Genomic DNA, 57,671 nt, shown 5'->3' on the forward strand with positions numbered 1-57,671 from the left:
TGTGATTCCTAATTTTTTGTTGTTTGTTTTGGTTGGATTGTGAATACGCAATCGTACGCGAAGGATTGAGATAGTATCAGAAGAGTTTTTACGTGTCAAAAAAAAACCGGTGCTTTTTTTTACCCAAAATTTTTGGCATACCACTGAAACGAATGCAACCCTTGCAGGTATCACATAGTTAAAAAAATCGGCCGCTTCTTCAAAAAGATGAAAATAATTTTTTTTCTCTCACCTCCCCGCCACATTTTTTTACCGCCGTTGTATTTGAGGTTCCATAAGTCGTATCAGTACATCATATTACCGCTGCTTTGCCTTCGCGATATACATTTACCCCCCAAAGTCGCTCATCAAATTATCCTGCGCACAGTTCCTGTTCTCTACCCTCTCAAACCGGGAAATTGATTGTGGATAATATGTCAGTAGCTTTCCTCACCCTTTGTATGGTTTCTTCTCGTTAATACCTTATTTGTAAGACAATACACCCCTTATTATCTCTCATACAATTACCTCTCCAAATGTGTTTATTGCATGTGCATTGTTTTGTAAATAAGTTTAAATGTTTTACTCTTCCATTTGCCTTTTTATTCTTTTTCTCCTAACTCGAAAATAAGATTACAAAAAATAGCTCAAGCACAGGTACCGCAATATGATATGGCTATAAAACCATTTTCATCGTTTCTGGGTGTTGTAAATGCAACATGATGACTAATGGCTGGTGATTTATTTTATCATTACAAGCGGAAGTGGATTAGAAATCCGATGCTCTATCCATCATACCAATACCACATGCTTGTCATTACAAGGTATCAGCTTGACATTGTAAGGGACCTCTCCGCTTGTCATTGCGAGGGTCTTTTCCGAAACAATCTCATAAACCGTCATAGAGATCCTTCCATCCTGTATTCATTCCATTAATTATTCTATTTTTTTAGCCCTTGAGCCACCCTTAATTTGCTTCTCCCGCGATATGGCGTTTCTTACGTCACGAAATACTCGTAGTATACTGATTGCTTCGGAAAAGACCCTCGCAATGACAAGCGGAGAGGCCCCTTACAATGACAAGCTGATACCTTTTGGATGGCCCTATACATTTGAACCGGTACAGAAACAAAAATGCCAAACATTTCCGACTCGGAAGTAAGACTACAAAAAATAGTTTAAGTACAGATACTACAACATGATATGGTTATAAAACAAATTTGATCGTTTCCAGGTGTTGCTAACGCAACATGATGACTGGCTCGAAAATACCGTCGACTGTCTAAAAATTAAACATTTTCATCGTTTTAGGGTGTCGCACTTGCGACATGACGACCGATATACACATTCATTACTCATTGCTGCTAAAATGAGTTTGTTTCCCCGTATCGTTACAATACGTCATAATGAATAATGACACTTGCACTTGTATTTGATCTTTGCTAGACTTTTCACACCTATAACTAGTTTGCAGGTCTTTGTATAAAGAATTCATGCTGCCTTTGTTGCTTTTTTTCTCCAAATAACCCGCAATATTAAAAAAAACCGACCTGCAAAAACAATTAACGTCGATTTGTTTTTTATCTTATCAGTACCTTATCAGTAATTTCTTTGCACACTTCCATTCGTCAGTGCGTGCTTTTTGACAAAATATTTAATGCTGGAATCCGAATATTTAATTTTTTAATCTGTGCAATCTCTGGTTCCGCCTTTTGTTTTGCTTATTTTGTATTTCGTGCATATTTGGTTCTAGCTATGCCTGCTTAAGAATAAATACCCCATACAACCTCCCTTTAACAATTCACAGGTGAATATTATTGCAGATAACAAGCTCTTTAGACGAAATCAGGTCGATAGTAAAAGCGGCAAAGAAAAATAATTTGCTCATTGGTTTTGTACCTACAATGGGCGCTTTACATGAAGGCCATTTGAGTCTGATAAGACAGGCAAGGACGGAAAATGATACCGTGGTTGTGAGTATTTTCATCAATCCCATACAGTTCGGGAAAAATGAAGATTTTGCTCAATACCCACGGATGTTTGACACTGATTGCGAGCTCCTTTCAAAAGAGGGTGTGAATGTTGTGTTTAACCCAAAAGCGTCGGAAATGTATCCTGACGGATTCTGTACAACAGTTGTTCCAGAGCATTTAGAGGACAAACTGTGCGGTAAATCGCGTCCCGGACATTTCAGAGGCGTTGCCACTGTTGTCCTGAAATTATTTAATCTCATACAACCCGACAGTGCCTACTTCGGTCAAAAAGACTTCCAACAAACAGTTGTTATCAGTAGAATGGCTGCCGATTTAAATTTAGATGTCAATATAAAAGTACTTCCAACAGTGCGGGACAAGGAAGAATTGGCGCTAAGTTCACGAAATGCCTATCTCAGCGAGACAGAAAAGAAAGACGCACGGTGTTTGTATCAGGCGCTGATAAAGGCAAAGGATATGGTGAATGCAGGCGAAAATAATGCCGGAGAAATTAAATTGGAAATGGAAAAGGTTATTAATAATTGTAAATCAGCCCGGATAGATTATCTTTCAATAGTCAATCCCGAAACACTTGAGGCAGTGACGGAAGTGAGAAATGGAAACGTTGTCGCCCTGGCAGTCATGATTGGTAAGACACGCCTGATTGATAACATAATTCTGATGGTTTTGATTGTTTGTTTAATTACTTTGGCCTGATGCTTTGACAAGCTCAGCACTAGTTTTATTGGCTAATTGGCTTTTATAATGGTTGGTGATTTGTGAATAAGTTGTTTTATCAGATACCTGAAATCTCTAATACTTTATTTGGTAGTGATGTTAAACTGCTGCCTTCTGTTGATGAATTGTTTGAACTGGAATTAGCCAATTTAGAATATAATCTTTTGAGTAAAGACGAATTAATAGAGCGAAGCGCCTTTTTTCAATCTGTGAATGGACGCTTAACTAAACATTTTCAACTTTATTCGGTGCAATCATCGGCGCTTTCTGAAGATCGATCTGTACAAACAAAAAGTTATTTCGAAAATGGCCAGTTTTCAACTGGTTATGCAACTCATGGACTTTTTCCTTATCGTGGTAAATTTCATCCTCAATTAATTAAAGGGTTGATAAATATTCTTGGCATTAAAAAAGGCGAATTTATTCTTGATCCAATGTGTGGAAGTGGAACCGCTAATATCGAAGCAGCTTTAATGGGAATTAATTCTTATGCGGTTGACCAGAGTCCATTTTGCCAATTTATGACAAAGACAAAATTTGAGGCATTGACAATTAATGTCGATTTATTGAATGGACTTTTTCCGCAAGTAAAAAAAATATTTGATTTTTTTAGTGTTAAAGATATTTCAGTTCAATTAAAAAAAATAAAAGATGCGGATAAATTAAAGATATATAATTTAGCTTTACTTGCCTTTTTAGATGCTATGGGTTATTCGATGAGGGTTTCTAAATCCAGTCACGAACAGTTATTCGAAAGAGTATTACATCGATATATAAAAACATTGTTCGATTTTTCATGCAACCCCTTTTACAAAAAAGACGAAATTGGATTAGTAAACGTTTTAAATAATTCAAGTGCTTTAAAACTGGAATTGAATGATGGTTCTATTGATGGAGTTATTACTTCGCCACCATATTCATTTGCCATAGATTATGTAAAAAACGATGAGGTTCAGTTAAATTATTTGGGATGTGATACAGACACACTTAAATCAAAAATGATTGGGCTAATTGGAAAAAATAAAACTGCGCGTTTGGATAACTATTTTCGTGATATGGAAAGCGTTTGTGCTGAAATTTCCCGTGTATTAAAAAAGGGGAAATTTTTCATAATGATTATAGGCTCGAATACGAACCAAACTGGAGGTATTCGGTTGGAAAATAAAATTATCGAATCTTGTAAAAAATTTAGGTTAAATTTAGTTAAAAGTGTTTTGAAACCTATCAAGGGTATGCGCAATACAATGAAAGACGAATATATCTTATTTTTTGAGAAAACTATTTAAACCACAATACCTTATGAAATCAGTTGATGAAAAATGCCAAATTGTTATTAAAAAGAACACCTTTTATTTTTTTAATCCCATTTTTGAAGAAAAATATGAAAGTTATTTAAACTCCATCAAAGAAACACTGCTTGTGTTGAAAAATGAAATAGAAAACGAAGGCCTGAAAAAGGTTCAGTTTGAGCGTCTTATTGGTGAGAAAGAAAATGGTTTGAGGGCGCTACTTGCCTTAACGGGTTTCTCAAATGAATACCTGAAACGATTAACAACAGTTATCCGCGTGGTTAATAATCCTGAACTCTCAAGGCTTGTCTCTAAAGATAAGTGGTGTGAAAATGAACCTGTAGAAACAATCAAAGAATGGTCAGATGAAAAAATTCAAAAAATGCTTACCACAAATGAATATTTCCGAAAAGGAATCGTCAATATCTTCTTTGAAGGGTCAACCATCCCGTTTTTGTCAAATACCATTCCTCTTTTTGAGTTAAAAAAACTCAGTATTTCAAAATTAAAATTTGATGTTCCTTCAATGATAGATACACTGATCAGATATAAAGAGAAAGGATCGTATTCCGGTATGAAGGAAAAGAATCCAGAAACTTTAATAGAAACTTTATTGAACAATTTAAATATTCTTTTTGAAAAAGGTGATTTGAGCGAACTTATTGAAAACGCCCATTCAACTAAAAGAACAATGGATTTTATTATACCCAGCAAAAAAAATCCAAGAATCATAGTTGAGAGTTCATTTTTAGTCACAACATCTTCTGGACAAGGCGATAAATCCAAAACGGAAATATCAATTGATTTGCTTATCAAGGAACATTATCCACAAGCAAAGTTTATAGGATTTATAGATGGAATTGGTTGGTATGTTCGCAAGGGTGATTTAAAAAGAATGGTAGCAGCATATGAAGATGTCTTTACTTTTCATAAAGATGAATTGGCAAGATTTGAGAAACTTATAGAGGAAACATTTGGGAAATGAGTAAAATAGATTTTCAAATAAAAGGTATTGGTGCTTTAATAAAGGAACATCAATTTAGTGTGCCAAATTATCAAAGAGCTTACAAGTGGGAAGACGAGCACATTAAATCATTGTTTTCGGATTTGTCAAAAGCCATTGACAATAATGAGAGTGAATATTTTTTGGGAACTGTAGTTTTATCACAGAAAGAAGGCTCCAAAGAATTAGAAATAGTTGATGGACAACAAAGAATTACTACAATAGCTATTTTTTTGTCAGCTATAAGAAATTATTTTTTCAATAATGGCAAATCACAATCCGCCAATTCTATTCAAACTGATTTTATTAGCAATTATGACACTAGGAACGAAGAAAATGTTGCCAAGCTAAAACTAGGGAATCAAGACAGAACATTTTTTCAAAAATATATTGTAGATAATATAGATGAAAAGCCAACAAAAGGCTCGCATTTTAGAATAGTTACAGCAAAGGATGAATCGACAAAAAAAGTAAAAACTTTATCTGCATTGTCAGAAACTCAAGTGCACAATTGGAAAGATTTTATTTTGGATAAACTGAAAGTTGTATCCATTATAGTTCCAGGCGAATCAAATGCTTTTACACTCTTTGAAACATTAAATGACAGAGGGTTAGTTTTGGCGCAAACCGACTTACTTAAAAATTATCTTTTTAGCAGAGCAGGTGATTACTTTGATGAAGTTCAATTTATGTGGATAGAAATGACTGCTAAAATTGAAGACGCGCTGGGAGAATCCTCAATACTTATTTATATTAAACATTTTTGGTCGTCAAGAAATGGACTGACAAGACCGGAAAATAAACAACTGTATAAATCAATTAGCGATTCAAAGAAATCACCAACGGATGTCAGAGATTTTGTCAAAGAGCTTAACGATGATACTAAATTGTATATAGCAATAAACAATCACAAAGATAATTATTGGAAAGAGCACACTGAGCATAGCAAAAACTATATTGAAACCCTTAATTACTTAGAATTGGAACCATATAAACCATTAGTGTTATCAATTTTAAAAAGATTTGATGACAAAAAAGAAGTGGAGAAATCTTTGAAATTAATTGTTAGTTGGGTTGTAAGAAATTTAATTACTGGTTCTTTAAGAGGTGGAACCCTAGAAAGTGAATACGCAGAAAAAGCTAAAAACATATACAATAATACAATCAAAACTGCTAAAGAATTCCGTGATAAATTAAAGGTTATTCCTTCCGACTCAGAATTCAAAGAAAGATTATTGACAATTACTTTGAGCAAAGAAAAATTTGCGAGGTATTATTTGAGAGCTATTGAAAATCAATATAAAGGAAATGGCAATCCAGAGTGCATAGTAAATAGCGACCCAAACGTTGTTGACTTGGAACATATTTTACCAAAGAAACCAAAACAAGGTGAATGGCCGAACTTTACTTCTGAAGAAGTGGATGAATATTCAAATAGATTGGGAAATCTTACGGTTATGAGTAAAAAAGATAATAGCAACCAAAAAAATGAATCTTTTAAGAAGAAGAAAGAAAATTATAAAAAGTCCGAAATTAAAATTACGAATGAAATAGAAAAGAATTTCACAGAATGGAATAAAGATACCATAATAAACAGACAAGCTTTTCTTGCAGAAATTGCTGTGAAAACTTGGAATCTTAGATTGGATTAAAATGATTGAAAAATATCTAAATAAAGTAACGCAAGGTGATTGCCTTGACTTATTAAAAGAAATTCCAGACAACTATATTGACATTGCTTTTGCTGATCCACCATTTAACCTAAAAAAGAAATATAATGGTTACAAAGATAGCCTTGAATTTCAAGATTATCTGAACTGGTGTGAAAAATGGATTAGTGAAATGGTACGGGTTACAAAACCTACTGGCTCAATTTTTGTGCATAATATCCCAAAATGGCTAACATATTACGCGGCTTTTCTTAATAAATTAACAGACTTCAAACATTGGATTTCGTGGGATGCTTCATCAGGTCCTATGGGAAAAACACTTCAACCATCTCACTATGGGATTCTGTATTATGCAAAGGATGCAAAGCAAAACAAGTTTTACGAAATCCGCTATCCGCATAAACGTTGCAGAAAATGTAAATATTTGCTAAAGGATTACGGTGGGAAAAAAGCCGGACTTCATCCTTTTGGGCCACTTATTTCTGATGTTTGGACAGATATTCATAGAATAAAGCACAATAAATATAGAGACGAACATCCATGCCAACTTCCAATTCATTTATTAGAACGGATTATTTTGATGTCAACTGACGAGGGCGATATTGTTCTCGACCCTTTCGTTGGAACCGGGACAACAGTAGTAGCTGCAAAGCGCATAGGAAGGAGTTATATTGGTTTTGATATAGATGAAAAATATATTAAAAATGCGCAGTTTAAATTATTAAGAGAAAATCCAAACTCAAAAATTGGAAATATCTGGGTAAGCTGGTTTTTAGATGGCTTAACAACAATCAGGGACAAAGATTGGGAAGAACTCTCTCAAAATTACTTTATACCGGAACCCCGTAATGAGATTGATAGTACAGTAATTAAATTTATAAGAACAAAGGAAATTAGTTCAAAAAGTAAAAATAAGTTGAATAAGAGATATAAAATTATGACAAAAAGAGAAAAGCTGTTTTTACGATAGACTCTGTTTATTAGATTATGTACAAATTTAGATTATTCATATTATTAAGAAAATTATTATGATGTCAAAAGATTTTGATTGCCGTTTTTTTGCCTCCGAGAAACCATGCAGGTTTAAACTTGATTGTCCCATTGATTCAAGCTGTGCAAAATACGCCTCAATGGGGAAAAGGATTTTGATTATAAAATTAGCGGCCATCGGTGATGTATTAAGAACTACGCCGATTCTTCCTGTTTTGAAAGAAAAATATCCATCATCTCATATTACATGGATAACAGATGGTTCCTCACTGCCTGTGCTGGAAGATAATCCCTTTATCGATCGTTTATTATTCGTTACTCTTGAAAATACCCTGCGTCTACAAGTTGAAATATTTGATTTACTGATATGTCTTGACAAAGATGCGACTGCCACCAGCCTTGCTGCAATGGTCAAGGCCGACGTCAAACTTGGTTTCGCCCTCTCCGGTACAGGACACATTTATTCCTTGAACAAGGAAGCAAATCATTTGCTGCGATTGGGTGTTTCTGACGAACTAAAGTTCCGGCAAAACACAAAGACCTACCAGCAACTTATATTTGAAGCACTCGGGTTTATTGAAAACTACGGAGAGTATATTATCACTCTCCCCGATAAATATAATATGTACGCCAGAAATTATTTAAGCAATTTTAATATTGATCCTGGGAAATTACTTATCGGCCTGAACACCGGAGCTGGAAAAAGATTCGCCACAAAACGATGGGAAATCCAAAGTTTTGTTGAACTCGCAGACAAATTGCAAAATGACCTAGATGCTCAAATATTACTTTTAGGCGGGCCTGAAGAAGTGGAAAGAAATCAGGAAATCGCCTCCGGAACCACATCGAACGTTATTGACAGCGGTTGCCATCACAACCTGAAAGAATTTATGGGATTGATCAATCAATGTCATCTCATCGTTACCGGAGATACCCTTGCCCTGCACTTATCTATTGCATTAAGAAAATGCACTGTCACATTCTTTGGCTCTACCTGTTATCAGGAAATCGACCTTTATGGCAGAGGGAAATCGCTGGTCGCCCATGTTGAGTGCTCTCCTTGTTACAAAGGAAACTGCGATAACATGATATGCATGAAAAAGATAAGCGCTAACGATGTGTTTCATGCATGCCGTGAGGTTTTGGCGAATCATGCCATAGCCGTGTAGGGACGAAGCATCTGCTCCTACTATTACATTACTTTGTTAAAGAAAGCGTCTGAAAAAATATTTTTAAGTCGTAAGTCGAGTCGGCCACAACTTATGACTTAGCAATGCTTTGCGACAAATATTTACTCTTGATTTTGCTCGTTACTTCCGGTATTAATTGCACTTGTAAATTTTTTACACAATCAATTACCGGAGCAAAGGATTTGAGTATTTTCAGAACAAACATACCGTTATTAAATAAATTTCTTGAACATTTTGCATCGTGTTTTACTAAAAAACAATTTGCAATGTTTCTACTTGTTGTCTACGCAATGTTTAAAGACTATAAAAGAAATTCACTGGAGGCCATGGCGCAAGCCGTTCATACGGATTACCAGAAATTTCAATACTTCTTTTCTGAATCCAAATGGGATTTACCCGCATTAAAGCAGAAAAGAATGGACATTATCCAAAAACAAAGAACCACGGCATTGACAAAAGACAGCATCCTTACCATAGATGATACCGGATGTCCAAAGCCCTATGCTAAAAATACAGAGGCAGCCAAATGGCAATATTGCGGTCCGCTTAAAAGGCCGGAAACCTGCAATGTTGTTGTTGGCGCGGCATTTGTCTCAAAAACAAAACATTTTCCCCTGGATGTTATTCCCTACCTTCCTGCCGATGAGTTCGGGGAAGGGAAAAATGATCCCAAATTTAAAGACAAAATACAAATAGCAATGGATATGTTTGATGCTGCTTCTAACGTCTTTGATTTTTCAGCTATTGCCTTCGACACATGGTATGCCTCTCAACGGTTTCTCGAACATATTCACGCAAAAAAGAAACACTTTTTTTCAGAAATAAAATCAAACAGAAATATCTCCATGTACCATCCGGAAAAACAAAAATATTGCATAATCAAACCAGATGAGCTCGTGACCCTCATCAAAAAGCATTATGCCGACAAAACCAAGTATGTTACTTTAAAATCCGCGGATGGAAGTGAAGTTTCCTATAAAACCTACACGTTTGACGCCAAACTGAATGGTTGCAATGTCCCGTTGAAGTTTGTGGTAATTTTGGGAAAATGGAACAAGGAAGATGATAAAAAATATCATGTCCTTATCACCAATCAACTCGACGCCTCTGTAAAAACGGTTATCACAAACTATCTGTTGCGTTGGGGTATTGAACACTGTTTCAAGGAATTGAAGGATACTTTTTATTTCGATCATTATCAGGTAAGGCACATTGACAAGATTGAGCGATATTGGAATATTTGTCTGATCTCATGGACATTCGTTTACTGGATAAAACAAAACGCTTATCTGGATAAAATCATAGAAACAAAACCTTCTACCTTTAATGAATTCAAAAAAGCAATCAATTCCCTGCTTGAATTCTCATCAACAAACGCTTTATCAAAGAACGAAAAACTCTCACAAGAATATTTTAAAATTAAATCCGCTCGATTTAAGAAAAAAATCGCCGCTTAATTTTTAACAAAGTAATGCTATTATTATTATCTGAACCACTTTTTCTTTTGTCTCCAGACGGTAACCCTGTTTTTCCCTTTTTTCTTTGATTCTAACAATGTCTTGTCTGCGTTGTCTGTGAGATCGCTTCGTTTTAATGTATCAACGTGTGGCGCAATTTCAGCGATGCCAAAACTTGCCGTAACATTATATTTCATGTTATTTATTATGAATGTATGTTTCGCTACTTTTTCACGCATCCTTTCGGCAACAATAACGGCTGCGTCCACTTTTGTATCAGCTAAAACTATGGCAAACTCTTCGCCTCCATAGCGGGCAAGGATATCATATTCCCGCAAACATAACGTCAGCAGTTTGCACAGTTCCTTTAAAATGAAGTCGCCTGTTTGATGTCCATATAAGCCATTAAAACTTTTAAAATTATCCACGTCTATCAATACCAGGCGGAAATTAGTCTGTTTTCGTTTCGATCTGTTGATTTCTTTTTCAATAAATGCTTGCAGAAAACGATGGTTATACACCTCCGTCAATCCATCGATATTCGCAAGATTTTGGAGACTTTTGTTTTTTGTTTCTAATTCTCTGGCTAATTTCTGCAGTTGTATTTTTGTAGCAACATGCTCCCTGTTCATCTGGTCATATGTCAGGTTTATAACACTAAGGGCCGCGTTTGCTTCCAGTAATATATCTTCTACCGGTTTAGGTTTTTCCATATTAAATCCCAATGTTTACCTTACATAATAATAGCCATTCTTTCGCGTCACTCCTGAAACAATCAACCGTCAGTGATGTAAAAGGCGCATTTCCGAAAACGATACTACATTTCCTAAACGACAATAGTTTCCTGTTTCCGAAATCAAAAACCTCTGAAATTTTCCCGGCCTTCAACGAATCGTTATGGATTTCACCGCAAACGGTTTTAAAAATGGACGCAGAAACCGGGGTATTTGGAAAGAGGATTCGAAACAAAAACAGCCGGACAGAACTGTTATTAGCATCATTCAAAAACATTATTGCGCAATTCATTATTGCACCATTTTTCCCGGAATCAATAAAAGGCGATTTTCAACTCATTCCCCTTAAATGTCCTCATACTAAAAATAGTATTACTTACGGGATATCTGATTCGTTCAGTCTGAATGTGACAGGAAACAACCCTGTTACCTTTTCCGTTTATCTGGGAGATGGACGTAGTTTGAGAGATATGCAAAGAATGATTGAGGATAATGCGGATATCCGGGCGCTAAAAGATATTTTCGGATATTTAGAGGACGACTCATACGGTCTTTTCCCCATCATTCCCTCCTATAAAATAGAAAGACATAAAAACAATGTATCTCTTACCCTCAGCAAGAATATCCTTGGGGAAACATACCGGCTTAAGATAATAGTGGAAGGCATACAAGAAGAAATAATCATAAAAGAGGCCGAACATCCTCTGGTGTTGAGTTATTTTGTCATCGAGGAAGCCAAAAATAATATCAGCAAAGAAGAAAAAGGCTGGGAATTACTTAACGATATATTTAAAAAAAGCCCTGAGTGGTTTAAGGAAAAGCAGTTGCGTCTTCTTTGCTTTTCCGGAGCTGATGACCATGCAAAATCAGGCGCCCCACATCATCGATACAAACGATATTTGAATGCTTCTAAAAAAGACCTTTATATTATCGAAATCCTGTGTCCTTTTTTTGAAATAATACCTTCAAAATCAAACTCCTCAATAAAGATAGATATAGAACTCACGGTAAATACAACATTACAGCACTATCGCCCAAAAGCATTCCCGTTAAGAGGCATATTTAAAAATGATAGCATGGAATATATCAACCGCTTGCAAAATGCCAAAACTATGGCGGGTCTGATAGATGAAAAGATCATGAGCCTTTTAAATATGCTTGAAATTTCTTACCGTTCACTTTCATTTTTGATCACGAACAACATGATTCTGGCAGGAGCGTTTACCTATCTCACCTATTTTGGCAGGGATACCGTCTTTACCCATTTGTTGCTCAAACCGTTTCTTACTATATTTGTTCAGCAAAAAATAGTGCAACAACTCTTAAACCGTTCAAACCAGTCGGGTGAGGGTGCTCACGAAACAGACTCCCGCGTCCTGAAAGAAAATGAAGCCCACTACGACTATCGTATGACCGATACCGATTTCTTGGTAGCTATCTCAACTTTTGAATTGTTAAACGAAATGAGTTGCAAGGATATTGAAGATTTTTTAAACCATAAAGACAGCGAAAATCGCTATCATTGTACAGCACCAGACGAGACATTTTTTATCAACAATGCGACGGTAATCATTCGTAATTTAAACAGAGCACTTACCCTTATTGAAAACAATGACCTTGTCCCATTAAAGCGAATAAACGACCCCAGTTCCGCCAATTGGAGGGATGCGGTAAATAGTTTTTCAAGAGGCACATATTCCTATGATGTAAATGCCGTATGGGTTCCCCATCTACTCCGCCTTTTAGAATCATTCAGCACAAACAAAGAAAAAAGGGAAATCCTTTTAGCTTTCCTGAATAAAATTCAGGCTCTCTATCCAAACCATTGTTTTAAACCTACAGAAACACTTCTTCATACAATCACCAGTACGCCTGGTAATACAATTACGACCCTTATTGAACGGACCAAAAAAAAGTTTGAGATTTCATACTCGTTAGAAGAGTGGCGTACCCGTTTAAAAAGTTTTTACAACGACCCGCAAAACCACGAAAAATCAATTCAGGACCTGAAAAAAATGAAGATTGGCTACTATCTCAGGGAACACGGACAAGGCAGGGTATGGTTTACGGCAGAAGATTTTTTAGATGACCGGAAATGGGAAAACAGTATGCAATATCAATTTGAGCTTCTGCCAGATAATTTTTTTCTTCCTGATGGAAATCCCTTTCCCAACGGCATTCACACATACGCCATGGCACTCGATAAAGATAAAAATCCGATTCCTATCATGCATAGCGATTTGGGCTTTGAGGCATTTACAAAGTCTATGAGAAAGGAACACATAGAGAAAGAATTGATACTGCCGGTAGAGCTTCCCTTATCCCTGGGTGGGCTGGCAATCATAGATAGAAATGGTGAAAGCCTCGGTTTTACCGTTGCCAATCCCATGCTTGCAAATAGAAATGGCTACGAACTGTTGCTAACGCCTGCCGAAAAAAACAGGGGAATCGATCCAAAAATACTTTCTCCATGGAACCTTATCGGCAAAAACGAATATCACGGATGGGGGGCTATTTGGGAGGTGATGATAGATTTTATGGTTGCGGCGTTACAAGATGCGGACATACAAAACCATACTTACCTGAAAAATTATTATTGGTGGGTATTGGAAAATTATACGCAATATCCCAGGGTTCGTAATAAGGAGGTGTTGGGGTTCAAATACAATGACAATTACAAAGACTGGCTTCTCACTGAATCCACCATAGAAAAATTTGAAATCAACGACCTCCAGGCCTTCAACGCAGCCGGCAGGTTAAGGGTTCTCTTAAAAGCACTCATTCCCGGAATAACCACCTTCTGGCTTTTTAAGAGGGAAGAAGGCGACACCTGAAAAGCTTGCTTACCCCCACTGCTACCTCCCAAGAGGGTAATTTGGAAAGTCCCCTCTTGGGAGAGGATTAAGGGGTGGGTTAAAGGCATAATGAAAAACGTTGTATCGTAATTCATTTATGAAGTACGAAGTACGATTTAGATCTCAAATCTCAAATCGTAAATTGTAATTCATAAATCTCAGGCAGAAACGGGAGCATTCCCGATTTTTTGTAAAAATGCCATTAGCGGGGAGAGGGGAAGAATAGTAACTCAAGCTTCAAGCTTGAGGGTAAAATACCACAAGCAGGATGTTTGTGGTACAATGTACAATTAGTTAGCCAAGAATTTGAAATGCTCCTGTTCAAACCATGTCCCCCGCTGGCGGGGGTGCAGGGGGTGGACTGGATTTCTCCGTCGATACAACTACCCCTTTATTATGAAAACAAATTTGACCCTCTTTCCCACGCTGCGCAGACTGGTCAAATGGGCAATTTTATCCTGTTTCGTGACATGCATTCCCGCAGAGCGCAGGAATGAGAATAAAAACTTATGGCTATTCATGTTATAAACCTCCCAGATTTCTTCCGCAGACAATTCCACCCCCTTAATCCCCCGCCAGCGGGGGGACAGGCTTGCCACATCCCTTGCAGCGTTGTTTTGCCCCAATCACACAAACGGTTACAAAAAATCGGGAATGCTCCTGGCAGAAACTCTATTTTTCAATTGCATAAGGCCATGCCAACAAGCTACCTTCCATAAATTTTACATTTTCAAACCCTTCGGTTTTTAAAAGTAAATGAGCCTGTGACGCCCTTAAACCAACGCCGCAATAAGTAATGATTTCTCTTGTTTTATCCAATGCGCCGCTTCTTGATTTCAGTTCGTTTAATGGAATGTGAAGGCTGCCTTCAATATGGCCTTTATCGTGCTCATGCTTTGTACGGACGTCTAATAAAACAAAATCATCCTTACGCTCTAGCTTTTGTTTAGTAATAAGCGGCGATATGCTCTGGATTTTCCCCTCTAGCTTGTTTCGCAAAACGTTTGCGGCCGTTATAAGCGGGTCCATAGGAGATGAATATGGCGGGGCATACGACAGGTCATATTTTGAAAGTTGTCCGGCGGTAACCCTTCCCATCAAAGCGGCGGAAACAACATCAATCCTTTTGTCAACCACACCTTCCCCGGCAATTTCAGCTCCAAGCAAAATGCCGCTCCCCTTTTCTGCTATTAATTTAACAATAATCAGCTTTGAACCGGGATAATAATGGGGCTTGTCATGGGACGGAACGATAACAGACACGACGTCAAATCCATTCCTGATTGCCTCTTTCTCCGATAAGCCGGTTTTAGCAACTGTCCAATCAAATACTTTTACAATAAACGTTCCCATCACTCCGGGAAAGGTATCGTTTCCTCCGCAAATATTTATTCCGCCAATGCGCCCCTGCTTGTTTGCTGTTGTCGCCAGAGGTATCCACACGGGTTTTCCTGTTACCATATGTGTCGTTTCAACACAATCACCAACGGCATAAATATCGGGAATATTTGTTTCAAGCCTTTCGTTTACCTGTATTGCACCCGTTTGTCCAATGGCTATTCCTGCATTTTTTGCAAGGCTTACGTTCGGTTTAATTCCCGTCGCAAGCACCACAATTTCTGCCGGAAGCGTTTGTTTTTTTGTAATTACCTTTGAAACGTTGCCTTCTGAATCGGCTTCATATTTTATCACCTCATCATCTTCATGTATATGCACGCCCTTTGCCCTGACATGGTTTTGGACAAGGAGCGCTATGTTTTTGTCAATGTGAGAAAGTATATGCTCGCGGCGAATAATAATATGGGCCTTTATTCCATATTCCATCAGGCTCTCAGCTATTTCCAATGCAATAAATCCACCGCCTACTATTATGGCGTGCCCTATTTTTTTTTGTTGCAACACCGATTTAATACGCATTGCGCTCTTAATATTGTGCAAGGTAAATATATTCCCGGATTCTACCCCTTCACACTCAGGAACATAAGGCTTTGCGCCTGTAGCCAAAACAAGAAAATCATATGGGAGGAAAGCAGAACTGTTTGTTTTGAGATTCCTGACGGCAATATCCTTGCCGCCCGGATTAATTGCCTCAACCCTGTGTTCCGTCAAAACATTTATATTCAACATTTTGAGAAAATAATCAGGCGTTCTTATTATGAGAGAGGAACTATCCTTTATTATATCTGAGATAAAATACGGCGTGCCGCATGCAGCGTAAGAAATATCCGCTTCTTCGGTAATAAGCGTTATCTCCGCATCCGGATCTTCTCTCCGTGCCTTTGCGGCAGTCTTTGTCCCGGATGCTACTGCGCCAATAATAACCATGCGTTTTGGTCCCATTTCTGATCTCCTAATCTCCTAATATACCCTTCCCAATACCGTATTCATCAATACGTTCATCCTAAACTGGTGTGAACATTCGTTCATGGGTGCTTCGTTTTATATTCACAAATAATGCGCCGTACATCCTCAATTTCAAATCCATACTCTTTTCTCAATTTGCCTAAGTGTTCCTTTTTGTCCACATCTTCCGGCAGGCCAAGTTTTTCAATAATATATTCAACAGAAACCTCCGACTCTTCTGCGACCTCGGTAAATGTCATTGCACCCCGTACTTGAATCTTCTTATGATCCTGCGATAAACATAAATCACACCCCTGTCTTTCTACATTTGTTTCATTTACCGGACTTAACAGAGGAGATATTGCAAATACCAGCACACCTATGAATCCAATAATCACCAATGCAACACGTAACCCTGACCTTTCATGTGACTTGCCAATAAAAATATTCGCTACCCAACGCCAATGAAGAAACAAATGTACCGCTAAACAGCATAAGAAGAAGACTGAAATCCAAAAATGGATGTTACCCCATTCGTGCCTGTCCATTCCACAAATAGTCTTAAAACGCCTGCTCCCGGCAGGAAGGATATAGTGCATCAACATACCGGTGGTGGTTAAGAGGATAAAACCAACAAAGGCAATCGCATCAATAACAATATTCTGTATCGAACGTTTCATTTTCTCTCTTTTTTGAAGTATAACTTTTTCAAATCCTTAGGACGTGCACCTGTTATTTAAACCAATTTTGTGTTTTAAGACATATCTTAACCAACATGAGCATCACAGGCACCTCAATTAATACACCCACAACAGTGGCCAAAGATGCCCCTGACGATAGGCCAAAAAGCATTGTTGAGGTGGCAATCGCCACTTCAAAATGATTGCTCGCTCCAATCATTGCAGCAGGCGCAGCATCCCTGTAGGCTAACCGGAAAAATCTTGCTAACGCATAACCTATTGCAAAGATAAAACAGGTTTGAATAAAAAGGGGGATTGCTATAAAAAGAATCGCTTGTTTCTGAGTAATAATCACATCGCCCTTGAATGAAAATAAAAGAACCAATGTAGCCAGAAGCGCTGTTATAGATACGGGCGTTAAGAAGTGTAAGAATTTTTGCTGAAACCACACCAACCCTTTCGTTTTGATGATCCATTTTCTGGAAAAATACCCCGACACCAGAGGAAGGGCAACGTAAATTAAAACCGATAGCACTATTGTTTCCCAGGGGATAGGCATCTTGTTCACTTTTAATAAGAAACCACCCAGCGGGGCATAAAAAACCAACATGGTCAAAGAATTTATTGCCACCATAACAAGGGTTAGCCCGTCATTGCCCCTTGCCAGATATCCCCACATTAAAACCATTGCCGTACAGGGGGCTATTCCTAAAAGGATAGCTCCGGATATATATGAACGATAAATATCTACCGTGCTTCCGTCTTTAATAATTTCTGTGCCGGGTAAATAATCTTTAAATATATATCCTAAAAAGAATGTTGCGATGAGATACATCGTAAACGGTTTAATGCACCAATTTATAACCATGGTCAGAATAACCGGTCTGGGGGTCTTCCCTGCTTTTATAACCTCCGCAAAGTCTATCTTCACCATAATAGGATACATCATAAAAAAAAGGCAAACGGCAATAGGAATAGAAACTTCATATACCGCAAGGGAATCTAACCTGAAGGCAACCCCCGGCGCCGTCTTCCCCAAAACAATGCCTGCACCGATACACAGCAACACCCAGAGTGTTAAATATTTCTCAAAAACAGATAATTTTTTTTCGGGAATCTCTTTCACTCTTCGCTACTCTTTCGCTTTTAAAAAAACGTGCTCAAAATCTTACATCTCTACCGCAGGGGAAGGCTGTCTCCCTGTCAGTCATATACAGTTCGCTCCTGAAGAGATCAACCCATGACCCATGATATGGAAGTATGCTCCTGTTCAAGCTATGTTCCCCCGCTGGCGGGGGTGCAGGGGGTGGACTGGATTTCTCCATCGATTCAACTACCTCTTTATTATGAAAATAAATTTGACCCTCTTTCCCACGCTCCGCAGACAATTCCACCCCTTAATCCCCCGCCAGCGGGGGGACAGGCTTACCACATCCCTTACAGCTTTCATGCCTTTGCAGGGTTGATCCAGGTACATTTCCGGTTTTTTATGACTTCTGCCATGTTTTAATGAAACGTACAGTAGAATTAACCCCTGACAGCGTTGTTTTACCCCAATCACACAAACGGTTACAAAAAAAGGGATGCTCCTCCTGACGGAGCTATTTATCCTAAGCTAGCATAGCCAGAACTAAACAAGCACGAAATACGAAAAACGCACTCGTTTAGCATTTTAAATAATACTCTCGTTTCCAGGCTCCGGCTCTTCCGCTCGTTCCCAAGCTCCACAGACCGGGTCAAATGGACAATTTTATCCTATTTTACGACAGGCATTCTCCACTTTTATGGGAAAACAGCACTAAATAAGGTCGAAAACAGGCATAATGAGAGGAGTTGTCCCCACCTTTAAGACAACAAAGTTCTTTTGGTCCAGTCTGTGGAGCTTGGGAACAAGCGTTTTTGCTTTTTTAAAAAATATAAACTGTTACCACTTTTCTCTCATACACAGCCAATGTTTCGTCGTGTGAAATTCATTTAATGCAACACACTCATTTTGGCGTTCTATTGTTTTAAGTAAACCGACAAATTAACAGCTATCTTCTTCTTTTTCTTCTCCCTTTTTCTGCACGATCTCTTGTAAAAAAATTGTTACTTTTTCTATATTTCTTTCATTTAGTGAGTAGTAGACCCATTTACCTTCCTTACGGTCTTTAATGAGACCGCTTCCCCGTAAAATTCCCAAGTGGTGAGAAACAAGATTTTGCGGAAGTTTAAAATATTTATAAATATGACACACGCATTTTTCGCCGGATGCAAGATACGAAATAATATTGAGACGGATTTCACCGCTCAACGCTTTTAGTAATTTGGCAAATTGTTGGGTTTTGATAGTGTTCATAAATATATATCAAATTATCTTGATATAATATGAATTGAAAACCTGAATGTCAAGGTCAAGGTGCTTGTGGGTACATTCCAGATTTTTTGAAACTGTCTGCACAATGTAACAAAAGCATCCTGCTTGTGATATTTAATACACAAGCGGCCTTGCCTATACGTCCCGGCACGCAGACAGGCGACTCTCCCAGACCGGGACGGTCTGGCTACCTTCGGAAACGTACGCAGACAGGTAAGCATCATAGAGACACGCCATGGCGTGTCTCTACTAATTGTTTATAGCTAAAAGTATTTATTCCCCTAAAATTTAATATACAATCCAGGTATCAATAGATGGGTGGCGCAGGCATTTTGCCTTTGCGGAATACAGGCAGGAATGCCTGTACCACCCTTGCAATAAATTTTATTATTCATCTTCCAAAAAACCTTATTTTTTTACTTATATTTACAAAAAATCGGGAATGCCCCCGTGCTTGTTATGATAAAAATAATTTTTCCGTTCATACTTTCAGTAAAGCGGCTTTGTTGCCTGAAAGGTGATGAGAATGCTGTTAGCAGGGATGAGACAGGTCGGATAACACCACAGAAAAATATCACAAGAAACCGTGGCAATTTGAGCAAAGTCTGGGCATCAAATACTTCTCTCACTAAAACGCATAAGAGAGCGCCATGGGAAGAAAAGACCAGGAGAACAGGCGTATGGCAATCTACCCTTCTTTAAATAAATCGCTGAAAAGGAATTTACACAAGATTGTTGACAGTACCCGTTCTTCTTTGCAAAGACAACTTTTTATCGTTCATGCATTATCTGGTCATTCTGCGTGATGATAATTCATAGTCGGTTAAAATGTCGTAGAACAGCTCTGGCTTTTTTTCTTTCAGTTCTATCATATAATCCAAAAATTTCCGGGTACCATCACCTAAAATCTTTCTTACTTTTTCCATTAAGAAAGGATGCTTCTGTGCTTCATAAATAAAAGGCTTATCAGGGTTCACCTGCTTAAACATTTTAACATCCTGGATGAAATGTAAAATATAAATCATATCCTGAAAAAGGGTATCCATGCCATAAGTGCTCGCCCGATCCATGAAGTCTTTAAATACATGATAGACTGAAACATACTCCAGAATCACTGATTCCATTGCATCCAATGAAAAATATTCCAGGTGTTCCGCATCGCTGCGCATGTGCTTTAATTCTTCTAAACTTGCATTTTTGATCTTCGACATTGTTATTACCGGGAATTTTAATGCACTAAAATTGGTGACAAAAAAGTTACGCATCTCAGAACGATACAGGTGACTCTTTATGTACATCAATTGATTAAATTTTTCTGCCTTTTCTTTTCTTTCTAACAGCCTTTCTATTAATAATGCACCCAGCAATATTTCAAGGGGTATTGCAGCCACGTGCAACATAAACTCGATATGTGTCGCATAAAAAACATATAAAGAGCATGCCGATGCTGTTATCAAAGAAATATAGAGCCATGCTTTTTTTGTAAATTTAGCCAGAGACAGCTTAAGTTTCAATGAAAAGCTTTCCAGACGTCTGGATTGATTAACGGCAGTTTTCTTGTATACGCTCAATAAACTCGTTTGCGTGGCAATGATCGACCAGAGTCTCTCGGTTTCGTCAAGCACGGTCTTCTCGTTTATGTAAATTTTTTTTGATACAAAGGGCAATACCGCCATCCTTGTATTCAAGGCGAGATATTTGAACATCTCTGCCGTATTCCGTGGAACCCTCGTTTTCGAAAATATAACCACCGTAAATAAATTCCCCGTAGGCAACATACTTCCAAACCCCAATGCCGATTTAATTCCGAAAGGTATCACAAATTCATCCTGAGCTGGAATATGGGGACTTCCCAGGGCATCGGGCACGTGAAACACATTAAAAATCTTACTTTCCAGCTCAGTCTCAAGAGTAGGACGAGGATGTAGCACCTTGTCAATATCTATCCCGAACTGGTAAACCAATTGGGCGATCATAGGATGCTTATCCACCGTTTGCTTATCTACCAGGGGAATAACCCGGTGTCCCTTGGAGCGTTTTATCGAATTCCACTCAGGTTGCAGTCCCACTGTTGCTAAGAGGACTAAGCAACTCGTAGTATTAGTCAAACGTTGCCCCTCTGACATCATGTTGGCTAATTGACGTAATTCTTCGTCAAGGCTTTCGTAGGTATATGTTATGAAAAAGCGCACCAGTGCAGAGGACTTTTCACCTGTCCGCCTGTCAATAAGGTGTTCGTAAAAATAGTGGACCACCGAATCAGCCAGTTCCTCTACACCTTTCGCTTTATACCCAAGGTGCTCCAGTGCATCTCCACATCGGGTCATGTCCTGAATGGTAAAATTTGTAAGATCGTACATTGCTTTATTTACCTGTAATATTCTTGGTGCGGCCTTTGGCTGCAACCAAATTCGAAATACGAAACTTCTATTCTATGGGTGCATTCCCGATTTTTTGTAAATATTCGCACATGCCTGTTGGTTGACAGGTATTGTATCGCAAACATCTTGTTTGATTAACCCTGACAGGGTTGTTTCTGCCATTTTCAAGCGGTAAAAGACAGGTTTGAAAACTGTCTCTACGTTACTGTTAACCCCTACTGATTGTTTTTTTTGCAAAAAAATCGGGAATGCACCCACTTCTATTCTTGATTGGTGATTGGATTCTTGATGCCACATGATAAATACAATTAACAATTGTTTTTTTAGTTCACATCTTTTACCTGCCTATAGACACTCATCTATTACCGTTTTTAAGTCAACCTTAAAAATATCCGAAAACCTTCTGTACGTTTCTGCCTGTCTGAAGTAGTTTAAATGATAGACATGTTGCCACGGTTCGTAGTTAAACTTTATTCCGCTTTTAATACCGGTTGGCCATGGAACGACCATCTTGTCTGTGTCAACGACCAGGTCATTTGGATCGCCGAAATAGACGTCGGCAATGCTATCCGTTATATCGTCTTTAAGCCCTCCTTTGAAAATGCCCGACGGTTCAAAATCCGACCCAATGGTGTTATATACAACATCGCCGCCGATACTGCTACTGCTTTTGTTCAGTTTTTTAATAAATTCAGAATTGGGATTCATTGCCCAGACGCCCGGTATTGCATTCGGTTCCTTTAATTTAGACGCGGCAAACTTTATCAGCCCTCCCACGAGATTGAAAAATATCTTCATCGGCGCCCCACCCGTGAAAAAGAATATGTTTGTCAGAAGGTCGATCTTTTTGGCCAGTGAGTCCCATTTTCCAGGATTTGCAAGACTCGTCCCACCGGCAGGGCATGCGACCATTACAGCATTGTCTACATTTAAATAACCATTGCACAGTTCCACAAATGAGCGCAATACAAGTCCTCCACGGCTGTGCGTTACAGTATCGAATTTTATTCCCGTATCTAAAATACCAGTACTCTCCAATGTAGACAGCATGTCTTTTGCATTATCCTCAGGGGTTTTAGACAAGGTAAAATGGTCATATCCTAAAATAACGGGATATTTATTTTTTAAAACCGCCAGTATTTTTTGCGGCACATCTGCATATCCACCTTCGATTGAACTCCCCGTGCCATGTATAAAAAGGAGCGCTTTCTTTTTATCTTTCATTACGTCTTTAATACCGCCCCAATCCGAAACCGGATCGGCAGTTGTAAGGCCTTCAATAAAACCTAAATTGTGTTCTATTCGTTTAAAACCTTCCTTAATTTTTCTCCCTTCGTATTCACGCAGCATATTGTTGATAGCCGCCGAACTGCCTTCTTGTATCCAATCTGTCGCAAATTTAAAGACGTGAACAACCTTGCTCCATAAACCCCTTGTGGTTCTGTCCTGCACTTTAAACGGAACACTAAAGAGACTAATATGCCTGCCGTCATCGGATACCAAATCCCTGTTACTCACACAATCGTTGTTTTTAAAGTGCCAGGACCAAACGCCATCTTCATAAGACAGAAGAACTGCCTCTTCACCAGGATTGCATCTTATAGCAAGCGGAATGGGTTTTACCATTTCTTCAACACCAAAAGCACGCTGCTCATTCGGACAAAATTCAAAGACTTTTTCAATTTTAAAATCCTTGCTGTCTTCCAGAAAATCCAAACAATCCGGATTATAAGCACTTCCCAGTGCATCGCGACGTCCGCTCTGCGCTTCTTTAGCATTTGCTATCCCGGTCAGGTCCTTTATCGTTCCTACAAATTCAGACGTAGAAGGCAGGATAATATATCTTTAGAAATGGCATATTTTGAGTGTTTTGTAGAAATGTTTATACGTTTTACAGTTTTATAGGATTCGGGAGTAGAGACAGGTTTGAAACCTGTCTCTACCATGTAGTGCGACGAACCTCGTCGCACTACAAATGACAATTTCCAGTTTCAAAAGACTAAAGTGTGAAAAACCTTTGTAAAGCCTGCGACTGTCGCTTCTCCGCCAATTTTTGTTCCGTGTTTACGAATCTTGCTGCAATGGGTGCGCAAGTCATCGATATGGTTTTCGAGATGCTGCGCCTCCGTCTTTGACTGGATGAAATAGTCATTGAATCGCACCAATTCCGATCCTTGGACGTCTGCGTAGATAGCAAACCTAAAGTTAGTCAAGACGGCTGAAGCGCGCTTAATGAGTAACAGACTTTTTTGCAACTCATCCACCATAAGGCGCAAGTCGCTCCGAACTTCAGGATGCTTGGCTTCGATATAGTCTTTTCCGCTTTTGACTGCCTCGGCAATCGTCTTAACGCTGTCGATTCCTTCTGTAACGAGTTTCAGTGCGTCGATCATGTCCTTGAGCATTGTGTATTAACCTCACTACGTAGTTTGTAAGAAACCAGAATGCGCCTCTTCTGACGTAACGCTCCGGATGTACGGCATCGGCCATAAAAGTATCAGGAAACATGGTGCGTTGTCCCCGGTGTCCGCACCAGACGGTTGTTAACTCATTTGTCTGTTCACTGAGAGTGGCGATTGCACTCGCCATTTATTTGTAAATGTCTTCGGGGAGCCACATGGCCAACTCCCATGACATTTGGTTAACCATTCTGTATCCGAATCAGGAGAGTTCTCCTTCAGGCTTCTTGCTAGTGCCAGATACTCAGCAACTCTGACTGCTTGTTCGCGCACCTTTACTTCCCATTTCAGATTTTCAAGAAAAGCGGAGTGCTCTTTTCGGAGTGACGTCTTGAGTCTTTCGCTGATTCAGAGTGATGGAAGGTATTGAAGCACTCCGAAGAGGATCACTCTCAAACTAATTTCTGGCAACCCAAGTGTGAATGCCATTTTTTCTTCTGCTAACAATAATTATACAGTCTGTATAAAACGGCAAACACGAACTGCCTCAGTATGTCTAAAAAGTTGCCGCGTATTTTTTTTTGACGTATTGTAACTTATTTTTATCATGTTATTGCTGCATTTCAGCTAATCGCTCATTACGAATTATACAGACTGTATACTCTGGCCTGTAAACCATCGACCTGACTTCGAATTCCGATATATCCTTTCATGATAAGCTGGAAGGGAATCAGGAATTCCTTTCTTAAAAAATAATCCACCCTATATAACCCGGCGATTATATTAAAAATACTATCTTTGTAAATACCCTATTCTGGGTGTATACAAATGGGTGTATGCTTTTGGAAATTCTGATATCTCCCCCGGAATATCCTGAATTTCTTTTTTATTTAAGCAAGATTCCTGCGGCAATCAAGAACTCCATATAGTAAACAAGAAGGGATATACATTATATATTAGTGGTTTAATTCCTTCTAATCGTTTATGAATTTCACTCCATCTCTAAAATATCCTCCTTTCCTGAATCCACACTCCCAATTCTCAATTAGGATATTTTACCTTATTCCAGCCAACCTTTCGAGAAACGGATACATTCTACTCTTGGCATCTGTTTGCTGGCAAAGCCGGTAACAGAGGTCAAGGGTCTGGTTATGAAGAACCCTGCATTATTACAAATTGATCATTGTGAAAATTTGCTAATGTAAGAATATCGGGAGAGAGATACCTACTTTCTATCACAAAACCTATATTTACAAATATATCGACAACAATCACTTTTTCTAAATTTCAGAAAGCTTATTCAATTGAGCTGAATCAAGTATTATAAAAAAATACTTGACTTACACTTGTCATTGCCTTAACCTTACGCCATTTCAAAAAAGCAATTTCCTATCATTTATTCATTATCAATTTATCATTCATTGTCGTAGGTGATGAATCTTTGCAGACGACAATGAAATGTACAAAAGGATTTTCTTGTCTCGAAAGGAAAAGACTCTATGGAACAGGGAAAAATTGATTTAAAAAAAGAACAGCAGTCGTCCTTGACTCGGACGCGGTATAAGTATTCATTGGCGGCGAAATGTTTTTTTGTCACGATGGATTGGATTACAGGGAAAAAAGTGACTCTGGCAAAAACAAAGCTCATTGAAATTCTGGCAAGCATTCCTTACCGGGCATGGGAAGTTCGCCAATATGGGCGGTTGACGTGCTTCTTTCGAAAAAAAGAAGTTGTGGAAGAAGCCCTGAAAATTATGGCATGGGGGCGGGAAGCCCAGGACAATGAATATTGGCATTTGCGTGTTATTCATGAAAAAATGAAAGAAGACGGCGTTAAAGAACCGTGGTATTTCTTTCCACTGATACCCTTCGTGATGGTCATTTCCTATGTGTTGATTACGCGGTTCATGGCGTTGGTAAATATCCGCCGGGCATTTCTTTTTAACGCAGAGTTTGAAGACCACGCCGAACATGTTTATGCTCAGTTTGTCGCAGAGAATCCTCAATGGGAGGATCAGCCTGTTCATAATGAGCTGGTTAAACAATATGGGGATCTTAACACTTGGGCGGATGTGTTCCGGCGCATCGGTTTGGATGAACGCGATCACATGAATGATAGTTTCGTTTTTTGCGGCAAACGTGAGTGTATTGTCAAGTACGACGGAATGCCTGTTAGAGTGTATGAATGAATATGAGGTCACACCTTAATTAGTGATTTAATCTTTGTTATTCTCTTATTAATTTTATCATCTTTCGGAATCCTTGATCTCATAATAGTTACTTGCCGACTTATTGATGAATAATCAATACTAAACAAGTTACCAATTTCCTGGTTATCATACCAACCTATGTTCCATAAAAGATAGATTAATAAATCACGATTTAGTTTATTTTGAATCACTTATCCATGTGCATGCTTTTAGAAATATTGGGTTTATTGGTTTTGGGTAGCAAGTGATAATGATTATCCATAAGAACGTAGGCGTAAACCACAACTTCAACCTCAAACCTGTCCGACATATTTCCTAAAGTTTACAGAAACAAAACGTGATCACCATTATTCCGAAAAATATCTCTTCGCTCATTGCCGCGCGATAAGTTGTGATAATAAACGCCTTTAAATTCTGTACGTCATTGTCTTGTCATCAAAGACAAGGTTGCAGACACTATCTTTTATTGTCAAGTATTTAATCACTAATCAAGGTTTGATCCTCATTTCCTCGTCTGCTCTAATTTCTCTTTCCCTTGATGTTCAGTAGGGCTGATAAACTAAAAAAACTTGTAATTTTCTTTAGTTTTCGCTAAACTGACCCCCCAAATAGAAAAAAATAATTTCCTATCATCTGATGCAAACTAAGGAGGCTGAATATGTCAGACCAGAGACCCACCGATGAATTACGCGAGGAACATGCGCATGTACTCAAGAAATTAGACGCACTGGAAAGAATCGTTACTCACCCTGACAAACGGCCGGAAACGACTGCAGAACTGAGAACGCTGGCCACCTTTTTCCAGACGGAATTCTGGGTACATTTTACCAAGGAGGAAGAGGCTTTATTCCCGGAAATGGGCAAGTACACCCTCGTAGGTAAGGGACCTCTTGGCATCATGCTGCGCGAGCATGTTGAGCTTCGTGCAAGTAATGAACTTTGGCAGGCGGCGGTTGCCGGTTATCTGTCCAACACTGATGGCTCTGAGTTTATTGCGCCGATGAAAGGGAATGCTACTCACTTTGCCTGGATGCTGCGTGACCACATCAACAAAGAAGACAACTCGCTGTTTGTCATGGCCGAGCAATGGCTAAAACCAATCGAAAAACAGAATGTCGCCCGACTATTCATTGAAATTGAGGCTAAAGAAAGTGCGGCTGTGAAACAGACATAATGTGTTTTAAGAATACTTCAACCTCCCGACATTAGTCATTGGTCATTTGGTTACACGACAGACAGTAATATCTACCGAAAGCAAAACATGCTCTGCGCGTTCTTCTATACATAATCAATAGTTCCTTAATATCGGCTTCTGAAATTCCATATTTGCCTTTTATACGCGGACGGGTGAGTACTTCTGCAATTTCTTCCAGTATCGGTTCTGAAATAACCACGTGGAGTGTGTCTTCTTCAAAACAATTTTCTTAATCTGGCGGGAATCCGTAAGGGTTTAATAGAGAGGAAATCCAGATATTGGTGTCAATAACAACCTTAATGGACACTTTTCTTTTGTCTCACTTCTTTTATGGAGTGGGCAATATCAGATTCAATTTCATTATGAGTATATCGTGCAGATTTTTCATGTATTTTCTCGATAATGCAACGAAAACGTCTCTGCCAGTCATCAAGAGAAATAATTTTTATCGTTACCTTTTCATGCTATTTTACTGCAACATCTTGAAACGGTTATGCATTTTGAAAAACGAGCATTAAAAACAAAAAGTTGATGGATAATAGTACGGAACGGAATGAGTATACCGGAAAAAATACTTTTTATAGAAGACCTATAGGATAGCGTATCTTCTATGGATTCGGAGGTGCCTGTTCCAGAGAGCCACAGGGAGGAATTAGACGCCCGGCTGTCAAAAGATTATTCTCCCGAAGATTTGTTAAGTATCGAGGAATTACAAAATCGTATTGAGAAGAGGAAATGATATATTCTTTGTTGTTTCTTTCTGAATTAAAAGAAAATTCCGTAAATGGCTATTTTTGGTATGAAGAGAAATGAATAGGGCTTGGTGAAGATTTTCTTCGCGTTTTTTATGCCCTTTCGGAAGAAATCAGACGAAATCCGTTAGTCTATAAGACAGTATATAAAGATTTCAGACGTTGTTTACTTAAACGTTTTCCTTATGCGATTTATTATAGAGTCGATAAAGCGGAAATTATTGTATAGGGTTTATCCTCCTTTCTGGCAAGATGCTCAATATTATACCTGTTTCATATATTTTGATGCCATACACGTTCCGCATGCAGTGTGGCTGGAAATTTGGCGGGGAAGCAAGGCTAAAAATATTGCCCGGCATTTAAGCATAAAAAGCGATAAATAAACGGCACGATCAGCTTTGCGTATTCTCCGTCTTTTCCATTCTTATGGCGAACATGAGAATGGCGGGAATGATGAAGATGGTAAAAATTGTCGAAAATGCCAGCCCTCCAAGCATTACACTCCCCAATCCCCTGTATAATTCGGAACCAGGACCAGGCGCGATGACTAGGGGAAGCATGCCGAATATACTGGTAAATGCGCTCATAAATATCGGCCTTAACCTTGTCCTCGTTGACTCAATTACGGCGTCATGATGGTTCATCCCCTGGAATCGAACATTATTCAGTGCCTGATATACAATGAGAATAGCGTTATTAACAACAACACCGATAAGAATTACAAAGCCGAGCATGGTCAAAATGTCAAAAGGCTGCAAGGCAATACATATATTGACCAATCTTAGCCCGATAAAACCTCCTGCAGCGGCAAGAGGAATGGTAAACATGATAATTAAGGGGTAGATAAAATTCCCGAACAAGGCGGACATTAATAAATACGTAATAACAACTGCAAGGGCAAAATTCCATTGCAGCGCTTTTCTTGTTGTGGTGAGTTTATCCGCTGCACCAGACAATCTTATGGTTACCCCCTGAAGCATGTCCTGTTCTTTTAGTGTTTGCAAAACCGTCCCGTCAATGATCTCCATTGCTTCCTGCAGGGGGATCGTTTCGGGAGGGGTCACCTGGAGTGTTATTGTACGATCCCTTTCCAGGTGCCGGATTTGAGTAATGCCGGTTGTTCGCTGAAGCTGAGAGAGGGAATATACCGGTACTACAGATCTATTGGGAAGAGAAATAAGTGAGTTATATAATATTTCAGGCGTATGAATAGTTTCATCAGACGCCTTAACGATAAGGTCGATTTTTTTTTGCCCTTCTTGTTTATAATATCCGATCTTCCTTCCATCCATTAGTATGTCAAGGGCAATGCCAAGTTCATAAGTATTCATCCCCGCAGCCATGAGGCGATCTCTTGATGGCACTATTTTTAACTCTGGAAAAAGGATCTCTAGTGAGGGTATCGGCCTGATCTGGGCGTCGGGAAGTTCTTTCTTTATCATTCCGAACATGGTTCCTGACACTTGTACAATTTGATGAATATCGCTGCCGCTAATATCCACTTCGATGGTACGCCCTTCCCCAATACCTGTTTCAAAAATGCCTGCCTGCATGCTTACTCCGTACATCCCGGGAATGGATTGGATTGTTTGCATAAACAAAGGCACCAGTTCTCCGGCGCGTTCTTCATGCATGCATTTTGCGCCAAAAACCATCCTTGTGTCCGCCCCGATATAAAACACATCACTTATTCCTGGGAATCCGTTATGATCTTTCTGCATGTAAGGACCAAGCTGATTGGCTATGTGCCTGCCAATGTCCATTCTTTCTTTGTAAGAGAGGCCTGGAGGAGGTACGAGTATGCTCATAACAAGATTCCTGTTTCCCTGTGGAAGATACTCCATCTTTGGCAATAAGAGTATTGTCGCAATAAAGGAAAACGCGGTAAGAATTAAAATAGTTGCTATTCTGGTTTTCCCCTCCTTAATTGCGAATGCCACTAAAGCCATGATTATTTTCTGAAAAAATGCACCTGCTTTCAGAAGCACACCAGGCCCGGCGAATGATTTTGTTTTTACTTTTAACCTTCGGAACAGTTGTTCCGAAAACATGGGGATCACAAAAACAGAAACGAAGAAACTTAATCCTACGGCGCATGTTACCGCAATTGCAATATCTCTGAAGAGCTGGCCAGCTTCTTCCTGCACAAACACTATGGGAAGAAATACCGCAATTGTTGTGAGCGTAGAGGCGAGTATTGCTCCCCATACTTCTTTCGTTCCTTCATATGCGGCAAGAAAAGCGGTCTTCCCCGATTTTCTGTGACGATCAATATTTTCCAGCACCACGATAGCGTTATCTACAAGCATCCCGACCGCAAAAGAAATTCCGGCAAGGCTTATAACATTAAGATTTCTTCCAAATGCCTTCAAGAACAAAAACGTGCCAAAAATGCTTATGGGAATAGAAGTGGCGATTATTACGGTGGAAGAAACATTTCTCAGGAAAAGCAGCAATACTGCTATTGCGAGAAAGCCACCAATAAGGATATTATTTTTCACAAGCCGGATTGCCCCGTTAATATAAGGCCTCTGATCGTATACCCATTTCAGATAAACCTTTTCTTCGGCAAGTTTTTCTTTATTCAACCAATCCACTACTTCATAAATGGTATTAGTAAGTTCAAGTACGTTTACGCCCGATTCCGGTTTTACGCCAATAGCAATGGCTTCTTCACCATTATGGAGCATTACATTGCTTAGTTTTTCATAACCAAAACTGACTTTTGCCAAATCCGAAAGTACGATTCGCTGCTGGCCATCGGATTTTATTATTATATTTTCAATTTCTTTCGCCGAATTAAATTCCCCAATCGTTCTTATCCGGTAATCCCTTCTTTCAATGCCCATAATACCTGAAGAGATATTCACGTTTTCCGCTTTTAAGAGAGAAACAAGTTCCGTTATTGTTACACCGTATGCAGCCATTTTTTGGGGATTGATAATGATATGCATCTCTTTGTCAGTCCCGCCATGAATCGCAAGATCTGCAACCCCCTTTACCCGGTCAAGATATTGTCTGACCTCGTCTTCAAAATATGTCCTGTAGGAATAAATCGAGCGGGGATTGTCTTCCGTTGCATGCAAAATAATCCATATAACGGGTGATGCCGCACTTCCCGTGGGATTGATTATTGGTTTATCAACATTTTCAGGATATTCAGGCACTTCGTTGAGTTTGTTGGAGACCCGCAACAATGCATCGTCAATTCTAGTTTCAATTGTGAATTTTAGTGTAATTGAACCCATACCGTCAAACGACTCGCTCTCCATTTCTACAAGTCCGGGTATGCCTTTTAAAACCTTTTCCTGTTCTTCGATTATTTCACGTTCAATGTTGTATGGAGTAGCTCCCACCCACGTAGTAGTAACCGTAATTTCGGGTTCGGTAATGGTGGGACTTAACTGGTATGTCATTGTGAGAAGGCTGATTACCCCGAAAAGCACAACAAAGATAATCCCAACGATAATAGTAACCGGTTTTTCAATGGAAAATCTGATGCTGTCCAAAAGATTATATCCCCTCTCTCTTTACATTTATTCTCTGGCCGTCACGAAGCCGTTCATTTCCCTTTATTACCACCTCTGTTCCTTCCATAAGGCCAACTCCTTCAATGCCAGCCTTTGTTTCACTGTAGTCCAGTACGCGAACAGGCGTCATATATGCTTGTGAGTCCTTTACCGCAAAAACCACCGTGTTTCCGAAAAAGTTGATTATTGCATCCCTGTCCACCAGAAGAGATTTCGTTTCTTCTCCGGAGGGCAAAGATACTACAGCCTCCATACCGGACATAAGCGTTTCAGCGTCTGTTATTCTTATTCTTACAGGGAACGTTCTTGTTGACACATCGCCGTGGGGAATCACGACAAATATTTTCCCATGGAATATTTTTTCGTTAATTTTGACAACGGCATCCATATTTTGTTTTATTAACAGACATATTTTCTCAGGAACGTTAAGAACTACTTCAACCACATCGGTTTGCGCAATGGTTGCGATAACAGTACCTGGCGTAAGCCATTCGCCAACCTGCACATATTTTTTTAATATTACTCCATTAAAGGGAGACCGTATGTTTTTCTTTTGAAGTTCGATTGAGAGCGACTCCAACTCCGCTTTTATTGAATCAGATTTTTTTTCAAAATTAATCAATTTAAATATAATTTCGTCATACATCTGTTGAGAAACGACTTCTTCGTGATACAGTTTTTCAACCCTTTGTTTGTTTAATAATGCCAGATCGATGTCGGATAAAACCTGATCCCTTAACGCCTTTTTCGATTTAATTTCTTTTCTCAGCAAATCCGAATTCGTTTTTACAAGCAACTCTCCCTTCTTTACCCTAAAACCTTCTTCAAGGTTTACATAGTCTGCCTTGCCATTTACTTCAGCCGCAACATCCGATATATAGGGATAATTTACCGTTCCTATAAATTCAGTCTTTGGAGTCATTATACCGGTGGTGATTTCTGAAACAACGACAAGCGGCGGTGGACTCTGTTTTTCGCTTTGTCCGAAAAGCGATGAAATAATTGAGAGTAGCACAAAAGGCACGATAAGAAAATAACACGTCCGCATAAACATAAGGTATCCTTAAAAAAATAAATTTAAGTTTTGGCAAAATATAGCCACAAGCGTATGGGTTTAGAAAAATTGAATTTAAACAAGGGGCTGCAATCCCTTGTTCAATGCGCATGCAATGTTTTTATGTTTAGAAAACCTAATTTGTTTGGCTATATCTAACGGTGAAATCCGATTTCGTATTTGAAAATTAATACTCAATGTGAAGGAATAAAGGTAAATGAGCAACAATTTGAGAATTGAACATTAACAGATATAATACCTCAAAAAATTATTTCATTGTCCCTGACGCGAAGATATCGACAAATTCCTTTATAATCGCATCTGAATCATCAATTCTGTATTTTTTCCACATGAGAAATTCCTTTGCATCAAAATAGGAGAATAACATCCCAAGGAAGGCACGTGCTGCAGTTTCAGCATTAAACTCCCGAAGAACCCCTTTCTTTTGCATCGTTGTGAAATAGGAAGCCAGCGTTTTAAAAATTTCATCAATAAACGCATGATACATTTTTAGGATTTTTTGAGGATATCTTTGAATTTCAATATGCATTATTTTTATAATATCTTTTCTCACAGCAAGCGTATCGAGGAATCTTTCCGCAATAACAGTCAATGCTTCCGTATAATGCATTTCAGCAACCTCCGGCAGAAGTCCCTGCAAAGCCGGAAGAAACGAATAGGTATTTAAAACTTCTTCAAAAAGTTTTTCTTTTGATATAAAATGCCTGAAAATCGTTACCTCTGCAGTGCCCGCCTCTTTTGCGATTTCTCTCGTAGTTGTGCCAAGATAGCCTTTTTTTGAAAAAAGCTTCAATCCCGTTTCCAGAATCTTTTTCCTCGCCGAGTGTGCTTCTTCCTGATGACCGGACATGATATATAACGAATACTGTAGTTTATTCAAAATAAAATTGATTTGCAATTGTTAGCATACGCTTACATTAGCATTATAATTTGAATATATTGTTTTTCAACATTTAAAACAGATACATAGGTTTCTCATTACTTTTTTGCATGAACAATTGTTTTGATTGATAACGACCCTTTGAACGATTACAATTATGGCTTATTGCCGATAACGTACATGCACAATACTTCATTTACCGTATCAATTTAATCTCTTGAAAAAACAAAAACGCTCATTTCCATGCCAGAGTTTTAAAACAAGGGCGATTGCTAAAAACTGTGCCCCGCTGACGTGGTTGTAGAAGGTGAAATTGAGGGGTAGGAATGCAGAATGACTGCTGCACAGCATGATTTTGCTTTGATGGTTTTTCAAAAAAACGAAAGTGTTACGATTTATTAAATTCCTCTCTTTATAACAACGGTAACAATGTTTGAACGGCTTCATTACATCGACGTTTCCATTATCCTTGCCTATCTTTTCTTCACTTTTCTGATTGGTGTGTATTTTTCACGCCGTGCATCAAAAAACATGGACGAGTTTTTTGTTTCGGGGCGATGTTTGCCGTGGTGGATTGTAGGCACTTCTATGGTTGCCACAACGTTTGCGGCTGATACGCCCCTTGCTGTTTCCGGTCTTGTTGCAAAAGGTGGTATCTGGAAGAACTGGATTTGGTGGAATTGGGGAGTAGGCGGTATTTTTGCCGTATTTCTCTTTGCACGTCTCTGGAACAGGGCTGGCATTACCACAGATGCAGAGCTGGTTGAGCTGCGTTACGACGGCATGGCTGCCGCATGTCTCCGGATTTACCGTGCAGTATGGTTTGGCCTTTTTCAGAATGTGCTGATAATTGCATGGGTTATGAAGGCAATGTCCAAGATCATTGTCACCATCATGGGGTGGGACCAGACTACTATAATACTTGGGCTGAATGCCGAGGTATTTGCCGTTTTGGTGCTTTTCCTGATTACGGTTGTTTACACGACAATGTCAGGGCTTTGGGGGGTCGTTGCTACTGATGTGGTACAGTTTATCATCGCAATGACAGGATCAATTTATCTTGCAGTTGCTTCAGTTATAAAACTTGGCGGAATGGCTGAAATACAACGCAAACTGGCAGAAGGGCATTTTGACGTAGATTCTGTCCTGAGAATCATTCCAAAGGTTACGCCGCTTAACCATACCACACCGTTTACGGAATTCCTGGCGCTTGTCTTAATCGTGTGGGTGGTTATGTACAATGTGGATGGGGGAGGTTATATTGCGCAACGACTGTTTGCCGCAAAAAATGAACGGCATTCCATGTTTGCTTATTTATGGTTTAACACTGCCATGATATGCCTGCGTCCCTGGCCATGGATTATTGTCGGACTCTGCGGCATGGCATATTTTGGGAAGATTGATGACGTGGAAACATACTATCCGCTTATGATGAAAGAGACGCTGCCTGTAGGGATGTTCGGTGTTATGATCGCTGCATTTTTCGCGGCGTTTATGTCAACTATCGACACGCAGTTAAACTGGGGCGCCTCTATCATCGTTAATGATTGTTATAAACGTTTTTTTAGGAAAACATCAGGCGATAAAGAATATGTGCTGATAGCAAGAATCGTTATTGTATGCCTTGCCTTTCTTGGTGCGTTTTTTTCATTTGCAGTGAAGGATATTTCTCAGGTATGGATTATTGTATTTTCTGTTACAGCGGGGATTGGTTCTGTTTATATATTGCGCTGGTATTGGTGGCGGGTAAATGCATGGTCGGAAATTTCGGCGTTTTCCCTTGCGCTTGCCGGCACATTTGTCTTTAAAGGCATTCCGTTTTCAAATCGACTCTCTTTTTTAAAAGATACCATCTGGGGGAAAGGATTGTCCGGTTTTTATCCGGAACAACCACTGTTTCAGTTTCCCTATTCAATTGCAGTATCAATGGTTGTTATTATTCCCGCCTGGATAGCAATTACATTCATTACCCGTCCGGTATCCCAAAACCATCTTATCGCCTTTTACAAAAAGGTGTATCCCGGAGGGCCTGGTTGGAAGTCAATTGCGCAAAAAGTCCCCGGTTATGAAGATCAAGGGATTAAACCGGTAACTTTCCTTCATATTCTATTGGGAATTATCGTGGTAAATTGCATCCTGATAGGAACGGGAAAGGTTATATTGGGCGCTGAAGTATCGGGAATAATCTTATTGCTTGTTGCAATTTATTCGGGAACCGCATTGTTTTTTTTCCTGAAAAAACAAGAAAAACGCTTGCGATAAACTGCGAATTGAATCATTGCCGCAAAACTCATTTTCAGAGCAGAAGTGCGCTGAAAAAACCAATCAACGCCCCAAATACCCCTCCCCAAACAACAAGCCAGCCCAGGTGACTGCGTATCATTTCCTCAACAATTTTCTTTACATGTTGCGGCGATAATTCATTGAGTCTCGCATTTACCATAGTATCAATCTTCGACCGAAAGGAGTCGAAATCAGTTTCTTTTTGCAATATCGAAGCTATGTCAATGTTTGTTATGATATCCGTCACCTGTTTTTCCATTTCGGCTTTAAATGGTTCTCTCAGCGGTTCAAGGGCATTTTTTCCTCCAAACATATCCAGCATGCCGCCAAAGGTCGATTTTTTCACGGTGGAAACCAGCCCGGCAAATACTTTGTCAAAATCTATCTGATCCATTACAAGTTCCGGCTTTATGGTATGAGGAAGTGTTTCCTGCGTGACTTTGGCAAAGTTTTTTTCTGTAAAAAAATTCTCCATAATCAACGAACGAATGCCTTCCTTAAATTGTTCAAACCTGAGCGTAATTATTCCTGAACCGTACAGGCCGGGTATTTTTTCGAATAACATATGAATGGCTACCCAGTTTGTCAATGCGCCGGACAAGGCAAAGAGACTTGCATGCACTATCACTGTCTTTCCAAAAAAAGATGGATAAAAATAAGAAACAAGAAAGACAATACCGGCTATAAGATTGGTAAGTAAACTTTTATTCACGAAAGATATCCTCACTGAAATTTCAAATAATAAGGCATAGATATAGTCAAACAAATAAGGTTTTAGAAAATTTACCTCTCCCCCCTGCCGCCTCTTTTTAGATGGAAGAGAAGATGCCCCCTCTATCAAAAGGAAATTTAAGGGGGCGTTTGATAGTATGCTTAGTCAAATAAATCTGTTTTTTTAGAAAGCCATTTTATCGCCAAATTTTTAAAACTATATTTGTTTGGCTATATAACAAACTTCTTTAGTATGATTCATATTCCGAACTATTCGGAACGAATGTTTTTTTTCCTGCGAACGGAAAGACTCTTGCAAAAACGGCCTTGAGATATCTCCCTTCCGGAAATACAGAACTAAACGGATGATCCGGCGCAGCTCCTGTGATTTTAAATATTTGCAATATTACACCGGCTTCGGCGGCTGAACGGGTAAGTATTGAAAGAAAATCTTTTTCTGAAATAAGGCCGGAACAGGAACAGGTTAGCAATATCCCCCCTGGCCGGACCACTTGCATACCAAGCCGGTTAATATCTCCATATGTTCTCATGGCTCTCTTTATTTCTCCTGTACAACCGGCAAGCTTGGCGGGATCCAGTATTACCACATCTGTTTGCGTACCACTGTTATACATTTTTCTTAAAAAATCAAATACGTCAATATGTACATACGAAATAGCTGCCGAATTTAACCGGGCGTTTTCTTTTGCGGTTTCTAATGCCTTTTCATCAAGGTCAACGCCTGTTGCAGACCTTGCGCCTGCACGCATTGCAGATATTCCAAACCCTCCGGTGTAACAAAAACAATCAAGCACCTCCTTGTCGCGACATAAAAGAGACAAGGCCAAACGGTTTTCCCTCTGGTCAAGAAAAAAACCTGTTTTGTGTCCCGATTTGAAATTTATCATCATACGCATATTGTTTTCGCAGATTATCACCGAATCAGGGCACGGGTAAATCCTTGACACTTTCGAGAAATCCACCCCTTCTTTTTCCGCATTCCTGGCATCGGGTCTTACCGTTACATTGCTATCCGGATAGAGGGTTTTTAGTGACGAAACTATCCAGTCCATAATTCCAATGTAGCCGGCGGAATAAGGTTCAACTACAATCACATGGGCAAATTTATCAATGATCAGGCCGGAAAGCCCGTCTGCCTCGCCATGAACGAGCCTGTAGCAATCCGACGTCTTATGTATCCCCAACACCTCTTCACGCAATGCTTTGGCGTATTCAAGTTTTTTTAATATAAATTCCTTGCACAAATGTTCGGTAACATTTTCGGTTAAAAGCCGAATACCGATATTGCTTTTCCGGTTATAAATACCCCTGCCGATAAACCCTCCTTCTTTGGATACCACTTCAACCAATGTCCCTGGTGGAACAGGTTTTTGCGGATGACGAATCATGCGGTTGAAGATCCATGGGTGGAGTGAATTTCTTTTTGCTTTAAGTGATATAACAGGAAGTTTCATTTAACAGAGATGGCAGTCTTTAAAATTTGTTTAAAAAGTTGTTTGCGGCCAGTATTGGCAGCGAGTAATAGTAATTCCTCACAAATATTGTTATTTACCAGACTCCGCCGGATTCCACAACCCTTTTCTATTTTCTCTTGCATCTGCGAATGCCTTCTGGAATTTCTTTTTATATTTAACATTGAGTCGCTCAGCAGAAGGGCTTGCAAACCCAGCCTTAATAATTTCCTCATTAAGCATCCTTCCATCCTCAAGATATACGTATCCCAGATACCTGCCGTCCTTATCCAAAAACTGGATGTCAAACTCTATCGATACTTTATCATTCGGTTTTACCAGGCTTTTCGTAAACTCCAGGGTACGTTTGCCTATCAGCAGGATGTCGTTTACATCTTTTTCATATTTTTCGGCGTTGTCCAGTACTGCACTGTTTAGCTTAGTGTCGGGCGTGGTTATTCCCACCAATTTAAACCGTTCTTCGTTGCTTTTATACCTTACCCTTAAAGTATCACTATCGATCACGGATAACACAATTGCCTTGTCCCTTGCAAAAAGATGGGGTAAGAATACAACATTGAATAAGAAAAACAAAACAATAACTTTGGGAGATAGTTTCATTTTAAACACGGTGTGCCTCCTGTATGAAATAATACGATTGTATTGTTTTACTGTGGACATGGATAAGCCTCTTTTAACGCATCAACAACTAACACAACTGCTGGTTCATTCCATCTTTCCGGGTTTTCCTTTAAATATTTTGACACTGTTGACACTATTTCTCCTTGTGTGGGGTCTGATGGACTCGCGCAAAAGAATGCCCCATCACATGCATCATAAACGCCTCCGATAAAACCCAGATAAAGGCCTGTCTTTAACCAATCAACCTCTTTCATCCCGGACACTGCCTTATCATTTTCCTTCATATGATCCACAAGTTTGATCCCTGAAGTGAATGGTACGGCGTCTGCATTCACTGTGTTAAAAACCCCCGCACATATAATAACCATAACAAAAAAAATACACCTTCTCATTTTATCAGTCTCCATTTTTTAATAATTTTAGTAATTCCACGATCCGTCTTTATTCCATCTTGGCGGCAATTCTTTTAAAATGCCCATTTTTTCTAACAAAACTCCGGCTAATGAACGTCCTTTTTGAAGAAACTCTCCCGATTTCGCACATTGAGGTTCAGGAATATATCCTAATGAGAGTGCTTCCTGTACCGTAATTAATCGTAATTTCCGAACATCTTTCACACAATTCGGGGCATAATATTCCTTGTCCTCATCATTAACATAAACATAGGTATTCCGGGGCATTGTCTTCGATACATTCACTGCTAATCCGGCAATAACTACTAAGAGCAAAAGACTACTGACCCCCATAAATAAAAAACGCTTTTTATCATACTTTATCATACATCGGAACCTCCCCTTTGGGCTTCTTTATAGTAATTTATGTAAAATAACGAGTGATACTGACCCGCAACCAATTAAAACACAAGAAAGCTGGGTAGTATAAAACATATTTACTTCTCTCTATATGTTTTTTCGCCGGTATTTCACACCTTCAATCAATTTTGTAAATAATTGTAACTATTTATGGCAATAATATCTTTATAATACTTTTGTAACGATAGAAAAATTATATGTAATACAGACAAATCGGAAATGAAAAACAGCGCTGTGTTTTATTCATAGTAAGGAAGGGTGACGCGATAGCGTACTCACCGTTGCTTGTATCTAAAGCTATTATACAAATACATTCATGCAAGGGTTCAGGCCACAAACCAATGTCATTAAGTTAAGGATATTTGATCAAAAACAACCCCCTTTTCTAAGGGGGATTTTGCGGCAGGTAGTTTAACTTAATGACATTGGGCTGCAAACATGAGCTCATTATGAAAATTTGCATGTGTTTACTATGCTATTTATAGTATTATTTTGTAAAAACTCTATTTTTTTCAAAAAGCCAAACTATTATAAAAATGCGAATTTATTTGTTATTTGTTATTTGTCGTTTATTATTTATGCATAGTAAACAAACAGATACCCTATTCATGATGCAGTCTTCATTATAAATACAATAGAACAGCATACCGTTAGGAGGTTGCGAAATGGATGTTACCCAAATCTTTGGCACAAATGTCTTTAACGATGAAGTTATGAGGAAAAGGCTGCCAAAGGATACCTATCAACTGCTTAAAAAAACAATTGATAAAGAAATTCCTTTACCGCCGGAGGTCGCGGATGTTGTTGCAAGCGCTATGAAAGACTGGGCAATAGAGAGGGGCGCAACACATTATACCCACTGGTTTCAGCCTCTGACTGGAAGTACCGCCGAGAAGCATGATTCTTTCATCTCGCAGACAACACAAGGCGGCATAATTATGGAATTTTCCGGCAAGCAACTTATCAAAGGAGAACCGGACGCATCGAGTTTCCCAAGCGGTGGGTTGCGCGCAACCTTTGAGGCTCGTGGATATACCGCTTGGGACTGCACCTCTCCTGCATTTTTAAAGGAAGACGGGCTTGGCGGCGTCACCCTCTGTATTCCAACCGCTTTTTGTTCCTATACCGGTATGGCGCTTGACAAGAAAACGCCAATGCTTCGTTCCATGGCGGCTGTTTCAAAACAAGCGCTCCGCGTTTTAAGGGCATTGGGGAATAAAACCACAAATAAAGTTACCCCAACAGTCGGCGCAGAGCAGGAGTATTTCCTGGTTGATAAAAAATTCTTCGCGCAAAGATTAGATTTGATTGTAGCAGGAAGAACACTTTTTGGAGCTTCAGCCCCCAAAGGGCAGGAAATGGAAGACCATTACTTTGGTCAAATAAAGGATCGTATTGCCGAGTTTATGAAGGACCTTGATAAGGAGCTATGGAAACTTGGGGTCGCTTCTAAAACGAAACATAATGAAGTCGCCCCTTCTCAATTTGAAATGGCGCCGCTCTTTACATCGGCAAATATTGCGGCAGATCAAAATCAGCTTGTAATGGAGACGCTGCAGAAGGTTGCCATCAGGCATAACCTTGTATGCCTTTTGCATGAGAAACCCTATGCCGGTTTAAGTGGTTCAGGAAAACATACAAACTGGTCATTGTGTACTGATGACGGCATGAATTTGCTTGACCCCGGAACCACACCCCACGAGAACGCTCAGTTTTTACTTTTTCTCAGCGCACTGATAACGGCTGTTGACCGCCATGCGCACCTTTTGAGAAGATCAGCGGCAAATTCTGGCAATGACCACCGCCTTGGCGCGAATGAGGCGCCGCCTGCGATTATTTCTGTCTTTATGGGACAGGAACTGACTGACATTTTAGAAGCAATTTCTAAGGGGAAAAAAGCGACTTCAAAAGGCCTCACATCGATTGAGATAGGGGTAGATACCTTGCCGCCACTTCCGTTGGATAATTCTGACAGAAACCGAACGTCTCCCTTTGCGTTTACCGGCAATAAATTTGAATTCCGTATGGTTGCGTCTTCCGCTTCCATTTCAGGGCCATGCGTTGTTTTAAATACCATTGTGGCGGAAGCGCTTGATGAAATTGCCACCCGGCTTGAAAAAGCAAAGGATATAAACAAAGAAACCACACTCGTTATACGCGACGCCGTGCAGGAACATGGAAGGATTATTTTTAACGGGAACAGTTATTCGGAAGAATGGATAAAAGAAGCGGAGAAAAGAGGATTGCCAAATATTCGTTCCACCGCAGAAGCGCTGAAAACGTTTGCGGAAAAAAAGGCAGTTGATTTGTTTAGAAAATACAAAGTACTTTCTAAAGAAGAGTTGCATTCACGGCGCGAGATTTATCTCGAACAGTATGCAAAACAGATTTGTATTGAGGCAAAAGCGGCGCTTGATATGGCAAGAAGTTTATATATTCCCGCAGTATTGACCTTTGTTAAAGAACTTGCGGAATCAATAGAAAAGCTGGAGACGATAAAAGGTTCTTCTGTTGTGCAAAGAGATTTGCTGACAAAGGTATCCACCCTTCTGGAGACGTCATACAAAAATGTTGAACAACTTGATACCGAACTGACAAAGACGTATGAAATTGAGGATAGCGATAAACGTGCGGCTGCATGCCGTGATACGGTGGTTGCTACAATGAATGATTTGAGGCAAAACATCGACTCACTGGAAAAAATTGTCTCACGAAAATTGTGGCCGGTTCCTACCTATGCAGACCTTTTATTCAATTTGTAATTTAATCGCAAAGATAAAATATTTTTGTAACAAACACATCATTTCATACTAATAAAGGGGAATTACATCAATGAGTAAGTTAATAAACAGTATAAAATCGTTTCGACGCCATGGGACGAAAATCATTTTGACACTGTCACTTGTGGTATCTTTTATTTTACCTGCATATGCGCAGGAGAATCTGTGGAAGGAACTCAATGATAAAACTACCACACTTTTACAAGAGAAAAGATACGCCGACGCAATAAAGTCAGGGGAAGATGCATTAAAGATTGCAAAGGAAACATTCCCGCCCGGCCATATCTCTATTGCAGCTTCAATGAACTTGCTTGGTATACTTTATAGAACCTACACCATGTATGACGAAGCCGAACCTCTTTTCAATCAGGCGCTGGATATTTATAGGGAAACAAATGGCACAGACCACCCTACGGTCGCTTACGTCCTGCAGGAATTGGCGGAAATGTTTCTCCTTCAGGACAACTATGCTAAAGCAGAGCCGCTTTACAAACAATCTCTTGGTATATATGAGAATGTCTCCGGACAGGACAATCCCGGCATAGTCAACATCCTGAACAGATTGGGAGAAATTTACCAACACCAGGAAAAATATGCCGACGCAATACTCTTTTACAAAAGGGCGTTGGCAATTGAAGTGGAAATCTTTGGCAACGACCACCCGGACGTTGCATCATCAATGAACAATCTTGCAACACTTTATTATCACAATGGAGAAAACACAAAAGCGGAGTCTCTTTATAAACAGGCGCTGGAAATATATGAAAATGAATACGGCGCAGACCATCCCTTAGTTGCAACCATACTGGAAAATATGGCAGTTTTTTACGAGGGAACCGGAAAAAAAGAAGCTGCAAAACAACTACATGACAGGGCAAAAAAGATTTATTCCAATTACCGGAAATGAAATGCAACACGAATGTTTTGAATGGATGATGCAATGAATATCAATGCAAGCATTATTGACCAAAGGGTTGCGGGCATCATTGAAGACCATACGGATTGGCTACCGACCGGAAGCGACATTAACAAAAAGGGGTCTTCTGCATTTGTGCTACTGTGCATGTCAACATGTCTTGATATTCCCACGGAGGAGACCGCCGAATTGCTCACCGAAGGCGGAAATGATGCCGGGGTTGACGGTCTTCATGTGGGTGAGGTTGATTTCATCCATTTTAATCACGATTCGATTGTTCACATCTTCCAACGAAGCAGAAGGTGGACGCCAGCCTGACCTTGAACTGCCAAGCCATTGTGGAGGACATGAATTACATGCGCGTGCTGGTGGGCCGCGTTTCTGTTCAAGAGATTCACCGCATATTTAATTACCACGGTGATAAACTGCTGGAGCGTAATATTCGCCGCTATCTCGGACTTCACACCAGCCGGGTAAACACCGCAATCCACGAAACGCTGTGCGATCCTCAGAAGTCGGACAAATTCTACTTTTACAACAACGGCATTACCGTGGTCTGTGAAAAATTTGATTACAACGCATTTCAGAAATTTGACTACAAGGTGCAAATCAAGAATATGCAGGTGATTAACGGCGGCCAGACCTGCAAGACTATTCAGAAAACACTGAATAAGCGGTCGTTGTTTCCCAATATGATCGGCGAATCCGCCTATGTGATGATTCGTATCTATCAAATTTCCTATGAGGAAGCAGTAGATAAGGAGTATGAGAAGCACTACGACTTTCAATCAGAAGCCGTCCGTGCCGGGTTCGGGAAATCCTGGCAGGAACGCGACTATAACATCATCGTCGCCGTGGCTGACAATATCCCCAACAACGTCCTCGAAGAAGATCCCAAGCTGCTCATGTGGTACGACCAGGCGGTAACCAGGATGGGAGATTGAACCACGAATGGACAAGAATGAACACGAATTCATTTCGCTGGTTGATCTTGGCATGGCCTATCGCAAAGCAAAGGCTGACCTTTTTTATTCTCCTAGGGCATGCAGGAAAGCTTTGTCTGCTTTAGAGTTAAGACTATCGAAGAAGCTCGTGGCACTTCAAAATAAGCTTACTAAAGGAGAAGCACCGTCTGTTTCAAGCCAAAAGTGGACACTGGTTCCTAAAGAGATTAAATACGAAGAATTTAAAACAGAACAGATCAGTTCTGATCCACAACACCTTTGGGACTCAATCTGCAAACATGAGAACGTTAATTCGAGGAAAGTACAGGCGGAATTCCGGCTGATGGAGAAGCTGTCTATCGAATTTCATGTTTTTGCAGCACTCTGGATTAACAAAATCGGTCATAAGTTTGAAGCTAAACTAACGACCTCCGCTCGAGGAAATCGTCTCCGGCGGAACAAAAACGGCAAAATCAACACCCTTTCGCTTGGTTCAACCGTTCCTTACTTGTATGCTTACTGCAAATGGCGCGACGATGCCTTCGTTGCCATGGAGAATGCCTTGGAGCATGAAAAGTCGGTAGTCGCTATTACCGCCGATGTCACCTCTTTTTACCATAAACTCGATGTCCGCTTCATGCTCAATGATCACTTTATTAAGCGGATCGGTGTTGAGCTGGATAATGATGAAAAGAAGCTCCATTCCCTGTTCATCACTGCGCTTTATCAATGGGCAAAAAAAACTCCTCTCAAACGAGGGCTGCCCGTTGGTCTTACAGCATCTTCGGTCATTGCCAATGTGGCGTTGTTTGAACTGGACGGGCTTTTCGAGCGTGAAATTGTGCCGCTGTATTACGGACGTTATGTAGATGACATCATTCTTGTCATGGAAAACGGGGCGAATTTCAAGAGATCCGTCGAGATATGGGATTGGCTAGTTGCGCGTATGGATAAAGCGTTGAGATGGAAAGATGAAAAAGACAAAAAGGAGTTGCAATACACTCAGCCATATCTTGATGGCAGCGAAATCATCTTTGCCAACAAAAAGAATAAAACATTCCTGCTTTCAGGTGCGAGTGGTCTTTCCGTGCTGAAATCCATTCAGCATGAGGTTCAGATTCGTACCAGTGAGTGGCGCGCATTGCCCGCTCTACCTGGCAACAGCACCCAATTGGAATCCATGCTACTGACCGCGATTCAAAGAGATGGCATCTCGGCCGATAGTCTGCGTAAAGCTGATAAAGTTTCGGTGCGGCGCGCCGGTTTTGCGCTCAAGCTGCGAGATATCGAGGCCTATGCACGAGCACTGTCCCCTGATAAATGGCAAAAACAACGTCACTCGTTTCTAACCGCCTTTATCCGCCATGTTCTGGTGCTGCCGACCTTCTTTGATTTCTACAACTACCTGTCACGCATACTGATGCTTGCGGTTAGCTGTGGCGATTTCGCCCATCTGCGCAAGATGCTGGATGCCTTGGAAAAGATATTGATGCAACTGGAAGACTGCGATATAAGTATCAAGGCGCAACCGAAGAGCAGGTCACGAATAGAGAAACCCATATCTCTAGTATCGGAACACTTCCAAAAAAAGCTGAAGACAATCTTCTGTAAAAATCTGAAGACAATCATCTGTGAGTCCATCGAATGCGCTTATCCGTTGCGGCTGACCCGGGAATCGAAGACACTTTGGAGTACACATTTTGATGAGAATCATGATCTCTATATACCTCAGCCATTTCGAAAGATTCAGGCACGGCACCAGCGATACCTGAAGCAGGACCTGGCGCACAGTCCACTGAAAACATGTTTGTTGCAACCCGCTGCTAAGCCCCACAATAAATGAACCTGGAATTCTCAGATTAAGTGGAATTAATATATTGAGGTAAAACGGATTTTAGCAGATAGACAGCATCTGGGAAAGAGGAGTTGGAATCTACCATGACGATGTCGATGGTATTAAAGTTTTTTTTACAACGGAAACACCTGGCGAGGTTCGTATTTGGGTTGGTGGCGGAATTAAATTCAGAACAGAGAGGGCAGAGGAAGCGGAAATAGCCTTCGGAGTATTTATGAGGTATGGAGAGGACATCAGCGATGAGTCGATCGATGGGGATATCGTTTCGTAATGAGCGCAAGAGTTGAGGGGAAAAGAGACGGGCCATGGTAGACCTCCTTAAAAAGATTGAATTTCAGCAAGAGCCTGATGGAAGATATCCTGGGTAATTTTCTGTGATTGTCTGATGGAAGCGTTAATCAGGCAGGCGGTGGAAATGGCGTTGATTTGCCTTGGGATGCCGGCGGAGAACTCATGGATCAGGTCTTTGACGTCTGAGTCAAAGATTTTATCGGATGCGCCGGAAGATTTCAGATGGAAGTCTATGTATGCAGCGGTTTGAGTTTTAGTAAGGGGATGAATGTGGTAATGTACCGAGATGCGTTGTGCGAAGTCGGCATGGATGTCTCTTTTGAGGATATATTTGAGGTGTTCCTGTCCCGAGAGGATGATTTTGAGATGAGTGGAAGAATCAAGCGGAGAGCTGACAAGGAGTCTGAGGTCTGTGATGGCGTCGGTTTTCAGGAGATGAGCCTCGTCGATAACGATAATGGGAGTGAGATTTGAGCGCAAGGATTTATCCATAATTTGGAGGAAGAGCCGGTCTTTGGTGTGTTTTGGTATTTCACCGAGCTGGGAGACGATTAAGGAGAGAAGGCTGGATGATTTTAGGTGGGTAAAATGGAGGTAGATGGGGAGAAACAGGTTTTGGGGGATTTGTGAGAGGAAGAGTTTGAGGAGTGTGGATTTTCCGACTCCCGTCTGTCCGTAGAGGACGGCGATAGAGCCTGAGTGTAAGAGGTATTGGAGTCGTGCAAGCCCCTGGGTAAAGCGTTCGTCTTTCATGATAAGGCTGGTGTTGATTCTTTCAGAGAACGGCTGAGTAGTCATGGAAAAATGAGAAGTAAACATGGTTAAGAGACCTCCTTTTTCGAGTAAGCGATTTGTAATTCACGAATGATATAGGGTAAGGTTTTCACGGAGGCATTTTGGAATGCCTCCGTGAGCAATGATTCGTTGAGAGCGGGGATACGGTTGTAGCATTTTTTAAGCGATTCGAGTTCATGAGAGCTGAAGGCGGAGAGAGAGCCTTTGTGTCCCATGAGGAGTGCGAGTTTCTGGACGAATGCCATGAATGGCCAGGGTCGTTCGGAGATGATTTGGTGGTAATCAATGCCTTTGGCCTGAGCCTGGAGAATGGATTTGTGTTTCTGAGTGATAGGGTCGAGGTAATTATGTTTTGGTTTTGAAGGTGAGGCGGCTGGAGTTTCAGCGCCCTGGTCGCGCAGGTAGAGATTTCCCGAGCCGAGGTATTCACCGTTTGCGGAATAGATCAAGACCTTTTTGAGATCGCCGTATGGGTCGTAACGGACTTCTACTTTATCGCCTCTGAGTTTGGGGTCAACACGGTAAAAGCGGTTATCAATGCGGACATCGGCAAAGGTTCTGTCAACGGTTCTGGGGATGCGTTTCATGAAGAAGGCAAGAGCGGCGTCCATATCGACGTGTCGGATGACGGTAAGCCCCTCGTCGTAGCGTTGTTTTGGAGATTGATTGGTTTCGGAGTGGATTCTTGCGTGATAGACAACGGCAAGGTAAGCGGAGAAGGCCTGGTTAATGGCATCAAGGGTGATAATGTCGCCGGAGCGGACTTCCGACTCGAACTGTGTCTGGCTGGTGCCGAAGAAACGTTCGACCAGTCCGCCGGGAGCAGGGTCGCGTGGTGGTCTGTGGATGAGTTTAATGCCGAGGTTGTAACAGGCAGAGCGCAGGGCGTCAGAGTGGTAGACCTTGGCATTGTCGAGGTAGAGTTCTTTGGGCGAGCCGTGGATAGTCCAGGCCCTGATGAGAGAATCGATAAGGATATCGAGGGTTTGTTTGAGATAATACCGTCCTTCGACCACATAACGGCTGTAGCAGTCGATAAAGAGACAGAGGTTTGTGGGAAGCGCCTCGCCGTCAACGAGCACGAAAGGGCCTTCCTGGAAGTCGCCAATCCAGAGGTCGTGGGTATGCTCACGGCTAAGAGCGTATACGCACCTTTTGCTGTGAGACGCCGAGTTTGAGCCGGGTCGCCCCTGCGAGTCTGAGATGGCGGTAGAGGGTGGATTTGGGGATCGTTTTCCCATAGTATTTCTCAAGAAAGCGGTTGAGGCAATCGTCGCTGCGGCGTGGTTGTTCTTTTTTGAGTTCAACGGCTTTGTCGATAATTTCAGGAGAAAACCTTCTGGATGCGCCACGGTCGCTCCTCGCCTTTCTTGCAAGAGATTGAAATCCATCTTTGCGGTAGCGGTTGAGTTTTCTCCTGAGGGTAGAGATAGTGGGTCTTTTCCGCTTTCCGTTGGGGAATACGACCTCCTGAAGGCAGAGTTTTTTCAGAAAAAGGTTGGTCTGCTCCTTCTCAATCTCACCGAAGATGACAGGATGCAGAAGATTGCACCAGAATAAAGCCCATTTTTCGTCTTTCGATTTCATAATTCACCTCCTTTTTTAAGTGTGGAGGTGATTGTAACTCAAGACCAGCCGCTTTTTGTTGCCAGTTCGGGGAAAAATGAATGCCCAAAAATTCGGTGATATTCCGGCTCGGCGCTGAACAATTGAATCGATTGATCGAGGGAGGTTTTTCGTTGTTTGCTTTTATACTTTCCGTGGTAAATGGGAAACATTTGGCGAAAAACCGGAGAGTTGGGGTCGGCCTGCCTGATGAGGTCAAAGGCGTTGCGGAGTGTGTATTTCAGTGAGCCAAAGAAACGCAGCCACCTCCAAACGGTTGACCAGGCAAGCATGCGGTTGTCTATTTCCTGTGTTCGGGTAGTATATCCGATGGCAGAGGAGACACTCCGGTAGGTTTCTGTATCATCTTTGACATAAGCCTGACTGAAGGAGAGACAGTGATCCTTTACGTACCGCTTGTAAGGGAGCGCATACTCAGGATAGGAAGTAAACGTCTTCTTGCACAAGGAACATTTCCAACGTCCCAGGAAAGATTCTATCGTATGAACAAGGGAGTCGATAATAACGTGAAACAACCGATATCTGCATTCATGAAGGGTGAAATTGACATGGGTACTCTTGCACTTTGGACAAAAGCATGGCTTCTGTTTTGTCGCAATAAGCTTTTCATGCTTGTGGATTTTTTCTATAATATTCACGCACTGCCTCCTTTGTATAGAGGGGAAATGGGCAGGAGGATGAAGTTTCCCAACGTTCGGTCCTCCTGCCCTGAGTTTTTTATGTTCCGGAAAAATCTTACAAAACTTGTCCTCGTGAAAACGGGGAACTGGGAAGTAAACCGCCGTTAGGAAGTTTGGAAGTGGTTTTAACCTCTTCCAAACTATTTAATGAGGCTTTACTCCGCCTTACGGACGGAACTTCTTTCTAACGGGGTAAACGATGTATTTTTCTTAACGTGAACAAAAAATCAAGTGAAATACTTACGCAGGATAAAAAAAAGGCGGGGTAGCTGGGTAAGATTTTTCAAATCATTTGCTGGGTATTAGACTCAAATATTCTGAGACTAATTGGGCATTTTTGGAGCATTTATTCTAAGACGTAGCATCTGGTGATGTCTCTGATGTTGTTCCTTCGGCAGGCTCAGGACAGGCTCTTGAGTTTGTTCAGTGATTTCGTGCTTATACCCTTATACTTGCCCTTGAAATCGTATCCGAGAAACCTGAAACCTCTTTCGAAGTTGGTGAGCTTGGTTTTATCCTCGCTCAGCTTCATTCCAAGTTTCCCTGCAATGATTTCTTTGACATAGCTGAGGGCGGCTGGGAGTTCATCTTTTGTTTTAGTCATGACAACGAAATCATCGGCGTATCGGACAAACTTATATCCAGCCTTTTCAAGTTCCTTGTCGATGATGTCACCGATAAGGTTTGCAAGCAAAGGGGAAATGACGCCTCCTTGCGGAGTGCCTTTGTTTGTCTCGTGCACGATGCCGTCCTCCATGACCCCTGCTTTGAGCATGTTCTCAATACTGTTCAAAACCCATCCATCAGCGATTTTCTCACGTAAGGAGTCCATAATAAGCTTATGGGGTATGGTGTCATAGAATGCCATTATATCGGCATCAAGGACGCTGGTATACCCTTCCTGCTTATACTGTTCAAGCCGTTTGATAGCATCGTGACAGCATCTGTCAGGGCGAAATCCAAAGCTGTTATCTGAGAATCCTTTCTCAAATATTGGCTCTATGATTTGCCTGAACGCCTGCTGTACAATCCTGTCCTTAACAATGGGAATGCCAAGAGGTCTCTTGTCATGCCTGCCTTTGGGGATGTATACCCGCAGGACAGGCGCAGGGTTGTATATGGCAGTCTTGAGTTCCTGATGGATACTCATGATATTCACATCAAGATTGGACTCAAATTGCTTAATACTTACCCTGTCAAGACCAGCTTTGCCTTTATTCTTCTTTACGTGTTTGAAAGCAGCATAAAGGTTTTTCAGACTAAACACCTTGTCTCTTAATGAATGATACTTAAGCATCTCTCGATATATTCCTTTCGATTGATTACGGATAATAGACTTGTCAATCGTGTTTCCTGGGTACGGATTCTCCCAAACATAGGCAAAAACAAGAGAGGCTCTTGTTACTGCTTACCTACGCAAAAGAGTTTCTTTTCTCATTGAACGTATTCAATCTACCACTTTCATCAATTCCACTACGGTTATGCCCCTTTCATTTCCGATTCACACCGGAAACTATTATGAGCAATGCTGACGACTTCAAAGATAGACTTGTGAGAGAAGCTTGTCTATCACCATCTCATACAGCTCGGACTTCGGAATTTCCTTATACCTTGCTGTTAGGGAATTTTGCCCAAGACGTAAGTCCTCCCCCGGTCATATGGATTACCTGCTACGTCTTAGAATAAATGCTCCAAAAATGCCCAATTAGTCTCAGAATATTTGAGTCTAATACCCAGCAAATGATTTGAAAAATCTTACCCAGCTACCCCGCCTTTTTTTTATCCTGCGTAAGTATTTCACTTGATTTTTTGTTCACGTTAAGAAAAATACATCGTTTACCCCGTTAGAAAGAAGTTCCGTCCGTAAGGCGGAGTAAAGCCTCATTAAATAGTTTGGAAGGGGTTAAAACCACTTCCAAACTTCCTAACGGCGGTTTACTTCCCAGTTCCCCGTTTTCACGAGGACAAGTTTTGTAAGATTTTTCCGGAACATAAAAAACTCAGGGCAGGAGGACCGAACGTTGGGAAACTTCATCCTCCTGCCCATTTCCCCCCTATACAAAGGAGGCAGTGCGTGAATATTATAGAAAAAATCCACAAGCATGAAAAGCTTATTGCGACAAAACAGAAGCCATGCTTTTGTCCAAAGTGCAAGAGTACCCATGTCAATTTCACCCTTCATGAATGCAGATATCGGTTGTTTCACGTTATTATCGACTCCCTTGTTCATACGATAGAATCTTTCCTGGGACGTTGGAAATGTTCCTTGTGCAAGAAGACGTTTACTTCCTATCCTGAGTATGCGCTCCCTTACAAGCGGTACGTAAAGGATCACTGTCTCTCCTTCAGTCAGGCTTATGTCAAAGATGATACAGAAACCTACCGGAGTGTCTCCTCTGCCATCGGATATACTACCCGAACACAGGAAATAGACAACCGCATGCTTGCCTGGTCAACCGTTTGGAGGTGGCTGCGTTTCTTTGGCTCACTGAAATACACACTCCGCAACGCCTTTGACCTCATCAGGCAGGCCGACCCCAACTCTCCGGTTTTTCGCCAAATGTTTCCCATTTACCACGGAAAGTATAAAAGCAAACAACGAAAAACCTCCCTCGATCAATCGATTCAATTGTTCAGCGCCGAGCCGGAATATCACCGAATTTTTGGGCATTCATTTTTCCCCGAACTGGCAACAAAAAGCGGCTGGTCTTGAGTTACAATCACCTCCACACTTAAAAAAGGAGGTGAATTATGAAATCGAAAGACGAAAAATGGGCTTTATTCTGGTGCAATCTTCTGCATCCTGTCATCTTCGGTGAGATTGAGAAGGAGCAGACCAACCTTTTTCTGAAAAAACTCTGCCTTCAGGAGGTCGTATTCCCCAACGGAAAGCGGAAAAGACCCACTATCTCTACCCTCAGGAGAAAACTCAACCGCTACCGCAAAGATGGATTTCAATCTCTTGCAAGAAAGGCGAGGAGCGACCGTGGCGCATCCAGAAGGTTTTCTCCTGAAATTATCGACAAAGCCGTTGAACTCAAAAAAGAACAACCACGCCGCAGCGACGATTGCCTCAACCGCTTTCTTGAGAAATACTATGGGAAAACGATCCCCAAATCCACCCTCTACCGCCATCTCAGACTCGCAGGGGCGACCCGGCTCAAACTCGGCGTCTCACAGCAAAAGGTGCGTATACGCTCTTAGCCGTGAGCATACCCACGACCTCTGGATTGGCGACTTCCAGGAAGGCCCTTTCGTGCTCGTTGACGGCGAGGCGCTTCCCACAAACCTCTGTCTCTTTATCGACTGCTACAGCCGTTATGTGGTCGAAGGACGGTATTATCTCAAACAAACCCTCGATATCCTTATCGATTCTCTCATCAGGGCCTGGACTATCCACGGCTCGCCCAAAGAACTCTACCTCGACAATGCCAAGGTCTACCACTCTGACGCCCTGCGCTCTGCCTGTTACAACCTCGGCATTAAACTCATCCACAGACCACCACGCGACCCTGCTCCCGGCGGACTGGTCGAACGTTTCTTCGGCACCAGCCAGACATAGTTCGAGTCGGAAGTCCGCTCCGGCGACATTATCACCCTTGATGCCATTAACCAGGCCTTCTCCGCTTACCTTGCCGTTGTCTATCACGCAAGAATCCACTCCGAAACCAATCAATCTCCAAAACAACGCTACGACGAGGGGCTTACCGTCATCCGACACGTCGATATGGACGCCGCTCTTGCCTTCTTCATGAAACGCATCCCCAGAACCGTTGACAGAACCTTTGCCGATGTCCGCATTGATAACCGCTTTTACCGTGTTGACCCCAAACTCAGAGGCGATAAAGTAGAAGTCCGTTACGACCCATACGGCGATCTCAAAAAGGTCTTGATCTATTCCGCAAACGGTGAATACCTCGGCTCGGGAAATCTCTACCTGCGCGACCAGGGCGCTGAAACTCCAGCCGCCTCACCTTCAAAACCAAAACATAATTACCTCGACCTTATCACTCAGAAACACAAATCCATTCTCCAGGCTCAGGCCAAAGGCATTGATTACCACCAAATCATCTCCGAACGACCCTGGCCATTCATGGCATTCGTCCAGAAACTCGCACTCCTCATGGGACACAAAGGCTCTCTCTCCGCCTTCAGCTCTCATGAACTCGAATCGCTTAAAAAATGCTACAACCGTATCCCCGCTCTCAACGAATCATTGCTCACGGAGGCATTCCAAAATGCCTCCGTGAAAACCTTACCCTATATCATTCGTGAATTACAAATCGCTTACTCGAAAAAGGAGGTCTCTTAACCATGTTTACTTCTCATTTTTCCATGACTACTCAGCCGTTCTCTGAAAGAATCAACACCAGCCTTATCATGAAAGACGAACGCTTTACCCAGGGGCTTGCACGACTCCAATACCTCTTACACTCAGGCTCTATCGCCGTCCTCTACGGACAGACGGGAGTCGGAAAATCCACACTCCTCAAACTCTTCCTCTCACAAATCCCCCAAAACCTGTTTCTCCCCATCTACCTCCATTTTACCCACCTAAAATCATCCAGCCTTCTCTCCTTAATCGTCTCCCAGCTCGGTGAAATACCAAAACACACCAAAGACCGGCTCTTCCTCCAAATTATGGATAAATCCTTGCGCTCAAATCTCACTCCCATTATCGTTATCGACGAGGCTCATCTCCTGAAAACCGACGCCATCACAGACCTCAGACTCCTTGTCAGCTCTCCGCTTGATTCTTCCACTCATCTCAAAATCATCCTCTCGGGACAGGAACACCTCAAATATATCCTCAAAAGAGACATCCATGCCGACTTCGCACAACGCATCTCGGTACATTACCACATTCATCCCCTTACTAAAACTCAAACCGCTGCATACATAGACTTCCATCTGAAATCTTCCGGCGCATCCGATAAAATCTTTGACTCAGACGTCAAAGACCTGATCCATGAGTTCTCCGCCGGCATCCCAAGGCAAATCAACGCCATTTCCACCGCCTGCCTGATTAACGCTTCCATCAGACAATCACAGAAAATTACCCAGGATATCTTCCATCAGGCTCTTGCTGAAATTCAATCTTTTTAAGGAGGTCTACCATGGCCCGTCTCTTTTCCCCTCAACTCTTGCGCTCATTACGAAACGATATCCCCATCGATCGACTCATCGCTGATGTCCTCTCCATACCTCATAAATACTCCGAAGGCTATTTCCGCTTCCTCTGCCCTCTCTGTTCTGAATTTAATTCCGCCACCAACCCAAATACGAACCTCGCCAGGTGTTTCCGTTGTAAAAAAAACTTTAATACCATCGACATCGTCATGGTAGATTCCAACTCCTCTTTCCCAGATGCTGTCTATCTGCTAAAATCCGTTTTACCTCAATATATTAATTCCACTTAATCTGAGAATTCCAGGTTCATTTATTGTGGGGCTTAGCAGTTAAGCCTTTCCCGCTCATCTCTGCCTTGATTTTCGGTTGTCTTTTGCTGTATTTTTTTGCTATATTCTTCATCGAAATGGTGAATCTCCTTTCAGGTGTTTTTTGTTATCAATATACCGCCGAATACCTTGGAAATCCTACCATTTCAATCCTATTCCTGCAACAAGGCTTTGCCTTGTTTGCAGGATTTAGGTTTAATTATTTCGCTTATCTCTCCAACCGTAAGACCGCTACTGAACATTTGCCAGATCCGCAGTCCTGTTTCATTTAAGGTGAAGTACATCTTCGTGCCCAGATGGAGAAGGACGGCCTCTTTGCCCTCTAATTCAGTAATAACAACATCAGGGTCAGGCGTTACCCTATAATTTAACTCCAGCATCTTTTATCAACCTCCTTTTCAGTATTTCTCGTAATTATTCAATATGAAGTGAAAGACCTCCCATCCCTTCCTATCTGCGAAGGAGGGGAGATAAGAAGTCCCCCCTTCAAGAGGGGATTTAGGAGTGTGTTTAATAATCTTGATATTATGCAAATATCACTTCCGTCCAAACCATGCGAGACCAGGGGTTTCCCGAAAACTCTTTCAGCCAGTCTACCTTCTTAAAATAATTCAAACAGAACCAACAGGGAAAATAATCTGAATCTCTAAATTTACCATTGCTGTAGTGTTCAAGCTTCTCTTTTTGAAATTTCCCACTAGCCTCAACCAAACTTACATAAGCCTCAGAAAAACTCATCTCATTCAAATTGCCTATTATATCATCGTTTCCCACATCTTCTCCATGTCCCGATAAATTACAGCACATGGTGACATTGCCTCGCCAGTCGATGTTAATCTCTTCCATTTTAAGCGAAGCGCAAGGAAAGAGTTCGGTCGTATAGTATCCCGATGCCATAACAATAGGAATGGAAAATGTTTTCTGGAGCTGACAGATGATAGTTTCTGTTTGCCTTCTTTCTATCGGCGAAATGTCCATATTTTCTGATACGATTCGGGGAGTTGAAATAAGATGGCCAAGCCTGAGTCCCCGGCCTCCCAGTTTTGCTGCAAGCATGGCTATTTCATTTAATTCACCCCGACTGTGGGACGTAATGACCGTATTGAAGGTGAAGGGAATATCTTTTACCACGCAAATGCTTACTGCCTGCATCACCCGGCGATACGAACCCTTTCCACGAAGCATGTCATGTGTTTCCTCCCTTGCACCTTCTAAACTAAAGGTAATTCCAGTAAGACTATTAAGATGCGGGAGCAACTTCTCATAAATTCGGGTAAAATTCCAACCATTTGTTACAAAGCCAAAGTTATATCCAGCTTCTGATACCATCGTGAGCATCTCGGTAAATCCGGGATGCAACGTTGGCTCTCCGCCAGTAAAGGAGATGTAATCAAAGCCATGCCCCCTGGCATTCCGGAGAATTCTTTCTAAGATTTCTATTTTCAGGTCTCCGTCACCACTATGCCTTCCATCAAGGCAATGATGGCAACTTAAATTACAGCGATTGGTAAGTTCTATCAATATTCCCGGCATTGTAGTATTACTGTATAAAAGCATCTCTTCAGCGTAAATATTACACGATTCCCAACGGTTTCAGGTTTACAACCGTTCGGCTGGGCTCACGACGAAGCCTGAACCTATGAGTTTATGCGTATAATGGAGCTATGTACAGCAATAAAACCCCAACTCTTAACCACGGAACACTAGGAATACACGGAAGCTTGCTATAATAAAATCAGTCAGGGTGCATTTTAGATTTTTTGTAGAAAAGCTTATTATTTATGCAGAATAGGTAGCTCGGAGCAGACCCATCAATAAACTAGATGGGGAAAAACAAATGTCTAATATTGAACTAGTCCTAAAACAAGCGTAATTTTTTAATCTGAGAGAGTTAAAGTAGGTTGAAAAGCCTGAATTTACTGGTTAAGATAGTGATATGTAAAAATTCCGATAACCAGAAAAAGGGGCATTTCAGACCTGTACTGAGCTTGTCGAAGCATGAGTAAAATAGCAGCAAGAAAATATAACAAGATATTGAGAAGAAAGAAACGGAAAATAGAGAAACGGTTAAAGAGAAAGCAATGGGGAGATCAGAAGCATCCGATGTTCACGGCAAAGAACATTCATTACGAGATAGCCGCGAATAGCCAGGCAATTGCCTGTGGTGGTATAGGCGTAATCCATCAAATGGCAATAAGAAGTGGATTGGTAAAAGAGATAGACGAGAATCTTGAGTTACTCAAAAGGCATATACCGTATCATGAATCGGATCATATATTGAATATAGCGTACAATGTGCTTTCAGGGAATGTGCGGTTAGAAGACATAGAGTTGCATCGGCAAGACAGCGGCTATTTGGATGCGTTGGGTGCAGAGCGGATGTGTGCCTTGAAGTATGGAATACCTGAGTGGTTGAAAATACCACCTCTGCGAGCCTAATCCTCGTAGAGAAGTTTGTGCCTATGCGCACACAATGGAGCAATCCGTATGCGTAGAAAGATAGCATATACCCGTGAGGGGTATGACGGAGTTACGAGGTACAGACGACCTTTTGGGGTGTATGAGTGTGGCGTGTTATTCCGTGCCAACTGCCATTTCTCAGCGAAGCACTGACAATGTCCTTTGTTGGAGATGGATAAACAGATTAAGTAAAACCATCTCTGGTTAATGCGTTTGAACATACATCACGAAGGGAAAAGGGGTAATCCATATGACCGGGGGAGGAC

At 40.9% G+C, this 57,671-nt stretch carries 51 protein-coding genes and 3 pseudogenes; 29 read left to right on the forward strand and 25 right to left on the reverse strand.

The features are described from left to right. Nucleotides 1-1,796 precede the first annotated feature (1,796 nt). The 7 genes from panC (at nt 1,797) to KSMBR1_RS00040 (ending at nt 10,289) form a co-directional block, all read left to right on the forward strand. Nucleotides 1,797-2,669, forward strand: coding sequence for a pantoate--beta-alanine ligase (panC, locus tag KSMBR1_RS00010; protein ID WP_099323490.1), 873 nt, complete (start codon nt 1,797-1,799; stop codon nt 2,667-2,669). Between the two features lie 62 nt (nt 2,670-2,731). Then, nucleotides 2,732-3,976: a DNA methyltransferase gene (locus tag KSMBR1_RS00015; protein WP_099323491.1), complete on the forward strand. Its 1,245-nt coding sequence runs from the start codon at nt 2,732-2,734 to the stop codon at nt 3,974-3,976. A 13-nt stretch (nt 3,977-3,989) separates the two neighbouring features. After that, complete coding sequence (locus tag KSMBR1_RS20505) at nt 3,990-4,964, forward strand: DpnII family type II restriction endonuclease (protein ID WP_157775522.1); 975 nt, start codon at nt 3,990-3,992, stop codon at nt 4,962-4,964. Continuing rightward, a complete protein-coding gene (locus KSMBR1_RS00025; protein ID WP_099323492.1) occupies nt 4,961-6,634 on the forward strand; it encodes a DUF262 domain-containing protein in 1,674 nt (557 codons plus the stop codon). The genes KSMBR1_RS20505 and KSMBR1_RS00025 overlap by 4 nt, the downstream gene beginning before the upstream one ends. A 1-nt stretch (nt 6,635) precedes the next feature. Further along, entirely contained in the window at nt 6,636-7,622 is a 987-nt protein-coding gene (locus KSMBR1_RS00030) for a DNA-methyltransferase (RefSeq protein WP_099323493.1), read from the forward strand. A 58-nt stretch (nt 7,623-7,680) separates the two neighbouring features. Beyond that, nucleotides 7,681-8,811 carry a glycosyltransferase family 9 protein gene (locus KSMBR1_RS00035; protein WP_099323494.1) on the forward strand — a complete coding sequence of 377 codons (1,131 nt, stop codon included), beginning with the start codon at nt 7,681-7,683 and terminating at the stop codon, nt 8,809-8,811. 104 nt (nt 8,812-8,915) lie between these two features. Then, nucleotides 8,916-10,289, forward strand: a complete 1,374-nt coding sequence (locus KSMBR1_RS00040) for an IS701 family transposase (RefSeq protein ID WP_099323495.1) — start codon at nt 8,916-8,918, stop codon at nt 10,287-10,289. A 26-nt stretch (nt 10,290-10,315) separates the two neighbouring features. On the opposite strand, the gene KSMBR1_RS00045 is transcribed toward KSMBR1_RS00040, so the two are convergent. Further along, entirely contained in the window at nt 10,316-11,002 is a 687-nt protein-coding gene (locus KSMBR1_RS00045; protein WP_157775528.1) for a GGDEF domain-containing protein, read from the reverse strand. Between the two features lie 11 nt (nt 11,003-11,013). On the opposite strand from KSMBR1_RS00045, the gene KSMBR1_RS00050 reads away from it, so the two are divergent. Both KSMBR1_RS00050 and KSMBR1_RS20510 read left to right on the forward strand, forming a co-directional pair. Continuing rightward, nucleotides 11,014-13,857: a hypothetical protein gene (locus KSMBR1_RS00050; protein WP_099323497.1), complete on the forward strand. Its 2,844-nt coding sequence runs from the start codon at nt 11,014-11,016 to the stop codon at nt 13,855-13,857. Between the two features lie 332 nt (nt 13,858-14,189). Beyond that, the gene (locus KSMBR1_RS20510) at nt 14,190-14,375 is read left to right on the forward strand and encodes a hypothetical protein (protein WP_157775531.1); all 186 of its coding nucleotides are present in this window, start codon (nt 14,190-14,192) and stop codon (nt 14,373-14,375) included. A 175-nt stretch (nt 14,376-14,550) separates the two neighbouring features. Here KSMBR1_RS20510 and KSMBR1_RS00060 read toward each other — a convergent pair whose 3' ends face one another. The 3 genes from KSMBR1_RS00060 to arsB form a co-directional block, all read right to left on the reverse strand. Beyond that, the gene (locus KSMBR1_RS00060; protein WP_099323499.1) at nt 14,551-16,218 is read right to left on the reverse strand and encodes an FAD-dependent oxidoreductase; all 1,668 of its coding nucleotides are present in this window, start codon (nt 16,216-16,218) and stop codon (nt 14,551-14,553) included. A gap of 83 nt (nt 16,219-16,301) precedes the next feature. Next, nucleotides 16,302-16,901: a DUF4405 domain-containing protein gene (locus KSMBR1_RS00065; RefSeq protein WP_099323500.1), complete on the reverse strand. Its 600-nt coding sequence runs from the start codon at nt 16,899-16,901 to the stop codon at nt 16,302-16,304. A 52-nt stretch (nt 16,902-16,953) separates the two neighbouring features. Further along, nucleotides 16,954-18,018: an ACR3 family arsenite efflux transporter gene (arsB, locus tag KSMBR1_RS00070; RefSeq protein ID WP_420886577.1), complete on the reverse strand. Its 1,065-nt coding sequence runs from the start codon at nt 18,016-18,018 to the stop codon at nt 16,954-16,956. A gap of 123 nt (nt 18,019-18,141) precedes the next feature. Between arsB and KSMBR1_RS00075 the strand changes: the two genes are divergently transcribed. Further along, complete coding sequence (locus KSMBR1_RS00075) at nt 18,142-18,411, forward strand: hypothetical protein (protein WP_099323502.1); 270 nt, start codon at nt 18,142-18,144, stop codon at nt 18,409-18,411. Between the two features lie 516 nt (nt 18,412-18,927). Here KSMBR1_RS00075 and KSMBR1_RS00080 read toward each other — a convergent pair. Further along, a complete protein-coding gene (locus KSMBR1_RS00080; protein WP_099323503.1) occupies nt 18,928-19,239 on the reverse strand; it encodes an ArsR/SmtB family transcription factor in 312 nt (103 codons plus the stop codon). 468 nt (nt 19,240-19,707) lie between these two features. Here KSMBR1_RS00080 and KSMBR1_RS20515 point away from each other — a divergent pair, with 468 nt between their 5' ends. Next, nucleotides 19,708-19,959: a hypothetical protein gene (locus tag KSMBR1_RS20515; protein WP_164995041.1), complete on the forward strand. Its 252-nt coding sequence runs from the start codon at nt 19,708-19,710 to the stop codon at nt 19,957-19,959. Between the two features lie 83 nt (nt 19,960-20,042). Here the strand turns inward: KSMBR1_RS20515 and KSMBR1_RS21720 are convergent, their stop codons facing one another. The 3 genes from KSMBR1_RS21720 to KSMBR1_RS00105 all read right to left on the reverse strand — a co-directional run bounded on the left by KSMBR1_RS21720 (nt 20,043) and on the right by KSMBR1_RS00105 (nt 24,043). Beyond that, nucleotides 20,043-21,617 carry a hypothetical protein gene (locus KSMBR1_RS21720; RefSeq protein ID WP_197705293.1) on the reverse strand — a complete coding sequence of 525 codons (1,575 nt, stop codon included), beginning with the start codon at nt 21,615-21,617 and terminating at the stop codon, nt 20,043-20,045. Between the two features lie 366 nt (nt 21,618-21,983). After that, the gene (locus KSMBR1_RS00100; RefSeq protein WP_099323506.1) at nt 21,984-23,354 is read right to left on the reverse strand and encodes an esterase/lipase family protein; all 1,371 of its coding nucleotides are present in this window, start codon (nt 23,352-23,354) and stop codon (nt 21,984-21,986) included. Nucleotides 23,355-23,629: 275 nt separating this feature from the next. Next, nucleotides 23,630-24,043 (reverse strand): hypothetical protein, encoded by a 414-nt coding sequence (locus tag KSMBR1_RS00105; RefSeq protein WP_099323507.1) that lies wholly within the window; start codon nt 24,041-24,043, stop codon nt 23,630-23,632. 1,493 nt (nt 24,044-25,536) lie between these two features. On the opposite strand from KSMBR1_RS00105, the gene KSMBR1_RS00110 reads away from it, so the two are divergent. From KSMBR1_RS00110 to KSMBR1_RS22575, 3 genes are all read left to right on the forward strand, one after another. Further along, complete coding sequence (locus tag KSMBR1_RS00110; RefSeq protein WP_099323508.1) at nt 25,537-26,226, forward strand: hypothetical protein; 690 nt, start codon at nt 25,537-25,539, stop codon at nt 26,224-26,226. Nucleotides 26,227-26,905: 679 nt separating this feature from the next. Beyond that, nucleotides 26,906-27,421 carry a hemerythrin domain-containing protein gene (locus KSMBR1_RS00115; RefSeq protein WP_099323509.1) on the forward strand — a complete coding sequence of 172 codons (516 nt, stop codon included), beginning with the start codon at nt 26,906-26,908 and terminating at the stop codon, nt 27,419-27,421. A gap of 631 nt (nt 27,422-28,052) precedes the next feature. Continuing rightward, nucleotides 28,053-28,181 carry a hypothetical protein gene (locus KSMBR1_RS22575; RefSeq protein ID WP_261341073.1) on the forward strand — a complete coding sequence of 43 codons (129 nt, stop codon included), beginning with the start codon at nt 28,053-28,055 and terminating at the stop codon, nt 28,179-28,181. 405 nt (nt 28,182-28,586) lie between these two features. Here KSMBR1_RS22575 and KSMBR1_RS00130 read toward each other — a convergent pair whose 3' ends face one another. From KSMBR1_RS00130 to KSMBR1_RS00140, 3 genes are all read right to left on the reverse strand, one after another. Continuing rightward, nucleotides 28,587-31,703, reverse strand: a complete 3,117-nt coding sequence (locus KSMBR1_RS00130; RefSeq protein WP_099323511.1) for an efflux RND transporter permease subunit — start codon at nt 31,701-31,703, stop codon at nt 28,587-28,589. A gap of 4 nt (nt 31,704-31,707) precedes the next feature. Then, nucleotides 31,708-32,778 (reverse strand): efflux RND transporter periplasmic adaptor subunit, encoded by a 1,071-nt coding sequence (locus tag KSMBR1_RS00135; protein ID WP_099323512.1) that lies wholly within the window; start codon nt 32,776-32,778, stop codon nt 31,708-31,710. Nucleotides 32,779-33,046: 268 nt separating this feature from the next. Continuing rightward, nucleotides 33,047-33,679, reverse strand: coding sequence for a TetR/AcrR family transcriptional regulator (locus tag KSMBR1_RS00140; protein ID WP_230405655.1), 633 nt, complete (start codon nt 33,677-33,679; stop codon nt 33,047-33,049). 429 nt (nt 33,680-34,108) lie between these two features. Here KSMBR1_RS00140 and KSMBR1_RS00145 point away from each other — a divergent pair, with 429 nt between their 5' ends. Then, a complete protein-coding gene (locus KSMBR1_RS00145; RefSeq protein ID WP_099323514.1) occupies nt 34,109-35,941 on the forward strand; it encodes a sodium:solute symporter family protein in 1,833 nt (610 codons plus the stop codon). Nucleotides 35,942-35,975: 34 nt separating this feature from the next. Here the strand turns inward: KSMBR1_RS00145 and KSMBR1_RS00150 are convergent, their stop codons facing one another. From KSMBR1_RS00150 to KSMBR1_RS00170, 5 genes are all read right to left on the reverse strand, one after another. After that, nucleotides 35,976-36,638, reverse strand: a complete 663-nt coding sequence (locus KSMBR1_RS00150) for a DUF445 domain-containing protein (RefSeq protein ID WP_420886578.1) — start codon at nt 36,636-36,638, stop codon at nt 35,976-35,978. Nucleotides 36,639-36,921: 283 nt separating this feature from the next. Beyond that, complete coding sequence (locus tag KSMBR1_RS00155) at nt 36,922-38,148, reverse strand: class I SAM-dependent rRNA methyltransferase (protein ID WP_099323515.1); 1,227 nt, start codon at nt 38,146-38,148, stop codon at nt 36,922-36,924. A 90-nt stretch (nt 38,149-38,238) separates the two neighbouring features. Next, nucleotides 38,239-38,766: a thermonuclease family protein gene (locus tag KSMBR1_RS00160; RefSeq protein WP_169703732.1), complete on the reverse strand. Its 528-nt coding sequence runs from the start codon at nt 38,764-38,766 to the stop codon at nt 38,239-38,241. A 47-nt stretch (nt 38,767-38,813) separates the two neighbouring features. Further along, a complete protein-coding gene (locus KSMBR1_RS00165) occupies nt 38,814-39,155 on the reverse strand; it encodes a Rap1a/Tai family immunity protein (protein ID WP_157775543.1) in 342 nt (113 codons plus the stop codon). A gap of 51 nt (nt 39,156-39,206) precedes the next feature. Next, nucleotides 39,207-39,566, reverse strand: coding sequence for a hypothetical protein (locus KSMBR1_RS00170; RefSeq protein WP_099323518.1), 360 nt, complete (start codon nt 39,564-39,566; stop codon nt 39,207-39,209). Nucleotides 39,567-40,264: 698 nt separating this feature from the next. Between KSMBR1_RS00170 and KSMBR1_RS00175 the strand changes: the two genes are divergently transcribed. From KSMBR1_RS00175 to KSMBR1_RS00195, 6 genes and pseudogenes are all read left to right on the forward strand, one after another. After that, nucleotides 40,265-42,361 (forward strand): glutamine synthetase III family protein, encoded by a 2,097-nt coding sequence (locus KSMBR1_RS00175; protein ID WP_099323519.1) that lies wholly within the window; start codon nt 40,265-40,267, stop codon nt 42,359-42,361. Nucleotides 42,362-42,431: 70 nt separating this feature from the next. Then, nucleotides 42,432-43,286, forward strand: a complete 855-nt coding sequence (locus KSMBR1_RS00180) for a tetratricopeptide repeat protein (protein ID WP_099323520.1) — start codon at nt 42,432-42,434, stop codon at nt 43,284-43,286. Between the two features lie 33 nt (nt 43,287-43,319). Further along, entirely contained in the window at nt 43,320-43,613 is a 294-nt protein-coding gene (locus tag KSMBR1_RS00185; RefSeq protein WP_157775546.1) for a hypothetical protein, read from the forward strand. Nucleotides 43,614-43,651: 38 nt separating this feature from the next. Then, nucleotides 43,652-43,990, forward strand: a pseudogene (locus KSMBR1_RS22915) (AIPR family protein); the annotation flags it as partial. 48 nt (nt 43,991-44,038) lie between these two features. Beyond that, a pseudogene (locus KSMBR1_RS22920) lies at nt 44,039-44,239 on the forward strand (hypothetical protein); the annotation flags it as partial. 7 nt (nt 44,240-44,246) lie between these two features. Then, a complete protein-coding gene (locus KSMBR1_RS00195) occupies nt 44,247-46,082 on the forward strand; it encodes an RNA-directed DNA polymerase (protein ID WP_099323523.1) in 1,836 nt (611 codons plus the stop codon). Nucleotides 46,083-46,098: 16 nt separating this feature from the next. Here KSMBR1_RS00195 and KSMBR1_RS22925 read toward each other — a convergent pair whose 3' ends face one another. Genes KSMBR1_RS22925 through KSMBR1_RS20520 form a run of 5 tightly spaced genes read right to left on the reverse strand, consistent with a single transcriptional unit; the run spans nt 46,099 to nt 49,078 of the window. Next, the gene (locus tag KSMBR1_RS22925; RefSeq protein ID WP_099323524.1) at nt 46,099-46,401 is read right to left on the reverse strand and encodes a CHC2 zinc finger domain-containing protein; all 303 of its coding nucleotides are present in this window, start codon (nt 46,399-46,401) and stop codon (nt 46,099-46,101) included. 11 nt (nt 46,402-46,412) lie between these two features. Then, nucleotides 46,413-47,204, reverse strand: a complete 792-nt coding sequence (locus tag KSMBR1_RS00205) for an ExeA family protein (protein ID WP_099323525.1) — start codon at nt 47,202-47,204, stop codon at nt 46,413-46,415. Between the two features lie 2 nt (nt 47,205-47,206). Then, nucleotides 47,207-48,262: a Mu transposase C-terminal domain-containing protein gene (locus KSMBR1_RS00210; protein WP_230408024.1), complete on the reverse strand. Its 1,056-nt coding sequence runs from the start codon at nt 48,260-48,262 to the stop codon at nt 47,207-47,209. A 52-nt stretch (nt 48,263-48,314) separates the two neighbouring features. Then, nucleotides 48,315-48,767, reverse strand: coding sequence for a helix-turn-helix domain-containing protein (locus KSMBR1_RS22930; RefSeq protein ID WP_164994994.1), 453 nt, complete (start codon nt 48,765-48,767; stop codon nt 48,315-48,317). A gap of 38 nt (nt 48,768-48,805) precedes the next feature. Beyond that, on the reverse strand, nt 48,806-49,078 hold the full coding sequence (locus tag KSMBR1_RS20520) for a hypothetical protein (RefSeq protein WP_131493604.1): 273 nt from the start codon (nt 49,076-49,078) through the stop codon (nt 48,806-48,808). 105 nt (nt 49,079-49,183) lie between these two features. Here KSMBR1_RS20520 and KSMBR1_RS00225 point away from each other — a divergent pair, with 105 nt between their 5' ends. Continuing rightward, a complete protein-coding gene (locus tag KSMBR1_RS00225) occupies nt 49,184-49,594 on the forward strand; it encodes a hypothetical protein (protein ID WP_099323529.1) in 411 nt (136 codons plus the stop codon). 292 nt (nt 49,595-49,886) lie between these two features. Here the strand turns inward: KSMBR1_RS00225 and ltrA are convergent, their stop codons facing one another. Both ltrA and KSMBR1_RS00235 read right to left on the reverse strand, forming a co-directional pair. After that, nucleotides 49,887-50,783, reverse strand: coding sequence for a group II intron reverse transcriptase/maturase (ltrA, locus tag KSMBR1_RS00230; RefSeq protein ID WP_099323530.1), 897 nt, complete (start codon nt 50,781-50,783; stop codon nt 49,887-49,889). Nucleotides 50,784-51,410: 627 nt separating this feature from the next. Next, nucleotides 51,411-51,821, reverse strand: a complete 411-nt coding sequence (locus KSMBR1_RS00235; RefSeq protein WP_099323529.1) for a hypothetical protein — start codon at nt 51,819-51,821, stop codon at nt 51,411-51,413. A gap of 105 nt (nt 51,822-51,926) precedes the next feature. Between KSMBR1_RS00235 and KSMBR1_RS20525 the strand changes: the two genes are divergently transcribed. The 6 genes from KSMBR1_RS20525 to KSMBR1_RS22940 all read left to right on the forward strand — a co-directional run bounded on the left by KSMBR1_RS20525 (nt 51,927) and on the right by KSMBR1_RS22940 (nt 54,906). Next, entirely contained in the window at nt 51,927-52,199 is a 273-nt protein-coding gene (locus KSMBR1_RS20525) for a hypothetical protein (RefSeq protein ID WP_131493604.1), read from the forward strand. Nucleotides 52,200-52,237: 38 nt separating this feature from the next. Further along, nucleotides 52,238-52,690 (forward strand): helix-turn-helix domain-containing protein, encoded by a 453-nt coding sequence (locus KSMBR1_RS22935; RefSeq protein WP_164994994.1) that lies wholly within the window; start codon nt 52,238-52,240, stop codon nt 52,688-52,690. A gap of 52 nt (nt 52,691-52,742) precedes the next feature. Continuing rightward, complete coding sequence (locus tag KSMBR1_RS00245) at nt 52,743-53,048, forward strand: DDE-type integrase/transposase/recombinase (RefSeq protein ID WP_230408017.1); 306 nt, start codon at nt 52,743-52,745, stop codon at nt 53,046-53,048. Nucleotides 53,049-53,213: 165 nt separating this feature from the next. Continuing rightward, nucleotides 53,214-53,798: a Mu transposase C-terminal domain-containing protein gene (locus tag KSMBR1_RS00250; protein ID WP_099323532.1), complete on the forward strand. Its 585-nt coding sequence runs from the start codon at nt 53,214-53,216 to the stop codon at nt 53,796-53,798. A gap of 2 nt (nt 53,799-53,800) precedes the next feature. Then, nucleotides 53,801-54,592, forward strand: coding sequence for an ExeA family protein (locus KSMBR1_RS00255; RefSeq protein ID WP_099323525.1), 792 nt, complete (start codon nt 53,801-53,803; stop codon nt 54,590-54,592). Between the two features lie 11 nt (nt 54,593-54,603). After that, nucleotides 54,604-54,906, forward strand: a complete 303-nt coding sequence (locus KSMBR1_RS22940; RefSeq protein ID WP_099323524.1) for a CHC2 zinc finger domain-containing protein — start codon at nt 54,604-54,606, stop codon at nt 54,904-54,906. Nucleotides 54,907-55,097: 191 nt separating this feature from the next. On the opposite strand, the gene KSMBR1_RS00265 is transcribed toward KSMBR1_RS22940, so the two are convergent. Then, nucleotides 55,098-55,325 (reverse strand): PqqD family protein, encoded by a 228-nt coding sequence (locus tag KSMBR1_RS00265; RefSeq protein ID WP_099323533.1) that lies wholly within the window; start codon nt 55,323-55,325, stop codon nt 55,098-55,100. Nucleotides 55,326-55,470: 145 nt separating this feature from the next. Beyond that, entirely contained in the window at nt 55,471-56,502 is a 1,032-nt protein-coding gene (locus KSMBR1_RS00270) for a radical SAM/SPASM domain-containing protein (protein ID WP_099323534.1), read from the reverse strand. A gap of 441 nt (nt 56,503-56,943) precedes the next feature. Between KSMBR1_RS00270 and KSMBR1_RS00275 the strand changes: the two are divergent. After that, nucleotides 56,944-57,327, forward strand: a pseudogene (locus KSMBR1_RS00275) (IS1380-like element ISCku9 family transposase); the annotation flags it as partial. Nucleotides 57,328-57,671 lie beyond the last annotated feature (344 nt).

This window comes from Candidatus Kuenenia stuttgartiensis, assembly GCF_900232105.1.
Taxonomy (GTDB): domain Bacteria; phylum Planctomycetota; class Brocadiia; order Brocadiales; family Brocadiaceae; genus Kuenenia; species Kuenenia stuttgartiensis_A.

What these genes read in the sequence shown, in the direction of transcription:
- KSMBR1_RS22930 (WP_164994994.1), bottom strand. Translation starts at nt 48,767, where the DNA reads ATGAAATCGAAAGACGAAAAATGGGCTTTATTCTGGTGCAATCTTCTG.
- KSMBR1_RS00050 (WP_099323497.1), top strand. Translation starts at nt 11,014, where the DNA reads ATGTTTACCTTACATAATAATAGCCATTCTTTCGCGTCACTCCTGAAA.
- KSMBR1_RS20520 (WP_131493604.1), bottom strand. Translation starts at nt 49,078, where the DNA reads ATGCTTGCCTGGTCAACCGTTTGGAGGTGGCTGCGTTTCTTTGGCTCA.
- KSMBR1_RS00250 (WP_099323532.1), top strand. Translation starts at nt 53,214, where the DNA reads ATGGACGCCGCTCTTGCCTTCTTCATGAAACGCATCCCCAGAACCGTT.
- KSMBR1_RS00205 (WP_099323525.1), bottom strand. Translation starts at nt 47,204, where the DNA reads ATGTTTACTTCTCATTTTTCCATGACTACTCAGCCGTTCTCTGAAAGA.
- KSMBR1_RS22575 (WP_261341073.1), top strand. Translation starts at nt 28,053, where the DNA reads ATGGATTCGGAGGTGCCTGTTCCAGAGAGCCACAGGGAGGAATTAGAC.
- KSMBR1_RS00080 (WP_099323503.1), bottom strand. Translation starts at nt 19,239, where the DNA reads ATGAACACTATCAAAACCCAACAATTTGCCAAATTACTAAAAGCGTTG.
- KSMBR1_RS00170 (WP_099323518.1), bottom strand. Translation starts at nt 39,566, where the DNA reads ATGATAAAGTATGATAAAAAGCGTTTTTTATTTATGGGGGTCAGTAGT.
- KSMBR1_RS00040 (WP_099323495.1), top strand. Translation starts at nt 8,916, where the DNA reads ATGCTTTGCGACAAATATTTACTCTTGATTTTGCTCGTTACTTCCGGT.
- ltrA (WP_099323530.1), bottom strand. Translation starts at nt 50,783, where the DNA reads ATGCTTAAGTATCATTCATTAAGAGACAAGGTGTTTAGTCTGAAAAAC.
- KSMBR1_RS00060 (WP_099323499.1), bottom strand. Translation starts at nt 16,218, where the DNA reads ATGGGACCAAAACGCATGGTTATTATTGGCGCAGTAGCATCCGGGACA.
- KSMBR1_RS00110 (WP_099323508.1), top strand. Translation starts at nt 25,537, where the DNA reads ATGGAACAGGGAAAAATTGATTTAAAAAAAGAACAGCAGTCGTCCTTG.
- KSMBR1_RS00270 (WP_099323534.1), bottom strand. Translation starts at nt 56,502, where the DNA reads ATGCTTTTATACAGTAATACTACAATGCCGGGAATATTGATAGAACTT.
- KSMBR1_RS00145 (WP_099323514.1), top strand. Translation starts at nt 34,109, where the DNA reads ATGTTTGAACGGCTTCATTACATCGACGTTTCCATTATCCTTGCCTAT.
- KSMBR1_RS00025 (WP_099323492.1), top strand. Translation starts at nt 4,961, where the DNA reads ATGAGTAAAATAGATTTTCAAATAAAAGGTATTGGTGCTTTAATAAAG.
- KSMBR1_RS00075 (WP_099323502.1), top strand. Translation starts at nt 18,142, where the DNA reads ATGACCCATGATATGGAAGTATGCTCCTGTTCAAGCTATGTTCCCCCG.
- KSMBR1_RS00165 (WP_157775543.1), bottom strand. Translation starts at nt 39,155, where the DNA reads ATGGTTATTATATGTGCGGGGGTTTTTAACACAGTGAATGCAGACGCC.
- KSMBR1_RS00255 (WP_099323525.1), top strand. Translation starts at nt 53,801, where the DNA reads ATGTTTACTTCTCATTTTTCCATGACTACTCAGCCGTTCTCTGAAAGA.
- KSMBR1_RS00135 (WP_099323512.1), bottom strand. Translation starts at nt 32,778, where the DNA reads ATGTTTATGCGGACGTGTTATTTTCTTATCGTGCCTTTTGTGCTACTC.
- KSMBR1_RS00175 (WP_099323519.1), top strand. Translation starts at nt 40,265, where the DNA reads ATGGATGTTACCCAAATCTTTGGCACAAATGTCTTTAACGATGAAGTT.
- KSMBR1_RS22935 (WP_164994994.1), top strand. Translation starts at nt 52,238, where the DNA reads ATGAAATCGAAAGACGAAAAATGGGCTTTATTCTGGTGCAATCTTCTG.
- KSMBR1_RS00265 (WP_099323533.1), bottom strand. Translation starts at nt 55,325, where the DNA reads ATGCTGGAGTTAAATTATAGGGTAACGCCTGACCCTGATGTTGTTATT.
- KSMBR1_RS20505 (WP_157775522.1), top strand. Translation starts at nt 3,990, where the DNA reads ATGAAATCAGTTGATGAAAAATGCCAAATTGTTATTAAAAAGAACACC.
- KSMBR1_RS00030 (WP_099323493.1), top strand. Translation starts at nt 6,636, where the DNA reads ATGATTGAAAAATATCTAAATAAAGTAACGCAAGGTGATTGCCTTGAC.
- KSMBR1_RS22925 (WP_099323524.1), bottom strand. Translation starts at nt 46,401, where the DNA reads ATGGCCCGTCTCTTTTCCCCTCAACTCTTGCGCTCATTACGAAACGAT.
- KSMBR1_RS00045 (WP_157775528.1), bottom strand. Translation starts at nt 11,002, where the DNA reads ATGGAAAAACCTAAACCGGTAGAAGATATATTACTGGAAGCAAACGCG.
- KSMBR1_RS20510 (WP_157775531.1), top strand. Translation starts at nt 14,190, where the DNA reads ATGCTCCTGTTCAAACCATGTCCCCCGCTGGCGGGGGTGCAGGGGGTG.
- KSMBR1_RS00180 (WP_099323520.1), top strand. Translation starts at nt 42,432, where the DNA reads ATGAGTAAGTTAATAAACAGTATAAAATCGTTTCGACGCCATGGGACG.
- KSMBR1_RS00035 (WP_099323494.1), top strand. Translation starts at nt 7,681, where the DNA reads ATGATGTCAAAAGATTTTGATTGCCGTTTTTTTGCCTCCGAGAAACCA.
- KSMBR1_RS22940 (WP_099323524.1), top strand. Translation starts at nt 54,604, where the DNA reads ATGGCCCGTCTCTTTTCCCCTCAACTCTTGCGCTCATTACGAAACGAT.
- KSMBR1_RS00160 (WP_169703732.1), bottom strand. Translation starts at nt 38,766, where the DNA reads ATGAAACTATCTCCCAAAGTTATTGTTTTGTTTTTCTTATTCAATGTT.
- KSMBR1_RS21720 (WP_197705293.1), bottom strand. Translation starts at nt 21,617, where the DNA reads ATGTACGATCTTACAAATTTTACCATTCAGGACATGACCCGATGTGGA.
- KSMBR1_RS00115 (WP_099323509.1), top strand. Translation starts at nt 26,906, where the DNA reads ATGTCAGACCAGAGACCCACCGATGAATTACGCGAGGAACATGCGCAT.
- KSMBR1_RS00185 (WP_157775546.1), top strand. Translation starts at nt 43,320, where the DNA reads ATGAATATCAATGCAAGCATTATTGACCAAAGGGTTGCGGGCATCATT.
- KSMBR1_RS00105 (WP_099323507.1), bottom strand. Translation starts at nt 24,043, where the DNA reads ATGCTCAAGGACATGATCGACGCACTGAAACTCGTTACAGAAGGAATC.
- KSMBR1_RS00195 (WP_099323523.1), top strand. Translation starts at nt 44,247, where the DNA reads ATGGACAAGAATGAACACGAATTCATTTCGCTGGTTGATCTTGGCATG.
- KSMBR1_RS20525 (WP_131493604.1), top strand. Translation starts at nt 51,927, where the DNA reads ATGCTTGCCTGGTCAACCGTTTGGAGGTGGCTGCGTTTCTTTGGCTCA.
- KSMBR1_RS00155 (WP_099323515.1), bottom strand. Translation starts at nt 38,148, where the DNA reads ATGAAACTTCCTGTTATATCACTTAAAGCAAAAAGAAATTCACTCCAC.
- KSMBR1_RS00065 (WP_099323500.1), bottom strand. Translation starts at nt 16,901, where the DNA reads ATGAAACGTTCGATACAGAATATTGTTATTGATGCGATTGCCTTTGTT.